Consider the following 55876-nt stretch of genomic DNA (forward strand, 5'->3'; position numbering starts at 1 on the left):
ATTGCGCGCGCAATGCGCGGCCCATCCGCAACAGGTCATGCAGGCCACGGGCGAGGACGCTTGCCGCGCCGCCGCCGAAGCCTTCCGGCGGCGCTTCTTTTCCGGCGAGGCCGGGCCGGATGAATACCAGACGCTGGCCGACCTGCCGCCGATCCCGCCCAGCTTCGAGGAACCGGAGGGCACGCCATGAATGACGTGGCCATCATCGACCAGTTCCTCAACACCTTCGCCACCTACATCGACTCGGGTTTCGGGCTGCTGCGCGGCGAAGTGGCGTTCCTCACGGCCACGCTGATCGTCATCGACATGACGATCGCCGGCCTGTATTGGGCCATGAGCCACGCCACCGGCCAAGGCGAGGACGTGATCGCCAAGATGCTGCGCAAGGTGCTCTACGTCGGTGCCTTCGCCTACATCCTCAACAACTTCAACTGGCTGGCCAGCATCGTGTTCCGCTCGTTCGCGGGGCTGGGCATCACCGCCACCGGCTCGGCCATCACGATGGAGAACTTCTTGCAGCCGGGCCGGCTCGCCAAGACCGGCATCGACGCCGGAGCGCCGATTCTGGAGCAGATCGGCGAGATGGCCGGCTTCCCCGAGGTGTTCGTGAACCTCGACCCCATCGTGGTGATGTTCCTCGCGTGGCTGGTCGTGGTGCTGTGCTTCTTCGTGCTGGCGATCCAGCTTTTCATCACGTTGATCGAGTTCAAGCTGACCACGCTCGCGGGGTTCGTGCTGGTGCCGTTTGCGCTCTGGAACAAGACCAGCTTTCTCGCCGAGAAGGTGCTGGGCAATGTCGTGGCCGCCGGCATCAAGGTGCTGGTGCTGGCCGTGATCGTCGGCATCGGCTCGGGCCTGTTCTCGCAGTTCCAAGTTCATCCCGCCGAGCCGAACATCGACCACGCGCTGGTCATCATGCTGGCCTCGCTCACCTTGCTGGCGCTGGGCATCTTCGGCCCTGGCATCGCCACGGGCCTCGTGTCCGGTGCGCCCCAGCTCGGCGCGGGCGCGATGGCCGGTGCCGCTGTCGGCGCAGCCGGAACGGCAGTGGCAGTCGGTGCTGCCGCGACGGGCGTGGGCGGTGCGGTGGCCGCTGGTGCCCGCATGGCGCCGGCCGCCGCCAAGCTGGCTGGCAGCGGTGCCGCGTGCCGCCACGTCGGTGGCTGGCAGCGCGAAGTCGGCGTTTCCAGGCCGGTTCCGCCGCAGCAGGCGGCGGTGCCAAGGGCGCGATGGCGGGCCTGGGCAACGTCGCCAAGACCGGCGCGCAGTCCGCCGGACGCGCTGCCGCATCCCGCGCTTCCGCTGCCGGGCAGCGCATGGCCGCGCCGTTCCGCGCTGGCTGGAACGGCGACGCTGGCGCGTCAGCCGGTCAGGCCGCTACGAGCGAAGCCCCCGCAGGCGCTGCCGCTGCACAGACGCCCGAGCAGCCCGCCTGGGCCAAGCGGCTGCAACGCCGCCAGCAACTCACCCATGCCGCGACCACTGCCGCCCACACGCTGCGCGGTGGCGATGGCGGCGGCTCCGGCCAAGGGCCGAGCCTGCGCGATTCCGACTCATAAGGAGAACTGACCATGCGATTCAAGAAACCGCAGGTGCGCTATGCCGACACGCCGCAGCCTGCCACGCCGTACCAAGCTGCCGGCCAGGTATGGGACGACCGTATCGGCTCGCCGCGCGTGCAGGCGAAGAACTGGCGCTTGATGGCGTTCGGGTGCCTGACGCTCGCGCTGCTGATGGCCGGCGGCCTGGTGTGGCGCTCGGCGCAGTCCATCGTCACGCCCTACGTCGTGGAGGTGGACAACGCGGGCCAGGTGCGCGCCGTGGGCGAAGCTGCCACGCCGTACCGGCCGGGCGATGCGCAGACGGCGCACCACATCGCGCGCTTCGTGACACTGGTGCGCTCGCTGTCCATCGACCCCATCGTCGTCCGCCAAAACTGGCTGGACGCCTACGACTACACGACCGACAAGGGCGCGGCCGTGCTCAACGACTACGCACGGGTCAACGACCCGTTCGCGCGCATCGGCAAGGAGTCGGTGACGGTGCAGATCACCAGCGTCGTGCGCGCCAGCGACACGTCTTTCAACGTGCGCTGGACGGAACGCCGCTACGTCAACGGCGCCGCGGCGGGCCTGGAACGGTGGACGGCGGTGGTGTCCATCGTGCTCCAGCCGCCGCGCACCGAAGAACGCCTGCGCAAGAACCCGCTGGGCATCTACGTCAACGGCCTGTCGTGGAGCCGTGAACTGGATTCTTCCGAAGGAGCAAAACCATGAACTCATCTTTCCGCTTTTACGCTTTGCAGTTGATGCTTGTTGCCCTGGCGGGCTGCGCCACGCAGGGCAAGCCGCCGCCGACCATCTCGCTCGATGAGCCAGTGCAGGCCGAGCCGCTGCCCGAGCCGCCCGCGCCGGTGGAGGTGGTGGCCGTGCCCGAGGTGCTGCCGATGCCGGCGCAGTTGATGCCGGTTCCCGGGGCCGAGGATGCCAAGCCCGGGCCCGAGCCGGCCGACGAGAAGGTGCGCGTCTCGCGCGCCAATGCCGAGGCGCGCGTCGCGCCCACGCGCGAGGGCTACGTCAACGCGATTCAGGTGTGGCCCTTCACCGATGGCGCGCTCTATCAGGTCTATGCGGCCGTGGGCCGCGTGACCGTGGTGTCGCTCCAGCCTGGCGAGGAACTGGTGACGGTGGCCGCCGGCGATACCGTGCGCTGGATCGTGGGCGACACGTCCAGCGGCGGCGGTGCCGACCTGCGTGTCAACGTGCTGGTGAAGCCCATCCGCTCGAGCCTGAAGACCAATCTGGTCATCACCACCAGCCGCAGGACGTACCTGCTGGAGCTGACTTCCACGGAAAAGACGTGGATGGCGTCGGTGTCCTGGGAGTACCCGCGCGACCGGATGCTGGCCTTGCAGCGCCAAGCGCAAGCGGCCAGCGCCGCCGCGCCGGTTGATAGCGGCCTGTCGCTGGAGAACCTGCGTTTCCGCTACGCGATCAGCGGCGGCAATCCGCCGTGGAAGCCGCTGCGCGCCTTCGACGATGGCGCGAAGGTCTATATCCAGTTTCCCGCAGGCATCGCGCAAGGCGATCTTCCGCCGCTGTTCGTGATTGGGCCGGAAGGTGACGGGCAACTGGTGAACTATCGGTTCCGCTCGCCGTACTACATCGTGGATCGCCTGTTCGGCGCGGCCGAGCTGCGCCTGGGCGGGGACAAGGGCGACGTGGTGCGGATCGAGCGCACGGATGGCGTGGCACGGAGGAATTGACCATGAGCCAGGACAACACCCCTGACCTTGCCACGACACAGGCGGGCAAGATCGCGCCCGAGGCGGTGGCGCTTCGCGCCCAGCCGCGTGCTGTGACCCGGTTGAACCGGCGCACGCTGGCCGTCCTCGTCGGCGGCCTGTCGGTCACCGTGCTCGGGGCCACGATCTGGTCGCTGCAACCGCAGCGGCGCGGCGCGGGCGAGCAGACCGAGCTTTACAACGTCGATCGCGTGAGCAAGTCCGAAGGGTTGGACGGCCTGCCGGCCGACTACTCGAAGCTGCCGCCGAAGGTGCCCGAGCTGGGGCCGCCGCTGCCGGGCGATCTTGGCCCGGCCATCGTGAACTCGCAGCAGCCGGCCGTGGCCGCTTACGCGGCCCCCAGCCACGATCCGAACGATGCCTTGCGCAAGGAGGCGGAAGCCGCAGCGGCTTCGTCGGTGTTCTTTCGCTCGGGCGGCCAGGGCCAGGCCGCCGCCACGGCCACGACGGCGCAGACGGCGCCGGGTGTGCCTGGTGCTGCCAACACGCTCGCGGCCTTCGACCCGCTCGCGGCTGGGCCGGCCTCGACGGCGGCCCAGCCTGCCGATCCGACAGCCGTGCAGAACCGGCAAGACCAGAAAGAGGCGTTCCTGAAAGACGGTTCCACGGCAACCCGCAATTCCGGCAATCTGACGCTACCGGCGTCGCCGTATCAGGTCATGGCCGGAACAGTGATCGCGGGCGCACTGATGACGGGCATCAAGTCGGATTTGCCGGGCGACGTGATCGCCACGGTGACGGAGCCGGTCTATGACACGGCCACGGGCAAGTTCCTGCTGATCCCGCAGGGGTCGCGCATCCTCGGGCGATACAACAGCCAAGTCAGCTACGGGCAGAGCCGCGTGCAGGTGGTATGGAACCGGGTCATCCTGCCCGACACGTCCTCGCTGACGCTCGACAACCTTGTGGGCACCGACCCGGCCGGCTATGCCGGCCTGGAAGACGATGTGGACTGGCATTGGAATCGCATCGTCGCGGGCGCCGTGCTGACAACGCTGCTGGGCGTAGGCGCCGAGCTGGCCGCGCCGGAGAACCGCCAGGACGGCAACCGCATCGTCATCGCCGGGCGCGACAGCGCCCAGGACAGCATCAATCAGGTGGGCCAGGAGATCACCCGACGCAACATGAACATTCAGCCGACGCTGACCACGCGGCCGGGCCTGCCGGTTCGCATCATCGTCAATCGGGATCTGGTGCTGCGCCCGTACCAGCCGCTGTTCTTCAACCGGGGAGCTTCGCAATGAGCACGAAGAAGTTGCGGCTCGGGCCGCTGCCCAAGACCGAGAACGTCAAGTTGACCTTTGCCTGCCCGGCCACCCTGAAAGCCGACCTCGACCGCTACGCCGCGCTGCACGCGCAGACGTATGGCGAGGCGGTCGATGCCGAGAAGTTGATCCCGCACATGCTGGAGGCGTTCATGGCAGGGGATCGGGGATTCAGGAAGGGCACCGCGACGCGGAGCGTGCCGTCCAAGCCGACATGATGGCCTCGAACGCTGTCCAGCGGCATCAATCGAACGCGCAGCCCAAGGCTGCGCGTTCTTCGTTCTGGATGCCGCCAAGAGCCGCTTGGGCTATGATGGGCGACAAGGCCCGCCGTTCCTCGGCAATCCAGCACGACACAGTGCGATGCGGCTTTCTCTCCCGACGCTCTTATGTGGCTCCTAGCCCACGCTGCCAAGCTTCTCCAAAGTGGCCTGAAAAAGAGCTAACCTACTGTCCCATATACGGTTTCAAGTCTTGCGTGGTTGGCACGAAAGACTTGACACCGGCACTTTTTTGTTTTCAGGCCGGCACTGCCAGGTGCCGGCTGTGCTGCGTCCAGGTATCTGTGCGCGGCCGTGACGCGGCGAGCGCCTCCCGTTAGGATGGAGGGCTGTCCCAAGGAATTCCATGTCGTCTGTAATGCCCCCGCTCGATCTTGATGATGCTTTTGCGCCGGTGCCCCCGGCGGACCAGCAAGTGGCGCAGCTGCGCGTGCCGCCGCACTCCATGGAGTCCGAGTCCAGCGTGCTGGGCGGCCTGCTGCTGGACAACAATGCCTGGGACCGTGTGGGCGATCTGCTCAACGACAGCGATTTCTACCGCCATGAGCACAAGCTGATCTACGAAGCCATCGGCAAGCTGATCAACGCCAGCAAGCCCGCCGACGTGATCACCGTCTACGAGCACCTGCAGGGCATGGGCAAGGCCGAGGAAATCGGCGGCCTGATGTACCTGAACCAGCTGGCGCAATATGTGCCCAGTGCCAGCAATATCCGCCGCTACGCGGAAATCGTGCGCGAGCGCGCCATCCTGCGCAAGCTGGTGACGGCCAGCGACGAGATCGCCACCAATGCCTTCAACCAGCAGGGCAAGACGGTGGAGCGCATTCTCGACGAGGCCGAGCAGAAGATCATGGCCATCGGCGAAGAAGGCGCGCGCAACAAGCAGGGCTTCCAGTCGCTGGACACGCTGGTGGTGGACCTGCTGGACCGCGTCCAGGAGATGGCCGACAACCCGATGGACGTGACCGGCGTGCCCACGGGCTTTGTCGACCTGGACCGCATGACTTCGGGCCTGCAGGCGGGCGATCTGGTGATCCTGGCGGCGCGCCCCTCCATGGGCAAGACCTCGTTCGCGGTGAACATTGCCGAGCATGTGGCGCTCAACGAAGGCTTGCCGGTCGCCATTTTCTCGATGGAAATGGGCGCGGCCCAGCTGGCCGTGCGTATCGTGGGTTCCATCGGCCGCGTCAACCAGGGCAATCTGCGTACGGGCAAGCTCAGCGACGAGGAGTGGCCGCGCCTGACCGAGGCCATCGAGCGCCTGCGCACGGTGAGCCTGCATATCGACGAAACGCCGGGCCTCTCGCCCACGGAGCTGCGCGCCAATGCGCGGCGCCTGGCGCGCACCTGCGGCAAGCTCGGGCTCATCGTGGTCGACTACCTGCAGCTGATGAGTGGCTCGGGGGCTGCCAGCGCCGACAACCGCGCCACCGAGCTGGGCGAGATCTCGCGGGGCCTGAAGATGCTGGCCAAGGAGCTGCAATGCCCGGTGATTGCGCTGTCCCAGCTCAACCGCTCGGTGGAGCAGCGCACCGACAAGCGTCCCATGATGTCCGACCTGCGGGAATCGGGCGCCATCGAGCAGGACGCGGACATCATCATGTTCATCTACCGCGATGACTACTACAACAAGGAGAGCAAGGAGCCGAATATTGCCGAGGTCATCATCGGCAAGCAGCGTAACGGCCCGACGGGCACGGTGAAGCTCTTCTTCCAGAAGAACCAGACGCGCTTCGAGAACCTGGCCCAGGGCTACGGCAGCGACGAGTATTAAAAGCATAGCTGCCAGTGCAGGTATTCTGGGAAATTCATAGATCTATGAATATGAAATCTATGAATGCCAGGCGCTGCCAGCTATGAAAAGAAGAGCCGGCATCGCCCAATAAAAAGCCCGCAGCGCTGAAACTGCGGGCTTTTGTTTTGGAGTGGCAATGCGCTATGCGGCCGTGCGCAGCACGTAAACCCCCAGGCCGATCACGCAGATGCCCAGGATGCCGCTGGCCCACGCCAGGCGCTGGGCGCCGGTGCGCAGCGCGCCCACCGTGGCCACGATCTGGGCATTCTGCTGGGCCAGCTTCTCGATGATCTCCAGCGACTGGCGCTGGGATTGCTCGAGCTGGGCCACGCGCTCTTCCAGGCCCTGGATCAGCAGCAAGGCCTGTTCGCCCGAGGACCGGGGCGGCGACAGGTGCTGGGCCGCCTGCTGTGCGGCATCGGCCTGCGCCTGGTGCTCTGCCTGGGCGTCCTTCTTCTTGAGCATGCCCTGGGCGGCCTTGACCACCTGGGGCGTGGCCTTGATCACATCCGCCCAGGGGACCATCTTGAGCGCGCTGATCCAGCTGATCGCCATGGCTTAGAGCACCTCGCTGGCAAAGTCCGCCAGGCGCGAGCGTTCGCCGCGCGCCAGGGTGATGTGGCCGCTGTGGGGCCAGCCCTTGAAGCGGTCCACCACATAGGTCAGGCCCGAGCTGCCTTCGGTCAGGTAGGGGGTGTCGATCTGCGCCAGGTTGCCCATGCAGATGATCTTGGTGCCGGGGCCGGCGCGCGTGATCAGCGTCTTCATCTGCTTGGGCGTCAGATTCTGGGCCTCGTCGATGATGACGTACTTGTTCAGGAAGGTGCGCCCGCGCATGAAGTTCATGCTCTTGATCTTGATGCGGCTGCGGATCAGCTCGTTGGTCGCCGCGCGCCCCCATTCGCCGGCATTGCCGCCGTCGCCCTTGGCCAGGAACTCGAGGTTGTCGTCCAGCGCGCCCATCCACGGACCCATCTTCTCCTCCTCGGTGCCGGGCAGGAAGCCGATGTCCTCGCCCACGCTCACCGTGGCGCGGGTCATGATGATCTCGGTGTAGCGGCGCTCGTCCAGCACCTGGGCCAGGCCCGCGGCCAGGGCCAGCAGCGTCTTGCCGGTGCCGGCCGTGCCGGTCAGCGTGACGAAGTCCACGTCCGGGTTCATGAGCAGGTTCATCGCGAAGTTCTGCTCGCGGTTGCGGGTGGAGACGCCCCAGACCGCATTCTTGGGGTTGCCGAAGTCGCGCAGCGTCTTGAGCACGGCCGTCCTGTCGCGGATCTCGGTCACGCGCATGTACAGGCTGGGCTCGCCGGGGCCTTCGTAGTAGACGAACTGGTTGATCATCAGCTGGTCCACGATGGCGCCACTGACGCGGTAGTAGGTGATGGCGCCTTCCTGCCAGCTTTCCACGTTCTTGCCGGCCTTGGCCCAGAAGTCGTGCGGCAGGGCCAGCACGCCGGCGTACAGCAGGTCGCCGTCGTCCAGCACCTTGTCGTTCTGGTAGTCCTCGGCGGCCAGGCCCAGGGCGCGCGCCTTGACGCGCATGTTGATGTCCTTGGACACCAGCACCACTTCGCGGTCGCTGTATTCGCCGCGCAGCGCGGCCACCACGCCCAGGATCTGGTTGTCGGCCTTGCCCTGGGGCAGGCCCTCGGGCAGGGCCGCGTCCAGCGGATGGGTCTGGAAGTACAGCGTGCCGGTGGCGCCCTTCTGGCCGGTGGCGTTGAGCGGCAGGCCCTTGTCCAGGCCGTCGGCCGGCTGGGAGGCCACGAGGGAATCCAGCGTGCGGCTGACCTGGCGGCCGTTGCGCGCCACTTCGGTCATGCCCTTCTTGTGGTTGTCCAGCTCCTCCAGCACCACCATGGGCAGGAAGATGTCGTGCTCCTCGAAGCGGAACAGGCTGCTGGGGTCATGCAGCAGCACATTGGTATCCAGCACGAACAGCGTCTTGGGCGCCGGGTGGCCGCCGCGCGCCTTGCGCCCCGACACCGGTGCGGCGGCCGGTGCAGGCTTGGCCGGGGCGGCTGGCGCAGCCGGCGTGGCCGGAGTCACGGCCGGGGCCTTGGCGGATTGGGGGGCGCTTCTGGTGCTGCGTGGCTTTTTGGCCGCAGCGCTGCCGGCAGCCGGCGCAGCAGCCGTTGCCGCGGCAGTCGATGCGCGGCGGGTACGTGTTTTGGCGGCAGCGCCGTTGGTCGCTGCGGGCGTGCTGTCGGAGATGGCGGCGGTTCCCAATGCGTCGTCGGTTTCCGCAGCACGGGTGGTGAGAAAGGCTTCTGCGGGGAGCTTGGCGGCACGGCGGCCGGGGGCGGGAGGCAGGGGCATAGTGGACGAACCGTTCCTCAACAAGGATCAAAAAGCACAAAGCCGCCTGGAAACCGAGGCGGCTTTGTGTGGGTGAAAAGGAAAAACTGCGTAGCACTGAGGCATTGCCCCATTATGCATAGCCCGGTGGGCGCTCAGGCCGGATTTCCGATTCTTTGCGGGGCGGCGGCGCTGTTAAAGACGGTGAAACATTGCGGGTGCAGGTGTTTCGCCGCCGTGCCGCGTCCGGTGGCAGGGACTCAGGCGACCTTCTTGTCCTGGGCCTTGATGGCCTTCACGGCCTTGAGCACCTCGTCCACATGGCCGGGGACCTTCAGGCCGCGCCATTCCTGCACCAGCAGGCCGTCGGGGCCGACCAGGAAGGTGGAGCGCTCGATGCCCTTGACCTTCTTGCCGTACATGATCTTGTTCTTGACCACGCCGAACATGTGGCACATTTTCTCTTCGGTGTCGGCAATCAGCTCGAACGGCAGTTCGAGCTTGGCCTTGAAGTCGTCGTGCGACTTCATGTTGTCGCGCGAAACCCCGAACACGGTGGCGCCAGCTTTCACGAAATCCTTGTATTTATCGCGAAACTGCATTGCTTCCGTTGTACAACCGGGCGTATTGTCCTTGGGGTAAAAATACAGGATCAGAATCTGGCCCGTGTGGGAGGTGTTGGTCACCTTGATCCCGCCGGTAGCGTTGGCTTCAAATTCAGGAAGGGGTTTGTTGACAACGATCGCCATGCGCTTGTATCTCTCGGGTGTAGTCGTTGAAATGCCGAAGGCGCCTTTGTGTCGTTGCGTATTCTTGTTTTTATCGACCAGCCAAGGCGCCCCCAACCGCAACCAGCGATTTTACCCTGAAATACGTATTCCCCCTATTGAGGGGCGAGGAGTCTACTCCAGAAGTAGGGCTGCAATCACATTGCGGCCTTCTCCGGCAAGGATGTTGTAGGTGCGGCACGCCGAATGCGTGTCCATGGTTTCCAGCCCCATGCGCTTTTCCATCAGCGGTTTGAGCCAGGCCGGCGGCGGAAAGCGGTTGCGCGCGCCGCTGCCGAAGATGATGACCTCGGCGTCGAGCCGAGCCAGCTCCTCGAAGTGGGCGGGCGTGAGGTCCTCGAAGCGCGCGCAGTTCCACTCCTGGAGCAGGCCGCGCGCGCCCACGATCAGGCTGTGCTCGTGGTTTTGCTGGTCCACCGCAATCCAGCCCGGGCCGTAGCCGGTGATGGATTGCGCTTCGAATTTGTCGGCCTGGAGTTTCATGGCGTTCGGGTGCGCAGACGGCGCGGCGCACGCAAGGTGGTTGGGGTGTGGCAGGAGGCCGGCGGCCGCGTGCGCCGGCGCAAAAGGCGTCCGCATGTTCGCTGGTCTCCATGCAGCCAGGGTGGGGACCTTGCTGCAATGCGGAACTGTGGTCAAATTATAGGTTTCACCGTGGCGTGCAGTGCGCCGTGGCGTGCCTCAAAACCCTTTCCTCCTATCTTGAGCATGAAGACCGTTCAAAAATCCGCAAAACTAGCCAACGTCTGTTATGACATCCGCGGGCCCATCATGGACGCGGCCAAGAAGATGGAGGAGGACGGCCAGAAGATCATCAAGCTCAACATCGGCAATCTGGCCGTGTTCGGCTTCGACGCCCCCGAGGAAGTGCAGCAGGACATGATCCGCAACCTGCCCAACTCGGCCGGCTATTCCGACAGCAAGGGCATTTTCGCGGCGCGCAAGGCCGTGATGCACGAAACCCAGCGCCAGGGCATCAAGGGCGTGACGCTGGACGACATCTTCCTGGGCAACGGCGCCTCGGAGCTGATCGCGCTGGCCACCAACGCGCTGCTGGACAACGGGGACGAGATGCTGCTGCCCGCGCCCGACTATCCGCTGTGGACGGCTGTGACCAGCCTGTCCGGCGGCACGCCCGTGCACTACCTGTGCGACGAGGCCAACGGCTGGATGCCGCGCCTGGACGACATCCGCGCCAAGATCACGCCGCGCACCAAGGCCATCGTGGTCATCAACCCCAACAACCCCACGGGCGCGCTGTATTCCAGGGAGCTGCTGCTGGAGATCGTGCAGATCGCCCGCGAGCACGGCCTGGTGATATTCGCCGACGAGGTCTACGACAAGGTGCTGTACGACGATGTCAGGCACACGCCGCTGGGCAGCCTGTCCACCGATGTGCTGACCATCACCTTCAACTCGCTGTCCAAGGCCTACCGCAGCTGCGGCTACCGCGCCGGCTGGATGGTGATCTCGGGCGACAAGAAGCCCGCCCGGGACTACATCGAGGGCCTGAACATGCTTTCGAACATGCGCCTGTGCGCCAATGTGCCGGGCCAGTGGGCGGTGCAGACGGCGCTGGGCGGCCACCAGAGCATCGACGAGCTGGTCAGGGAAGGTGGCCGCCTGCGGGTGCAGCGCGATCTGGCCTGGGAGATGATCAACGCCATTCCGGGCGTGTCCTGCGTCAAGCCCCAGGCGGCGCTGTACATGTTCCCGCGCCTGGACCCCGCGGTCTATCCGATCCAGGACGACCAGGAGTTCTTCCTCGAGGTGCTGCAGGAAACCAAGGTCATGCTGGTACAGGGCACGGGCTTCAACTGGCCCGAACCCGACCACTTCCGCATCGTGTTCCTGCCGCACGAGGCGGACCTGCGCGAGGCCATCAACCGCCTGGCCGCCTTCCTGGCCAGGTACCGCCAGCGCCACGGCACGGACAAGCCCCGCGCCGCGCAGCTGCAGCAGCCCAAGGTTGCCAAGGTGGAGAAGGCGGCCTAGGAATCCTGGAGCTTGCGCCCACAAGAAGGAAGAAGGCGCCAGAGCCGTTCTTCAAGGCAAAGGTCTTGCCTGCATCCGGTGGGCGCAAGCCGTGAATCTTTTTTCGATAGCTGAAGGCGCTTGACTGGCAAGCGCCGAAGCGTGTTTTACCTCTGAAGTTTATGAAACCAATCCAAGTAGGCCTGTTGGGCATTGGCACCGTGGGTAGCGGTACTTTCAATGTGCTGGAACGCAACCAGGACGAGATTCGCCGTCGCGCGGGCCGTGGCATTGAGATTGCCATGGTGGCCGACTTGGATACGGCCCGCGCCAAGAGCGTGGTCGGCGACAAGGCCAAGGTGGTGGGCGATGCGCGCGAGATCATCGCCAATCCCGACATCGACGTGGTGGTGGAGCTGATCGGCGGCTACGGCATCGCCAAGGCCCTGGTGCTCGAAGCCATCGCGGCCGGCAAGCACGTGGTCACCGCCAACAAGGCGCTGCTGGCCGTGCACGGCACGGAAATCTTCAAGGCCGCCGCCGAAAAGGGCGTGATCGTGGCCTTCGAGGCGGCTGTGGCCGGCGGCATCCCCATCATCAAGGCGCTGCGCGAAGGCCTGACGGCCAACGAGATCCAGTGGGTGGCCGGCATCATCAACGGCACGACCAACTTCATCCTGTCCGAGATGCGCGACAAGGGCCTGGACTTCGACGTGGTGCTCAAGGAAGCCCAGCGCCTGGGCTACGCCGAGGCCGACCCCACCTTCGACATCGAAGGCGTGGACGCCGCCCACAAGGCCACCCTGATCAGCGCCATTGCCTTCGGCATCCCGGTGCAGTTCGACAAGGCCTATGTGGAAGGCATCACCAAGCTGTCCGCGGCCGACATCCGCTATGCCGAGCAACTGGGCTACCGCATCAAGCTGCTGGGCATCACCAAGCGTGCCGACAAGGGCATCGAGCTGCGCGTGCACCCGTCGCTGGTGCCGGCCAAGCGCCTGATCGCCAACGTGGAAGGCGCGATGAACGCCGTGGTCGTGTATGGCGACGCCGTGGGCGCGACCCTGTACTACGGCAAGGGTGCGGGCTCCGAGCCCACGGCATCGGCCGTGATCGCCGACCTGGTGGACATCGCCCGCCTGCACGACGCCGACCCGGCCCACCGCGTGCCGCCGCTGGCCTTCCAGTCCCACACGCTGGGCGCCGCCGGCAAGGACCTGCCCGTGCTGCCCATGGGCGAAGTCGTGACCAGCTACTACGTGCGCATCCGCGTGTCCGACGAGGCCGGCGTGCTGGCCAAGATCACCGGCCTGCTGGCCGAAGCCGGCATCAGCATCGATGCCGTGCTGCAGCGCGAAGCCGACGAGGTGGGCGGCGAAGGCTCGACCCAGACCGACCTGATCATCCTCACGCACGACACCCGCGAAGGCAATATGGACGCCGTGCTGGCGCAGATCCAGGGCCTGCCCACGGTGCTGGCGCCCATTACCCGCATCCGCAAGGAAGAACTCAACTGAGAAAGCCCATGCGCGATCGCACTCGAGCCGGAACCCTTCCCGTCCAGTGCGATTCGCGCACCGGCCTTCCCTCCAGAGGCTGGCGCCCCGTGGCGCTGGCCTTTTCCGTTTCTGTGGCTGGCGCAGCCGTAGCCGCGCCCGTGGATGTCTATCGCGGAACGCTCGGCGGCTCCGAGGTGGTGATGGAGCTGGGCAGGCCCCAGGCCGACGGTTCGCGCCAGGGACGCTATTTCTACCGCCGCCATGGCGTGGATATTCCGCTCCAGGGGCCCCTCAATGCGCTGGCCGAGGCGCAGCCGCTCACACCGGAGCTGACGGAAAAGCTGGGCAAGGATGCGCCGCTGTTCACCGATGCCAGCCAGCGCGCCGTGGTCTGGAGCCTGCAGCCGCAGGGCGACGGCCTGAGCGGCGAATGGGTGGATCACATTCATGGCAAGAAACTGCCGCTGAGCCTCCGGCGCATTGCGCACTACGATCCCGAAAGGATTGCGCCGCAAGGCGTGGAAGCGGTGACCCAGGCCATCGTGCAAGGGGCTGGCAGCAGCATCTCGCAAGGCGTTGCCATCAGCGAGCAGACCACGCCCTATGACTATTTGCGCGTTGCCGGGCAGCCGCTGGAGCGAGGCCGGGAAGTGGTGATTGCGCAGGATCTGGCCTGGCAGCCCGTGCGCGACGCCCGTACCAGGCTCTGGTACCCGCGCCTTACCCGCCATCCCGATGCCCGGATTCTGGCCCGGACCAATGCCCTGCTGGAGCAGCGCCACTGGGCCATGAGCCTGGAAGCGCTGGGCTGCCGCGCTTCCCTCTATCTGAACCTCGGGCCGGCGGCGGGCTCGCTGGGCAATTATGAAAACGAGCAAATCCAGGTCACGTATCTGAGCAAGGCCCTGATGAGCGTGGTCGAGTCGGGGTCTACCGATTGCGGCGGCGCCCATCCCAACAATCATTACGACCCGTTTGTGCTGGATTTGCTGCGAGGCGGCTACATGGACTTCACGCGGCTGCTCAAGGGGGCCAAATATGGCGAGTACAAGCTGGAGTACGGCGATCGCTTCCTGCGTTTTCTGGACAAGGCAGCGCGCAGGCATGCCGGAGATGACAACGATTGCACCGGCCTGCTGCCCCAGTACATGGCGCCGATGTTCGACAAGCCCGACAGGATGAGTTTTGTGATTTCCGGCATAGGCCATGCCATGGGGGTGTGCCTGGGCAGCGGCGTCAGTGTTCCGTTCAAGGACCTGAGGCCCTATGTCAGGCCGGGGGCGGAGCGCTACCTGCAGCCTTGACCCTGCACCCGGCGCGGGACGAGGCAACGGCGTTGGCCGGTCTCTGCATTGGCGCACGGTGGCTTCGGGCCCGCTGACCGATAATGGAGGGCTTGGCGGCATGACACCTGCCCGTTTGGCTGCCCGTTCTGAAGACTGTTTTTGACGAGTTCGAGATGCTGTACCTGTCCACCCGCGGTCATGCCGACCGCAAGCGTTTCTGCGACATCCTGCTCGAAGGCCTGGCGCCCGATGGCGGCCTGTACCTGCCCGAGCACTACCCACGCATCGACGACGCCCAGCTGACCCGGTTGCGCCAGACGCTGGCCACCCAGGGCTATGCGGCCCTGGCCTTCGAGATCCTGTCGCTGTACATCGACGACATTCCGGCCGACGACCTGCGCGCCCTGTGCGCCAAGACCTATACCAGGGAAACCTTCGGCACCGATGCCATCGTGCCCGTGCGCCAGCTCGAGGGCCATCTGCTGATCGAAGCCCTGTCCAACGGCCCCACGCTGGCCTTCAAGGACATGGCCATGCAGCTGCTGGGCAACCTGTTCGAGTACGAACTGGCCCGCCGCGGCGAGGAACTCAACATCCTGGGCGCCACCAGCGGCGACACGGGCAGCGCGGCCGAGTACGCCATGCGCGGCAAGAAGGGCGTGCGCGTGTTCATGACCAGCCCCAACGGCCGCATGAGCCCTTTCCAGCAGGCGCAGATGTTCAGCCTGCAGGACGAGAACATCCACAACATCGCCATCGAGGGCGTGTTCGACGACTGCCAGGACATCGTCAAGGCGGTCAGCAACGACCACGCCTTCAAAGCGAAGTACAAGATCGGCACCGTCAACTCCATCAACTGGGCGCGCCTGCTGGCCCAGGTGGTGTACTACTTCGCGGGCTATCTGCAGGCCACGAAGAGCAATGCCGAAAAGGTCAGCTTCACCGTGCCCAGCGGCAACTTCGGCAACATCTGCGCCGGCCACGTGGCGCGCCAGATGGGCCTGCCGATTGCAAAGCTGGTGGTGGCCACCAACGAGAACGACGTGCTCGACGAGTTCTTCCGCACCGGCGTCTACCAGGTGCGCGGCGCGGCCCACACCTACGAGACTTCCAGCCCGTCCATGGATATCTCCAAGGCCAGCAACTTCGAGCGCTTCGTGTTCGATCTGGTCGGCCGCGACGGCGCGCGCACCAAGGCCCTGTTTGCCGATGGCGTGGCCCGCGAAGGCAAGTTCGACCTGAGCCGGGATCCGGCCTTCCAGAACGCTGCGGCGCAATACGGCTTTGTTAGCGGCAAGAGCACGCATGCCGACCGCCTGGCCACCATCAAGGACTGCTACGAGCGCCTGGGCCAGATGATCGATACCCACACGGCCGACGGCGTGAAGGTCGCGCGCGAGCATCTGGGCGCGGAGCCCATGCTGGTGCTGGAAACCGCCCTGCCCATCAAGTTCGCAGCGACCATCGAGGAGGCGCTGGGCCGCCAGCCCGACCGTCCGGCCAAGTTCGACGGCATCGAGTCGCTGCCCAAGCGCGTGGTCGTCATGGCGGCCGATGCCGAGAAAGTCAAGGACTTCATCGCGGAACACTGCCGCTGATCTGCGCCGCCCGAGGAGAAAGCACCTGAAGCCTGGCTGCAGGTGCTTTTTCTTTTTGGGTGAAAATGGCTGCTAGCGCTTGATGGGAAAGCGTGGGAAGCTATCAAAAAAAGAGGGTTCATGTCGCCAACCATTGCCATGCAGGCGCCGGCCAAAGCGAGGTCGGCATGAAGGTCATCGGCTTTGCCGGATATTCGGGCTCGGGCAAGACCACGCTGGTCGAAGCCGTGGTGGCGCTGATGCGCGAGCGCGGCCTCAGGGTATCCGTGGTCAAGCATGCCCACCACCGCTTCGACGTGGACCGCGAAGGCAAGGACAGCTGGCGCCACCGCGAAGCGGGTGCGTACGAGGTGCTCCTGGCATCGGACCGCCGGCTGGCGCTGATGCGCGAGTTCGAGCAACCCATGGAGCTGTCGGTGCACGACATGCTGGCCGAGCTCGATCCCCGCGTCGACTGGGTGCTGGTCGAAGGCTTCAAGCATGGCGACGTGCCCAAGATCGAGGTCTGGCGCGAACAGCCCGACCGCGTGGAGCAGGGCAAGCGCACCGGGCCCCTGTACCCGCACGACGCGCGCGTGCTGGCCGTGGCCACCGATGCGCCCCAGGCCCTGCCCGTGCCGCCGCGCCAGCCCGTGCTGGACCTGAACCGGCCCGCGCAGGTGCTGCAATGGCTGTTGGAGCAGGGCGAACAGCTGGCGTATGCGCAGCGCCCGCAAGTTTTGGAGAAATAAGCGAATGCAAGTTCAGAGAAAACCGCTCAAACCCCTGGACCAGGCCCTGCAGGAGCTGCTGGCGCATGCCCAGGCCCGGCCCGACGTGGAGCTGGTGGACACCTTCGATGCCGACGGCCGCGTGCTGCTGCAGGACGCCGTCTCGCCGCTGCAGGTGCCGCCCCAGGACAACTCCGCCATGGACGGCTATGCCCTGCGCGCAGCCGACTGGGAAGCCGATCTGCCCTTGCCCGTTTCCCAGCGCATTCCGGCCGGCACTTCGCCCGCGCCCCTGGCCCCGGCCTCGGTGGCCCGCATCTTCACGGGCGCGCCCGTGCCCGCCGGCGCTGACGCCGTGGTCATGCAGGAAGACTGCGAAGGGGTGGAAGACGGCCGCGTGCGCATCAAGGCCCGGCCCCAGGCCGGCCAGTGGATTCGCCGCGCCGGCGAGGACATCACCCTGGGCGCGACGGTGATTGCCGCCGGCACGCGCCTCACGCCCGCCCACCTGGGCCTGGCCGCCAGCATGGGATTTGCCCGCCTGCAGGTGGCGCGCAAGCCGCGCGTGGCCCTGTTTTCCACGGGCGACGAACTGGTCATGCCCGGCACCGTGGCCCCGCAGGACATGAAGCCCGGCAGCATCTACAACAGCAACCGCTTCTTCCTGCGCGCGCTGCTGCTGCGCATGGGCTGCGAGGTGACGGACCTGGGCATCGTCCCCGACGACCGCCAGGCCACCATCGACGCCCTGGCCCGGGCGGCCGCCGGCCATGACCTGATCGTCACCAGCGGCGGCGTCTCGGTGGGCGAGGAAGACCATATCAGGCCCGCCGTGCAGCAGCTGGGCCAGCTTGACCTGTGGCAGATCGACATCAAGCCCGGCAAGCCCTTTGCCTACGGCCGCGTCAACCGCAGCGAGGAGGGCGCGGGTTTTGCCCACTTCATCGGCCTGCCGGGCAATCCGGTCTCCAGCTTCGTGACCTTCCAGGTGCTGGTGCGGCCCTTCCTGCTGCGCCTGCAGGGCGTGGACAACGTGCTGCCGCGCGGCATGCCCGCGCGTGCCGACTTTGCCCTGCCCAAGGCCGACCGGCGCCGCGAATTCCTGCGCGTGCGCTACAACGCGCGGGGCGGGCTGGAACTGTTTGGCAACCAGAGCTCGGGCGTGCTGACCTCGGCCGCCTGGGGCGACGGCGTGGTGGACAACCCGGCCGGCACCACGATCGCCGAGGGCGATACCGTGCGCTTCATTCCTTTTGCGGAGCTGATGGCATGACGACGAGCTTGAAAACAATCACCGTGCGCTATTTCGCCTCCATCCGCGAAGCCATGGGCACGGGCAGCGCCACGCTGCAGACTGCGGCCGCCACCGTGGGCGCGCTGCGCGAGGAACTGATGGCCCAGAGCGGCGCGGCCGCCACCGCGCTCACCCACGGCAAGGCCGTGCGCATGGCGCTGAACCAGGCCATGTGCGATGGCGATGCCGAAATCCGCAGCGGCGACGAAGTGGCGTTTTTCCCGCCGGTGACGGGCGGGTAACTGCGCAGCTGTAAAGCTCCTGCTACCGCCTCGGATCTGCAGGGGCCGGCAAGGTGGTGAATTGCCGGCAGCACTGCGGTTCAACCTGCCAATAGAAAAAGCGCTTCTGGTGAGCGCTTTTTTTCCAGAAATGACAGGCGTTTGGCTTATGCCGTCTGGAAGGCTGACGTGATCGGTTTGCACCTGGGCTGGTGATGGGCTGCAATCGGCCAGGAGCAGCCAGTCGCCAGTGGCTGCTTTCTAGCAACTCAAAAGCGCGATGTAAGCTCACTACAGATGCTTAATTTGCAAATCTGAAAAGTGAGCATTCGTGCCGAGCACGCATAAGTGTATTAATTTGAATTAATCTTGGAACAGTTCCATCCAAGTCGGAGTACTGAGGTGCTCGGTAACCGTGTAGATCCGAGCGTCCGATGCCTGCGCAGCTCCACCGATATGGTGATGGACTTTCGGACGCAGCCCGTCCATCAACTTTTTGCCGTGTGCGTGTGCGAACGACACCGGTGTTAGACCGTTGGCCGGAAGGAATCCTTGGATAGGCGGAGCGTTGTTCGGCATTCCTGACGCTGCCCATTCAGGCTTGCCACGTTTTCGCGGAGCTTCATAGAGTGTCACGCGAATCTGCTCGCGCGCTACACGCGCAGCGTTGACAAGATCGTCGCGTCTGAGTGCAGCCACATCCGCTATCGCAGCGTCTATCAGTTCGGGAGCGAGCTCCACGAAGACCGCCTTTAGGTGAGCAGGTTGAGCGAACGAATGCTCCACATCGTTGAGCGGAGTAAAGACCTCTTTGACTCGTTCGACGCCATTACGTTGCCGTTCAGCCTCTGCGGTGGAAAGCTCAAACTGCATTTCCTGCTCGGTCCGGAAATCGCGATCTCGGTGCAGAATTATTCGAGCATCTGGGCGCATGTCTGTAATCATGCTTGCCAGAAGCCTGGCTGCCGGAAGATTTCCGCAACCATTGTATGAAAGCACTGCAAGGGTATCCGGGGCTCCGTTGGACTTTGCCAGAACAGTCACTGGCTGTGTCAGTTTATCCTCGGTCATGAGGATCACGGGCCTTGCGGGGTCAAACGCATCGGCACCTGCTGAGAGCGCACCGAGTGCCATCAAGATTGGGATGGCGGGTCTCCGTGCTGCGTCAACCGGGACTTTGGCACCGCCGCTCATCCAAACAACTGCAGCATCCGAATCGTACATGAGTCGCTGAATCAGTTGCGGCGAATGACTGGCAAAGAGAATACGAGTCCCCGTCGCTGCAGCCACCCCTTTCAGCGCATCGTAGAGGCGCCCTTGGCTGTCTGCATGCAAGTGCGCATCTGGCTCATCAAGAAGGAGGAGGGGCGGCGCATAAAAGCAGGTGTACGCAATGATTTGAATGACCTGAAGCATCCCCGTTGAAGCCATGTCGAGGGGGACGCGTGACCCGCTGAATTCAACCTCTACTTTGACATGTCTGTCGCGCTGCGGGTTGTGGTCTACGATGACTCGGCAGCCTGCATAGCATCGATCCAAAAGTGTCGAGAAGGTCTGCCAGCCGCTGTCAAGGGGAAGAAGGGAAATTTCTCTGCCTTGTCTCCAGGCTGCCCTAGCCATCTCGTCCAGCCCGCGAGTGAACAAGTGGTCAAGCACAGTTCGCAAGTAGAGATTAGCGTCGCCATGCATAACGGCAGCGTCCATCGCTCCCTTGGTTCGCCACTCTTCTCGCACCGGGATGCCTGAAAGGCCAGGGGTGAGGATGGAAAAGGGGCGGTCAGGGTCTGCTAGCACCTCGGCCAAGTCGTCGTCCCCAATGCGAGTTATGGCGATGTTGGCGTTCTTTCCGCGACGGACTTCGATGGTGAGTTGTTTTATAGCGCCCGTGTCTAGGTCGACGCCGCCATAGGCTATTGAGAAGCCGCGAGTTTGGGTTGCTGGCAAGCCGCGCCGTAAGTCGAGCAGTCGATCAGTTGGTCTAAAGAGGACAGCATCATTCGCAACTGTGCCTTCAAACTCAAATTTGCCGTTTGCTTTTCTACGAAATGCAGCTTGCAGAATTGAGATGCCTAACTGTGCCGCCTGAAGTGCGCTGCTTTTGCCGCTGGTGTTGCCGCCCACCAAAGCAGTGATAGGTTGAAGATCAACTTCAAGCGATTCGATTTGTTTGAAGTGTTTGACGGTGATTTTGTCGAGCCGGATTCTAATTTTTCTACTCCCCAAGAATGGGAGGCATCTTAATCGCTGGGGGGTATCTAGCACGCCCATCACCCGTGACATCGATGCGACATTCTCTCTCCGCAAACGTCCGGTTTCGGGCAGCTTGAAGCCCAGGTCGAATGCCTGCTCTGGGTCGAATGCCGCCATCAAGCCAGCTCTGTCCAATAGCAGCAGAGACACGTTTCCAAGGCAACACTCTCCATGGCCTGGGCGCCGTACCGTCCAGAGCGTTTAACGCCAGGCCTCTTCCCGCCAGCACCCAGCACACAAGAAAGCTCCATCCCGACCGTGGGACTACCTACCAGGGTTAACCCATGGGTATTTTTGTCGCGGTGGCGACTTTCGTTGCAGAGAATGCAGCGCTTCTTTAAGCAAGAAAGCGTTGAACTCATGACAACTCACGTCAATATGGAGGAGACCCGCTCGGCGCGCTTTGCCATGCGCTGTGCGAGCTGGGCGGAAAAGTGGTTCCCCGATTCCTGGGTGTTCGCCGTGGTCGGCATCTTCATCGTGGTGCTGGCGGCGTTTGCGATCGGCGTGCCGGCGCAGGAGACCAGCAAGGCCTTCGGCAAGGGCTTCTGGAGCCTGATTCCCTTCACCATGCAGATGGCCTTTGTGGTGATCGGCGGCTATGTGGTGGCCAGTTCCAGGCCGGCGTCCCGGCTGATCGAGGCGCTGGCGCGCGTGCCGGGCAACGGACGCACGGCCGTGGCCTGGGTGGCTTTTGTGTCCATGACGGCTTCGCTGCTCAACTGGGGGCTGAGCCTGGTCTTCGGCGGCCTGCTGGCCAAGGCGCTGGCGCGCCGCACCGACCTGAAGATGGACTACCGTGCCGCGGGCGCCGCAGCCTATCTGGGCCTGGGCGCCGTGTGGGCGCTGGGCATCTCGTCCTCGGCCGCGCAGCTGCAGGCCAATCCGGCCAGCCTGCCTGCGGGCATTCTGAACATCACCGGCGTGATTCCGTTCACGCAGACCATCTTCATGTGGCAGTCGGGGGCCATGCTGGCCGTGCTGATGCTCGCCTCCATCGTCGTGGCCTATGTCACCGCGCCCAGCGACCGCAATGCGCGCGACGCGGCCAGCTGCGAGGTGGATACTGCCGTGGAAGTACATTCCGTGGCCCGGCCCACGCGCCCTGGCGAGTGGCTGGAATACAGCCCGCTGCTCATCATCTTCCTGGTGCTGCTGGCCGCGGGCTGGATGGTGGAGGAGTTCCGCAGCAAGCCCTTCATCCAGGCGATCTCGGGGCTGAATACCTACAACCTGATCTTCCTGATGGTGGGCGCGCTGCTGCACTGGCGCCCGCGCAGCTTCCTCGACGCGGTCTCGCGCGCGGTGCCCACCACCACGGGCGTGCTGATCCAGTTCCCGCTGTACGGCGCCATCGCGGCCATCATGACCGAGGTCAAGGGCGCGGACGGGGCCACCATCGCCCACCACATCTCCACCTTCTTCACGCAGGTGGCGTCGCACGATACCTATGCGCTGCTCATGGGCGTGTACTCGGCCGTGCTGGGCTTTTTCCTGCCCTCGGGCGGCGGCAAGTGGATCATCGAGGCGCCCTATGTGATGCAGGTGGCCAACGACCTGCACTACCACCTGGGCTGGGCCGTGCAGATCTACAACGCGGCCGAGGCGCTGCCCAATCTGATCAACCCCTTCTACATGCTGCCGCTGCTGGGTGTGCTGGGCCTGAAGGCGCGCGATCTGGTCGGCTTCAGCTTTGTGCAGCTGCTGGTGCATATCCCGCTGGTGCTGTTCCTGCTATGGTTCCTGGGCCAGACCCTGAGCTATATCCCGCCCGTCATGCCATGAGCGAAAAGAAAACCTCCACCCACGCCGTCAATGCCGAGATCAGCGCGCGCACGCGCCAGGCCCTGTCCGAAGCCCGCGCGCGCGGCGTCAAGCTCGGCACGGCCGGCGCGGCCAATATCCGCGCCACGGTGGAAAGGCGCAAATCGGCGGCCGACGCCTTTGCCAAGCAGCACGAGGCCTTGTTTGCCGAGCTGCAGGCCAAAGGGCTCACCCATCGCGCCATGGCGGCCGAACTCAACGCACGCGGCATTGCGGCGGCCAAGGGCGGCGAATGGACGCACGGGCAGGTGCAGCGCATGCTGGACCGCTACGCGGGTTGGAAGGCTGCGCAGGCGGGAGAGGCCTGATCTCCCTCTCCCATGAAAAAAGCCGTGCGGTGGAAACTGCACGGCTTTTGTTTTTATAGCTGCTTGCGCTTTATGAGTAAGCGTTTGAGGCTGATCTGAATCTTATTGCGGGTCGATGGCCGGCAATTGCGGCGCACGCCACTCCAGCAGCTCGGCCAGGCGCTGCACGATCCAGCCGGCCTCGGTCGGGCTGACCACCGAGCCTTGAGCGGCCAGGCCGGCATGCATGCCCAGCAGCACCTGCTCCTCGGAGGAGTTGCCCGAGTGGTACAGGGTCTGAGCCTGCTCCACGAGATGGCAGGCCAGGTCTTCGCACAGCTCGTAGCGGGCCACCACCTCGCCGATGGGCGCGGACAGCTTGCCGCTGCGGGTGCGGAACAGCTCGGCAAAGCTGGGCGGGGGCTGGATCTGGCTGGTGTCGTCCATCGCGCGGCTCCTCAGCTGGGCTCGAACAGGCGCTCGAAGCGAGCCAGGTCCTCGGCCAGCTCGCAGGTGATGAGCTGGCCCGACTTGTTGTCATGCTTGCGGTGCGCGGCGAACAGCGTGGCCCTGCCCTTGAAGTTGTAGTCGGGCAGGTGGATCAGCTCATAGGGGTAGGGCACAAAGAGCTGGAATTCGAAAATCATCCGGTGCTCGTTGCGCGGCGAGGGGTACAGCGTGTACTCCGGCAAATTGATGGTTTGTGTGGCCATGGCGCAATGCTAATGCGGCCCATGTGTCCATGCAGGCCTGCGACAATGCGGGCATGACTGCCTCGCGTGTTTCCATCCAGACCCAGGACTTCGACCTCTCGGCCGAGATTGCCGCCTTGCGCGCGGGCGATGCGCGCGTGGGCGCCGTCTGCAGCTTCGTGGGCACGGTGCGCGACCGCAACGAGGGCGATGCCGTCTCCAGCATGGAGCTGGAGCACTACCCGGGCATGACCGAAAAATCCATCGAGGCCATCATCGACGAAGCCGTGCAGCGCTTCGGCATCTACGGCGCGCGCGTCATCCACCGCATCGGCCTGCTGCAGCCCATGGACCAGATCGTGCTCGTGGCCGTGACCAGCGCGCACCGCGGCAAATCATTTGAGGCCTGCGAATACATCATGGACTATCTCAAGTCCCTGGCGCCGTTCTGGAAAAAGGAGCAGACGGAGCAAGGCGCGCGCTGGGTGGACGCGCGCGTGAGCGACGAACACGCGCTGGCGCGCTGGAAGTAACTCTATGAATTGATAGCTGGCAGCGCTGTTATTCATTGGGCTTCGGATATGAAGCTGTTGGAAGCCAAATACCGATGCGCGAGGACAGCTATGCTTTTTGCAAACCAGCCGTCTGCAGCCAGCGCGGCGGCCTGAACACCAGCACATTGCCGGCCATCGCCAGCAGCAGGCCCAGCACGCCCGGCGGCGTCCACTCGTAGCCTTCGGCCACGGCCGAAATATTGAGCGCCACGATGGGAAACAGCACCGTGGCATAGGCGGCCTTCTCGGGTCCCAGCCGCCCCACCAGCGTGAGATAGGCGGTAAAGGCGATCACCGAGCCCGGAACGGCCAGATAGACCAGTGCGCCCCCATAGCGCCAGCTGGCATCGAAAGTCCAGGGCAGGCCGGCCGCCAGTGCATAGGCGGCCAGCAGCAGCGTGCCGGCCAGCATGCCCCAGGCATTGGTGTGCAGCGGCCTGTAGCCCAGGGCCTGCAGCGAGGCCGAGAGCATGTTGCCGCAGGAAAAGCACAGTGTGCCGCCCAGCGCCCAGGCCAGCCCCTGCCAGCTTGCGTGCCTACCTTGCTGCAGCTCGGGCCAGAACAGCACGGCCAGGCCTGCCAGGCCCAGCACGCTGCCGGCCAGCACATGGGGCGCCAGCCGGCGCCCGTAGAGGAGGCGCGCGAGCAGCGCATTCCAGATGCTGGCGCTGGAGAACACCACGGCGGCCAGGCCGCTGGCCAGGGTCTCGCTGGCATGCATGAAGCAGACGAAGTTCAGGCTGAACAGGCACAGCCCCTGGCCCAGCACGCGGGGCACGGCCGCACCGCGCGGCACGCGCCACTGGCGCGTCAGCAGTAGCCAGGCAAACAGCACCAGGGCCGCCAGGCCGAAGCGGTAGGCAATGGACAGCTCCACGGGCACTGCGCCCAGCTGCATCTTCAGGGCAATCCAGGTCGAACCCCAGATCAGGACGACCAGGGCATACAAGGGCATCGTCATGGCAAACAGGAGGCAGGCCCAGATCCCGCCGTATCAAAAAAACTGCCTTGCATGATGCGGCCGGCAGGCGCGGGGGCATTGCATATTCCTGCGCTTTTGTGCCGGGGCGGCAGCGCAGGCGGGCCGCACCGTGGCGCCAGGGGCCACAATGCGCGGCATGACTTTGCCGGCCGCCTCCGACCAGAATCCGCCCCGGAACACGCAGCATCTGCGCCGCGTGCTGGGGCAGTCGCGCGCGCAGCTGCAGCGCAGCGCCATGCTGGGCCAGGCGCTGGAGCTGGCCGTCTGGGCCAATCGCGACGACGAGGTGCACTACAGCCGCCAGGGCCACCACACGCTGTCGGTCTATCTGGCCGGCGGCCAGGGCTCGCAGCTCAAGGGACGCGACGATGCCCGGGGCGCCGCAGGGCGCTTTTGCGTCTTTCCGTCCGAACATGAGTCGTACTGGCTGGTGCGGGAGCCCGTGCAGTTCCTGCACCTGTATGTTTCGGACATCGCCTGGGCCGACCGCGTGGTGCGCCTGCTCGATGCCGAACCGCGCAGCCATACGCTGGCGCCGCGGATCTATGCCGAGGACGCCTGCTACCACCAGTGGGCACAGGCGCTTTCCCGGCTGGACTGGGGCAGCGACGAAGGCCTGCTGCAGGCCGATGCCCTGAGCCAGCAGGTGCTGGACCGGCTGGTGCTGCAGGCGGCCACGCCGCAGCGGCGCAGGGCCCTGGAAAAGCCGCTGGGCGGCCTGTCCTCGCCCGCGCGGCGCCGGGTGCTGGAATACGTGGAGGCCCATCTGGCCGACAGCAAGGCACTGAGCCTGGCGGCGCTGGCGCAGGTGGCCAGCCTGTCGGAATACCACTTTGCCCGCATGTTCCACCGCAGCATGGGCTGCACCGTCCACGAATGGGTGCTGCAGCGCCGGCTGCAGCGGGCCCGCCAGTTGCTGCAGGCCGGCGTGCGCCAGCCCACCCTGGCACAGGTGGCGCGGCAATCGGGCTTTTCCAGCCCGAGCCACCTGCTGCGCAGCTTTCGCCAGCATTTTGGGCTTACTCCTACGCAATTCGCGCAGCGCCGGCGTGATGCTTGAACGCGATGTTTGCGCGTGGCTGGCGCCGTGCCGCGCTGTTTGACCTGGCTCAAACGGTGAAGGCATGCAGGGTTTTTGTGCGGCCTGGCGGCATCGCCGTGTCTTGAAAATCCCCTTTCGGCTATCAGATGAATCTCAGTGACTCTGATACGGAGTGAAAGCCTTACACCATGCGAATTGACAAACTGACCACCAAATTCCAGGAAGCCCTGTCCGATGCGCAGTCCCTCGCGCTCGGTGCCGACCAATCCACCATCGACCCCCTGCACCTGCTGGTTGCCATGCTGCGCCAGGACGAGGGCCCGCGTTCGCTGCTGCAGCGTGCGGGCTGCAATGTGCAGCAGCTGCAGTTCGAGGCCGAAAAAGCCCTGAAGGACCTGCCGCGCGTGCAGCAGCAGGGCGATGTGCAGGTGGGCTCCGAACTGGCCCGCCTGCTGCAGGCCACCGAAAAGGAAGCCCTCAAGCGCGGCGACCAGTTCATTGCCAGCGAGCTGTTCCTGCTGGCGCTGGCCGATGCCGCGGGCTCGGCCACGCGCGCCGGCGTGCTGCTCAAGCAAAGCGGCGTGAGCCGCTCCAGCTTGGAGGCCGCGATCGACGCCGTGCGCGGCGGCCAGCGCATGGACAGCCCCGAAGCCGAAGGCCAGCGCGAGGCGCTCAAGAAGTACACGCTGGACCTGACCGAGCGGGCCCGCAGCGGCAAGCTCGACCCCGTGATCGGCCGCGACGACGAGATCCGCCGCGCCATCCAGGTGCTGCAGCGCCGCAGCAAGAACAACCCCGTGCTGATCGGCGAGCCCGGCGTGGGCAAGACGGCCATCGTCGAAGGCCTGGCCCAGCGCATCGTGGCCGGCGAAGTGCCCGAGAGCCTGCAGAACAAGCGCGTGCTGTCGCTGGACATGGCCGGCCTGCTGGCCGGTGCCAAGTACCGCGGCGATTTCGAGGAGCGCCTCAAGTCCGTGCTCAAGGAAGTGGCGCAGGAAGAAGGCCGCATCATCCTGTTCATCGACGAGATCCACACCATGGTCGGCGCCGGCAAGGCCGACGGCGCCATGGATGCGGGCAACATGCTGAAACCGGCCCTGGCGCGCGGCGAGCTGCACTGCATCGGCGCCACCACGTTGGACGAATACCGCAAGTACATCGAAAAGGATGCGGCGCTGGAGCGCCGCTTCCAGAAGGTGATCGTGGACGAGCCCTCGGTGGAGGACACCATCGCCATCCTGCGCGGCCTGCAGGTCAAGTACGAAGCCCACCACGGCGTGGACATCACCGACCCGGCCATCGTGGCCGCGGCCGAGCTGTCGCACCGCTACATCACCGACCGCTTCCTGCCCGACAAGGCCATCGACCTGATCGACGAGGCGGCGGCCAAGATCAAGATCGAGATCGACTCCAAGCCCGAGGAGATGGACAGGCTCGAGCGCCGCATGATCCAGCTCAAGATCGAGCGCGAGGCCATGAAGAAGGAAAAGGACGAGGCTTCGCAAAAGCGCCTGGCGCTGATCGACGTGGAGCTGCAGAGCCTGGAGCGCGAGTACGCCGACCTCGAGGAGATCTGGAAGGCCGAGAAGGCCAGCGCCCAGGGCTCCGAGCAGATCCGCAAGGAGATCGACCAGATCCGCTTCCAGATCGACGAATACAAGCGCAAGGGCGATTTCAACCGCGTGGCCGAGCTGCAGTACGGCAAGCTGCCCGGACTGGAAAAGCAGCTGCATGAAGCCCAGGCCAAGGAAGAGGGCCAGGGCGGCGTCACGGCCAACCGGCTGCTGCGCACCCAGGTGGGCGCCGAGGAAATTGCCGAGGTGGTCAGCCGCGCGACCGGCATTCCCGTGGCCAAGATGATGCAGGGCGAAAAGGACAAGCTGCTGCACATGGAGGACAAGCTGCACGAGCGCGTGGTGGGCCAGGACGAGGCCATCAGTGCCGTGGCCAACGCCATCCGCCGTTCGCGCTCGGGCCTGGCCGATCCCAACCGGCCCACAGGCTCCTTCCTGTTCCTGGGCCCCACGGGCGTGGGCAAGACCGAGCTGTGCAAGGCGCTGGCGGGCTTCCTCTTCGACAGCGAAGACCACCTGGTGCGCATCGACATGAGCGAGTTCATGGAAAAGCATTCGGTAGCCCGCCTCATCGGCGCGCCCCCGGGCTATGTGGGCTACGAGGAGGGCGGCTATCTGACGGAGGCCGTACGCCGCAAGCCCTATAGCGTGCTGCTGCTGGACGAGGTGGAGAAAGCCCACCCGGACGTGTTCAACGTGCTGCTGCAGGTGCTGGACGACGGCCGCCTGACCGATGGCCAGGGCCGCACGGTGGATTTCAAGAACACCGTGATCGTGATGACCAGCAACATCGGTTCGCATTTGATACAGGCCATGGTGGGCCAGGATGCGGAAGAGGTGAAGGAAGCGGTCTGGGGGGAACTAAAAAACCATTTCCGACCCGAATTCCTCAACCGTATCGACGAAACCGTGGTCTTCCACGCGCTGGATGCCCGGAACATCGAGGCGATTGCGCGGATCCAGCTCAAGCTGCTCGAGCACCGGCTCGAGAAGATGGAGCTGTCGCTGCAGGTGCCCGACCAGGCGCTGGCCGAGCTGGCCAAGGTGGGTTTCGATCCGGTGTTCGGTGCCCGCCCCCTCAAGCGGGCGATCCAGCAGCGCATAGAAAACCCGCTGTCCAAACTGTTGCTTGAAGGGAAATTCCCGCCCAAGAGTACCATCTGGGTACAAGCGGACCCGGTGAACCATCCCGGGGTCTTCCGGTTCGAATCCGCAGGCTCTGCCTGAGGATCGGACTTCCGATAGAGCCTGTGCCGGCGGCGATGCACCGGCGGTGCATCGCCAGGGCGGGCATTGCGCCCCCCGTCCGGCACAGGCCGTGAAAGGTATGTTTTGAACGATTTCGCCACCACCGCTACCCGCTGGGCCATCCGCATCATGCTGATGCTGGTGGGTCTGGTGTTCTTTGTCTGCCTGCTGGCCGTGGCCAGCGCGTTTGCGCTGCTGTGGGCCGTGCGGGCGCTGTGGGCCAAGCTCACGGGCCAGCCTGTTTCGCCCTGGGGCGTGCGCATGGGGCCGATGAGCCCGTTCGCGGGCTGGCAGACGGTCTACCGTTCGGGCGCCGAGTGGATGGCGCAGTCGTCCGGTGCTGCGGATGCGGCGTCCGGCCGTGCCGAGCGCGAAGCGCGCACGCGCCGCGGCATCCTGCCCGGTGCCGGCGACGTGACCGACGTGCAGCCCCGCGAGGTGCACGAGTCCTGACGCCGACGGACATGCGGCCTGCCGCCCTTGCCGGGGGCTGCGGGCGTGCATCACGCAAACCGTAACAAGGGCCTGCGCCATAAGCGCCAGGCCCTGTTTTTTCTGGCGTTAAGGTATAGCCCCTCCAGCCGTACGGCGACATCTTGCGCCTTCCCGCTGCCGCAATCACAACGACAAGCTTGAGCTCCATGGACTTGCATCGCATCTTCGACCTTCAATACCAGGCCAGCCGTGCGCAGGTGGATGTTCCCTTGCTGGTGCGGCGCGAGCGCCTGCTGCGATTGCAAAAGATGCTGGACGAGAACGGCCCGGCCCTGGCCGCGGCCGTGCAGGCCGACTTCGGCATGCGCTCGGCGCGCGTGACCGAGCTGCTGGACCTGCTGCTGCTGCGCCAGCAGCTCAAGCACACGCTGCGCAACCTGGCGCGCTGGTCCGGGCGCCAGCGCGTGCGCACGCCGCTGATGCTGCAGCCGGGCAAGGCCTGGATCGAGCGCCAGCCGCTGGGCGTGGTGGGCATCATCTCGCCGTGGAACTACCCGGTGCAGCTGGCTCTGGCGCCTGCGATCACCGCGCTGGCGGCGGGCAACCGCGTCATGCTCAAGCCCAGCGAGCTGACGCCCCATACCTCGTCGCAGCTGGCCTCCCTGGTTTCCCAGTTCTTCGCGCCCGAGGAATTCTGCGTGATCGAGGGCGACGTGGGCGTGGCCACGCAGTTTTCGGGCCTGCAGTTCGACCACCTGCTGTTCACGGGTTCCACGTCCGTGGGGCGGCGCGTGGCGCAGGCGGCGGCGGCGCACCTGACGCCGACCACGCTGGAGCTGGGCGGCAAATCCCCTTGCATCGTGGCGGCCGACTGCAATCTGAGGGAGGTGGCGCTCAAGATCGCCCACGGCAAGCTGGTCAATGCCGGCCAGACCTGCATCGCCCCCGACTTCGTCCTGCTGCCGCGCGGGCGCGAGGCGGAGTTTGCCGATGCCTTCATGGAGGCCGTGCGCAAGCTGTATCCGCGCATCTCGGGCAACCCCGACTACACCTCCATTCTCACCAAGCGCCATCTGGCACGGCTCAAGCAGATGCTGCGCCAGGCCCAGGGGCTGGGCGCGCAGGTGCACTGGATGCAGGAGGGTGCGGCGGCGCAGCCGGACGAAGGCGCCGAAACCCAGGCCATGGCCTGGGGCGACTCGGTGGAGCGCCAGATGGCGCCGGCACTGGTGTTCGGCGCCACGGGCGAAATGCAGCTCATGCAGGAGGAGATCTTCGGCCCCATCCTGCCCGTGATCTCCTATGAGCGCATGGACGATGTGATCAAGGCCATCAACGCCAGCCCCCGGCCCCTGGCGCTGTACTGGTTCGGCCAGGACGAGCGCGTGCGCGATGCCGTGCTCTCGCGTACGGTCAGCGGCGGCGTCTGCGTGAACGACACGCTGCTGCACGTGGCGCACGAGAACCTGCCCTTCGGCGGCGTGGGTGAAAGCGGCTGGGGGGCCTACCACGCGGAGCAGGGCTTTCTGCGCTTCACCCACCAGAAGGCCGTGTTCGTGCAGTCGCGCTGGTCGGCCACGTCGCTGATGTATCCGCCCTATGGCGCGCGGTTCGACCGGATGATGGAGTGGATCCGGCGCTGGCTCTGAGTCCGGGGCGCATGCCCGGAGGTCGGAAACAGGGGTTGCCTTGGCGCCACGCGTCAAGGCTTTTCTTTTGCGGCACCCTCCAGGGCTAGGGATATTCGCCGGGATTTGACATTTGTATGCAAATGGCGTGGAAACCATTGCTGCATGCGTGCCAGCTGCTCTGCTTTGGGGAGCGCATAGCACATCCAAAACCGCAGGGCAAGAAATTGCGCACAGCCGTACTTGCGCGCATGGCTAACCCGCAGCCTGTGTGCCAAGAAACGGAATTTGTAGACAATTGCGCCCTCTACATTCTCACATGATTTCGTTTCGTTTTTTCCATGTCTAGTATCCAGGTTCGTCCCGCCACTCTTCGCGATGCAAAAGCGATTGCCCAAATCCATACTGCTTCCGCACTGGAGGCTTACCGAGGATTGGTTCCCGACGATCAATTGAAATCGATGTCGTCGGTTGAAAAGCGCCAGGCATACTGGCGCGAAGCCATTGAATATTGCGAGCCCCAGGTCCAGGTGGCCATCGATGGCGACAAGATCGTGGGCTTTGTCGGCTTCGACCGCTCGCGCGATGAAAAGTCCCGCCAGACCACTGGCGAGATCTGGGCCATCTATGCTGCGCCCACCCATTGGAACCAGGGCGTCGGCGTGGCGCTGTGGGATGCGGCCCGCGACGGCCTGCTGGAAGAAGGCTGCACCAACGTGACCGCCTGGGTGCCGCTGCGCAACGAGCGCGCGCTGCGCTTCCATGAAATGGCCGGCTTCAAGCGTGAAATGTCCACGGCCAAGACCGCCGTCATCGGCAGCATCAAGATCGAAGAAGTCCGCCTCAAGCGTCCTCTCAACTAACCGCGCCACCCGGTGGCGTTCGCAGCAAAGTTTGCCGTGAATACAGAGTCTTCATCCGTACCGGCCTGGACCTTGCTGCAGTGGCAGGAACAAGGCCTGCCGCACCAGGCCTGGTGGCGCAGCGAAAGCGCCACGGCCATGCCCGCAAAAGTGCAGGCCGCCGACGACAGCATGCCTGCCGATCAGGCCTACCGCCTGATCTGTGAGGGCACCGCGCTGGTATGGCGCGGCGACTTCCACAATGCGCGCCAGCTGATGCTGGCCCTGGGCCGCCGGCTGGACAGGAAGTCCCGTGGCAAATCCCCCGCTTCCGCGGCTTCTCCCGTCGACTTTCCCCACGCCTTCCATCTGCACCGCCAGGCGCAGGCACAGCGTGCGCGCGTGCTTTCGGGCATTCTGATCGAGTTCGATGCGCAGTGGCATTGCGCGCTGCGCCGCGCGCCCGACTGGCGCCAGGCCTGCGAGCAAGCCTGGGGCAGTTTGCCCGGCGCGGGTCAGGGGGCTGTGGTTCCGCTGCGCGAATTGCTGGGTGCCGTGGGCTCGCACGAATGGCGCAAGAAAGGCGTGGAGATTCCCGCCCTGGGGACCCATGCCGGCGCCACGGCACGCATCCATGCGCATTACGGCGTGTTCTCGCCCGTGCGCGGCGAATACCTGGATCTGGTGGCCCGCGCGCCGCTGCCCGCGGCCGGCATGGCCGAGGCCTGGGATATCGGCACCGGCACGGGCGTGATCTCGGCGCTGCTGGCAAGGCGCGGCGTGCGAAGAATAGTGGCTACGGACATGAGCGAGCGGGCGCTGGCGTGCGCCCGGGACAATCTGCAGCGCCTGGGGCTGGAGCGCCGGGCCGAGCTGCTGCGCACCGATCTGTTTCCCGAAGGCCGGTGCGGGCTCATCGTCTGCAATCCGCCCTGGCTGCCGGGCAAGGCCGCATCCCTGCTGGACCAGGCCATCTATGACGAAGACAGCCGCATGCTGCGCGGCTTTCTGCAAGGGCTGGCCGGCCACCTGCTGCCGGGCGGCGAAGGCTGGCTCATCATTTCCGACCTGGCCGAACACCTGAAGCTGCGCACGCGCGAAAACCTGCTGGCGTGGATGGACGAAGCCGGACTGCAGGTGTTGGGGCGCGAGGACATACGCCCGCGCCACGGCAAGGCGCACGATGGCGGCGATGCCCTGCATGACGCACGCGCGGCCGAGGTGACCTCGCTGTGGCGGCTGGGCGTGCGCTAGCGGCCCGCTAGCCCGGCACGGCTTCCGGTTCGGTTTCCGGGGTGGGCCCAAGCAGGCCCGCGAGCTGCTCGCGTACAAAGGCGGCGCGTTCCTCTCCCGCATGCTGCTGCACGGCATCCAGCAATGCCAGGCCGGCGCTGCGCAGCGCCGGCAGATCGCGCGCTTCGCGCAGCCGGGCGCGCAGCTCCTGCGCCAGGCTCTCGTGGCGGTTGGCGAACATGCGCTCGCACAGGTCGAACAGGTACATGCGTGTGCCCGCCAGAGGGGGCGTCTGCCGGTGGGGTGCAGCTGCGGCCGCGGCCGCTTGCATGGGGTGGGTTGCCTGGTCCGTGGGGCGCGGCGATGCGCCCGGGGTGGCCGGTTGTGCCTGCAGATAGCCGCGGGCGATCAAGTCCTGGACGAGGCCCGCATGTTCCTGGCCCAGCAACTGCCGCAGCTGCGCCACTGTCTTGCCGCCGGCCATCAGCAGCACGGAGCGCTCGCGCAGCGGCAACTGGCGCTTGCCGGGCTGGAGTTCTTCATGGGCTTTGGCGGTTTTCTGCAGCAGCATGGAAAGGGCCGCCGCCCGGCGGGCGGCGTGGTGGTGGCGTTGGAAGCGGTGGCGGAAAGCGCTATTGCAAGCCACAACCATGACAGCGGTGTGAATCTGCGCCTTATCGGCCGGCCAGGAGCGCGGCATCGCGCACAATTTGCGCCAACGCAAACGGCGCGGTTGCGGCTGCTATGTAGAAGATAGCTGGATGCGCTTGCCAGCAAAGCGCTTGAGGCTTTTTTGATGATTGAAATGGAAAGTGCCCACCGCAGGTGAGCCACTGGTGAAGAAATGAAATTGCTGCTTGCGCCCATGGAAGGGCTGCTTGACTTCGTGCTGCGCGACGTGCTGACCCGCGTGGGCGGCGCCGACCGCTGCGTGTCCGAGTTCATTCGCATCACGGGCTCGCTGCTGCCGGACAAGGTGTATCTGCGCACCATGCCCGAGCTGCGCAACGGCAGCCGCACGCTGGCCGGCGTGCCGGTGCGCGCCCAGCTGCTGGGTTCGGACCCGGCCAGCATGGCCGACAACGCGGCCAACCTGGCGCGGCTGGGGCCCGAAGGCATCGACCTGAACTTCGGCTGTCCGGCCAAGGTGGTGAACCGCCATGGCGGCGGCGCCTCGCTGCTGCAGGATCCGGACCAGATCGCACGCGTGGTGGCGGCGGTGCGCCAGGCCGTGCCGGCGCAGCTGCCGGTGTCGGCCAAGATGCGCCTGGGCTTCAACGACCGCTTGAAGATGATCGAATGCGCCCGGGCCATGGAGGACGGCGGGGCCTGCGAGATCGTGATCCATGCGCGCACCAAGCTCGACGGTTACCGGCCGCCCGCCTACTGGGAGGAGATTCCGCGCATCCGCGAGGCGGTTTCCGTGCCCGTGGTGGCCAACGGCGAGATCTGGACCGTGCAGGATGCACTGCGCTGCCGCGAGGTTTCGGGCTGCGACGATTTGATGCTGGGGCGCGGCATCGTGGCCGACCCCGGGCTGGCGCTGGCCATCCGCGCGGCCGTGGCACGGCAGGGCGGCGGCGCTGCCCCGCAGGACGCCGCCATAGGCTGGCCGCAGCTGGTGCCGCAGGTGCAGCGTTTCTGGCAGATGGTCTGCGAGGACCTGGAGCCGCGCCAGCGGGCCGGGCGGCTCAAGCAGTGGCTGAATCTGATGCGCCGGCGCTTCGCCGAGGCCGAGGCTGCTTACCAGGAGGTCCGCACCCAGACCGACCAGCGTGCCATCAGTGCCTGGGTGGCGGCATTGCCGCAGCGCGACCTGGCTTGCGAATGGGCGTGGCCGGAAAGCCCTGCTACAGCAGACTGTCCGGCGCCAGCGGACCCAGCAGCTTGAGCATGAGGCGCAGGCCCAGGCTGGCATCGGGCTCGGTGTAGGCATCCTCCAGGCCGCTGTCCTGCGGCGCGCGCCAGACGAGCCGGCCCTGCGGGTCGATTTCCACCTGCCAGCTGTTCTCGGGCAGCCCCTCCTCGATGCTGTCCGTGGCCTGCTGGCTGAAGGCGCGGCTGGCGATGAGCAGCGCGATCTCGGTGTTCTGCAGCTGCGAGCGCATGTCCAGGTTCATGGAGCCGACGACCACCAGGCGCCCGTCGATCACCAGCAGCTTGGAATGCAGCATGGCGCGCGAGATGCCGGTGGAGCCGCCGTTGCTGCCGCCGCTGGAGCCGCCGGTGCCCGAGCGCAGCGCCGAGCGCATGGTGGCGGGCTCGCTGCGCAGCTCGTACAGCTGCACGCCCATCTCCAGCAGGGCCTTGCGGTGGCGCGCATAGCCTGCATGGGCCAGCGGCGCGTCGTTGGAGGCCAGCGAATTGGTCAGCACGCGCACGCGCACGCCGCGGTCGCGCGCGGCGCGAAAGGCGGCCATGATCTCCGGCCCGGGCACGAAGTAGGGCGAGACGACCAGCAAATCCTTGCGGGCCGAGCGCACCAGCGCCAGCAGTCCGTCCACCACCGAATCGGCCTGCAGCACGGGTGCAGCGGCATGGCGCCAGGCGGCCGGCGGGTGGTTGAGCTGCAGCGTGCCGGCGTTGTGGCCGGCGCCGGCATCGGCTGGCGCATCGCCGCGGTCTTCCGTGTGGAACTCCTCGCTGTCGCCGGGAATCTTGGTCGGGCGGTCCGCCAGCACCGCGGACTGGGCCCAGACCCATGGCACCTGGCCCAGGTCCATGGGCTTTTCATCCCAGATTGCCGCGTTGCCGGGCGTGCGCCGTGCGCCTGCGGCAGCCGTGCTGGCGGCACTGGCATCCTCGGCATCGAAGCGGGCCTTGAGCTGGCGCAGCTCCTGCAGGCTGATCAGCGACTGCACGGGGTAGGCGCGCACATTGTTCCAGTAGCTGTCGAAGCTGCTGGACAGCGCCTTGACCACAGGGCCGGCCACCAGCACGTCGAGATCCACGAAGTTGCTGTCCTGGGCCGCGTCGAAATAGGCATCGCCGAGATTACGGCCGCCCATCACGGCCATCACGTTGTCGGCCACGAACAGCTTGTTGTGCATGCGCTGCTGGGCGCGCTGGAAGTCCGTCAGAATGGTCCAGGCGCGGCCGATGGTGGAAGCGCGCGAGCCCGCCAGCGGATTGAACATGCGCATCTCGATGTTGGGCACGAAGGCCAGCCGCATGACCTGGGCATCGGGCCCGGTGCTGTGAAAATCGTCCAGCAGCACGCGCACCCGCACGCCGCGCCTGGCGGCCTGCACGATGCCGCGCAGCAGCCGGGCCGTGCTTTCGTCGGCATGGATGGCGTAGTACTGCAGATCCAGTGTTTTCTGGGCGTTTTCCACCAGGCTCAGGCGGCTGCTATAGGCGTTTTGCGGGCCGGCCAGCAGCGAAAAGGCCGACGCCGTGGGCTTGGCCGCGGCCGGCCGCGCCTTGTCGACCATCTGGCCCAGCGCGGTGTCTTGCGGCGTGGCATAGGCCGTGGAGACGGGGCGCTCCACATTCTTGGGCAGCGCCGCCGCGCAGCCCGTGAGCAGCGGCGCCGCGACCACCAGCGGCAGAACCCAGGCCCGCAGCAAAAGCCCGCGGATGCGGCCATGGCGCCGCACCGCCGAATCCGTTGAACGCCGGGACTGAAAGGCCGTAGGTGAAAATTGCATGCCGCAGTTGTAGTGCAAGACGGTCAGCGCAAATGTCAGACGGCAGCGGCTACCGGATCAAAGGTTGGGGGCCGCCGGCCGCCTGGAGGTGCAAGGGCGGGCGCAGGTTCAGAAATCGGCGCGGCCCTGCACGCGTGCGATCACGCGCAGATCCGGCCCGATCGGCTGCACGCCCTGCCACTGCAGCGCCAGCGCCTGGGACAGCTCGTCCAGCGGGCCGAAGTTGGCGATGCCCATGCCGGCCGTGCCCAGCAGCTTGGGCGCCAGATACAGCAGGAATTCGTCCACCAGCCCTTCGCGGATCAATGAGCCGTTGAGCTTGAAGCCCGCCTCCACATGCAGCTCGTTGGTGCCGCGGGCCGCCAGATCCCGCAGCATGGCGGCCAGATCCACCTTGCCCTGCGCATTGGGCATATGAATAACCGTAGCACCTCGCGCCTGCAATTGCTCGATTCTGGATTGATTCGTGCTGCAAGTGTAGATCAGGCAACCGCTGGGTGCTTTCAAAACATGAGCGTCAGGCGGCGTCTCGAGCTGGCTGTCGACCACGGCCACGCGAGGCTGGCGCGGCGTTTCCACCTCGCGCACGTTCAGGCGCGGGTTGTCCTGCAGCACCGTGCCTATGCCGGTCAGTACCGTGCAGGCGCGCGCGCGCCAGGCATGGCCGTCGGCACGCGCCTCGGGCGAAGTGATCCACTGGCTGCGGCCGTTGTGCAGGGCCGTCACGCCGTCCAGCGAGCTGGCAGCCTTCATCCGGACCCACGGCGTGCCGCGCACCATGCGGCTGAAAAAACCGATGTTGAGCTCGCGCGATGCGGCGGCGCCGGGGCCGACCTCCACCTGCACGCCCGCCGCCCGCAGCCGCGCAAAGCCCTGGCCGGCCACCTGCGGATTGGGGTCCGTCAAGGAGCCCACCACCTTGCCGATGCCGGCGGCGATCAGCGCATCGCAGCAGGGGCCCGTGCGTCCATGGTGGGAACAGGGCTCCAGCGTCACGTAGGCCGTGGCGCCGTGCACATCATTGCCCCGGGCCGCCGCATCGCGCAGCGCCATGACCTCGGCATGCGGGCCGCCGGCCTGCTGGGTTGCACCTTGCCCCAATAGTGCGCCGTTGGCTGAGACGAGAACACAGCCCACCCGCGGATTGGGCGATGTGCGGAATATGGATGTGGCGGCTTGCTCCAGCGCAAGTCCCATCCAGGGCGATTGAGCTGGTTGAATTGGGTGTGAAGTCGGATGAGTGGTCATAAGACGCGAGAAGAGTCGGCTGCATTATCAGGATTCCGACGAGCGGAGGACATACGCGGATGGGTGGACTTGCCAGAACAGGGGAGGGGAGGCGAAGCTATGGCCATTCTGGAAGGCAATGTATCTCTTGAAACAAAACAATTCTTCTGCCCGAAGGCACATGAGGGGTCTGACGCTCATTGAGTTGTTGGTCACTATTGCCGTTTTGGCCGTTCTGATGGGTTTGGCAGCGCCATCCATGGCTCGATTTATCGGACAGTGGCGGGTGTCCAATGCTGTCAATGCTTTGACGGGGTCGCTGCGTCTGGCGCGTACCGAGGCCATTGCCAGAGGGCGGGTCGTTGTTATATGTAGCGTTCCCTCGAATTCATCGACAAGCTGCAAGAGCAATACGGGAACAGATGCTTACGCCAGCGGTTGGATTGTGTTCGCCAACAACGACGGCAACAGCGGTCTGACCTTTTCGGAAAGTAATGGCGACGAATTGCTGCTTCGCCAGGAAGCGCTGACAGGTATCGCGGACATCACGCTCAAGAACGGGGGCAAGTTCGTCTTTTACCCCAACGGTTTGACGAATCTGTCATCGGCCAATGGAGTGAATGTCGATGCCTCTGGCTATGTCTCCGCCAGCAAGACTCCTTGGGCGCGCAAGGCCTTTTGTATTTCCAAAGCCGGTCGCATTCGCTACGTGGCGGATAACAGCGATTGCAACTAACGGCTCGACTAATACTCATGCATATTCGACGTTCACATCGCGGAGCCACCCTTATTGAGGTCCTCATCTCCATGGTTGTGCTAGCGGTTGCCTTGTTAGGCATGGCGGGGCTGACCTCATCTGCCATCAAGTACAACCAGTTCTCTCGCATGCGCGCCACGGGCTTGAGCCTTGTCAATGACTATGCGGAGCGTGCGCGCTCCAATCTGGCTGGATTTGCCGACTACGCATATACCTCGGGGTACGATCCCAGCACGCGTTCTACGGCCACTTCCGATCCCACGCCGGCTCCCTCTGCTTGTATTGTGGATACCTCTGTTCCTGAGACGCCTATCAATACCTGTGGCAGTGCGATTGCGGCCTACGACCAATCGCAGTGGTTGACGAATGTGGCCAATCGACTGCCTGGTGGGACCGCTTATGTGACAACCGAACTGACTGACGTGCCTGCTGGAGTCAGCGGCGTGCCGGCCGGCCGTGTTCTCAACATCTGGCTCATGTGGACAGGAATCCTAGAAAGCGCGGGTTTTGCGTTGGCACAGACATGTCCCAGCGGTGCCAATATTCCTGCAGATGCATCCGTCAACTGCATGTATTTCCGGATCACGCTATGAAACGGATGAAATTTTCTCGCGGATCGGCCTCCGTGCAATTGAGCCGAGGCTTTACGTTGATCGAGTTGATGATCGCGCTGGTATTGGGTTTGGTCATCCTCGCTGCGGGCATGGCGGTATACGTCAGCTCCAGTCGAAGCAGCCAGGTTTCTCAGATGGAAACGCAGCTGAATGAGGATGGGATCCTTGCGTTGAACCTGATTCAGCAGCAGATCAAACAGGCCGGTTACTCCAGCCAAGTTATCCCAAGCAATGGAGCGACTGTGATGGGTAACTACGCAGGCTTGGCGGTGCGCGGTTGTGACAATGGCTTTGCCGATGCAAGCCTTGCCTTTGACAGCCTGAGCTGCAATAGCAGTGGCGGCAACGGCTCGGCGATTGCTATTCGCTACGAGGCGACAGCTGACAACACAGTTCCCACCAGCACCGGCTTACCCACCAACTGCATAGGCAATGGCATCAATGCTGTTACAGCTTCACAGGCGGCTCCGGCTCCTGCCCCACCTCCTGGCAATTACGCACTGGCTGATAACCGATACCTGGTGTCGATTTCCAGCAATCAGCCAGCGCTTTCCTGCAGAGGAGCGGAGGGCTCAGGTGCTGTAGGTGGCCTGGAGCCCCTCTTGGCGAATGTGGAGCGCATGCAAATCCTCTATGGTGTCGCCAGCAGGCCCAGCCGCGAACTGGCTGCTGCCTACGATGCCATGCGCCATCAGATTGTGAGCTATCTGGATGCGACATCCATTGATGCATTGCCCACGACTGGAGTGTTCCCCGATGAAACCCTGGATCGCTGGGGCCGGGTACTCAGCGTACGAGTGTGTCTGGTAATGCGTAGCGAACAGCCTGTGCGTGATGCTCCTGATGGCGGCTTTACCTACAAGGACTGCAACAATGCCGATGCCACTGCCACCGACGGGTATTTGCGCAGAACCTATACGACAACAGTGCTTCTGAGAAATCGGTTGATTGTTCAATGACTTCCAATCTCCTCATTACTCCCGTATGGCGAAGCGGCCGAGCTCGGGGCGAGCGCGGCGTGGTGCTGGTTGTCAGTCTGATACTGATTGTCATCCTGTCTCTGCTGGGAACTTTTGCCATTCGCAATGCCACACAGAGCGAGCGCAGCATCAACGGCGTTCGATCCGCCGAGGTGGCCCGAGAGGCGGCCGAGACCGCGTTGCGCTTTTGCGAGCAGATAGCCATGTTCGATGGCGATGGCAAAGATTACAGCGAGTTCGGTACCAGCGGCCTAAGGACCAAGATCATTGCTGTGCCAACCGTTGCCTCCGAGCTCGACACCAGTGCCGCCTGGCGTTCGGCTGATAGTTGGAAGGGCGACAGCGCGATTGCCGTTCCAGCCGCCTACTCCACCAAAAATTCAGGTGGGACTGTCGATGACGATGCAGCTGCATTGACCACAGCACCTCTGTGTCTGATTCAGAAGATAGACAACACAACGACCAAGCTGCAGGGCTACCTGATCACTGCGCGCGGTTTTGCGAATAACGCCAGCTTTAACTCCACCACGGGCAAGACCAGTCAAGGGGCGGAAGCCTGGCTGCAATCCGTGTTGACACGCTGAATCCGGCATCCCTTTGAGAACCCTCATGAAACTCCGACTCGCCATCCGTCCAAATCCTATTTCGGGCTTCACCCTGATCGAGCTCATGATCGTGGTGGCCATCATCGGCATTCTTGCGGCCGTGGCTTTGCCAAGCTATCAGGAGCATGTCCGCCGCTCTAAAAGGGCGGAAGCTGAGGCGTTAATGATGCAGGCCGTTCAATACATGCAGCGTTATTACTCGGCCAACGACAGATATACCTTGACCGCTGGAAATGTAAATACCGAAGCCGAACAGAAGAATGGCAGCAACAGCATGCTGCCCACCGGCTTGCGTCAATCCCCCACTTCTGGAGCGCAGAACTACACCCTCGCCGTCTTCGCCCGCGACAACCCACCGACCTACACCATCAAGGCAACGCGTACTGGCTCCATGACAGGGGATAAATGCGGCACCCTGGTGATCAATAGCATTGGAGAGAAGAAGGTGGAAAGCGCCGCATCCGGGGTGAGTGCGGCAGATTGCTGGAAATAAGAAGAGAAGGCATGCGCATGAAAATATCGCACATCTTATTCTCCGCTATTTTGGTTCAGGTTGGTCTCAATATGGGAGCTGCCTGGGCAGCCACGGAACCCAGTCAGGCGCCTTTATATAGCGCTGTTCCGGGGGCTAAGCCAAATTTGATGCTGGTTATGGATAATTCAGGTTCCATGGGATATGAATATCCTGATAGTTATTCATTGTTAAATACCTGTAAAGGTGGTGAGGGAACCGTATACCTGAGTGGAAGTTGGAGAAATTGCTCAAACTATAATAAAAATGGCATCGAATCGTATTACGGATGGTATTCCATGCGATCCAACGATTTTAACCTGCAATATTACAATCCTGCAATTACATATTTGCCGCGAGTAAACGCTAATGGAGTAGCTCAGTCTAATCCATTGGTATTTATAGATAACCAGTCATCGGGTCAGTTTAATTATTCAGCACCTGCTGCAGGTTATTCAATCAACTCGGGGAACGATCGCTTTCCTTTGTATACTGAGTACAGTAGCGCAATCAGCGCAAAAGGAACATTTACATATGTTCGATGTGCGAAAGGTGACTGCTCTGTAGCTAATAGGACGCAAATTGATATTACATACCCGCCTAGCGGAACTGTAAATCTGCCTGCAGGGCATAACCGTACCGACTGCGGTAAAAATGCAACCACTTGCTCAAAGGTGCAAGAACTGCAGAATGTCCTCAATTGGTATGTTTGGTATCGTAGTCGATCGCTTGCTGTTGGAACAGCGATTGGACAAGCGCTGCAGAGCTATGAGAATAAGTTTCGCATAGGCTACCTGCAGTACAATACCATCGGCAATAAGTCTTATGCAACGGCGTCATCCATACAGCGTGGAGTTAGATATTTTCGAGATGATTCCGGGAATACAGCAAATAACTGGAAAACCCAACTCTACGACTGGTTATATGGAATTGTTCCTGCGGGTGGAACACCATCCCATCAGGCGCTCTCATTGGTAGCGGATTATTATTCGGGTACTAGTAGCTATGCTGGCAGTACTAATGTGCGCTCTAGCTATGGAAATCCATGGAAAAATGACCCTGTCAGCACGAGTGTTGAGAGCAATGCTCAGGATTTGGCCTGTCGCAGGTCTTTTGCGATTGTGCTGTCAGATGGTGCGTGGAATAAAGGCACCAGTATCAATGCAAATTCTCAGTACGCAAGCAATGATGGCACGCAATCGTTCAGTGGCAAGCCGGGGGGGGAACTCCGCGACGCTGAAATACAGTCCCAACGGTGCATCGGGCTATGACAGCAGTGTCCTAACCACAAAGCTGAAAGCACGCAATCTGTATATCCCTTATAGTGATGGCAAGATCAGCTCCAAGGGGCTTGCGGATTTGACGGCGGATCTTTTCTGGAATAGGGATTTTTCCAAACTGGATAATAATGTGCTGCCATTGCCTGGGCAATATAATCCGGCTTTCTGGCAAAATCTAACCACTTATACTATTGGCTGGGGGCTGACGCCGTCAGGTGATGATGGGGTGACAGGTGGATTGACATGGGCCCAAATCAACAAATACAACAGCGATTGGCTTTCTGGGGTGGCGACGCCTGTCAAGCCAGCTTGGGCCAATGGAAAATCCAGTGTTGATCTAAATGCCGTGACCGATGATTCTCTGCGTGTAAATGATTTTATCCGCGCGGGCTATACTGGAGGGGGGCGATCCTATAGTGTGTATTCGGGTGAAGATGTGCGCAAAGCCATCTCCAATGCGTTAAGCAGCATGGTGGGGGCGGGCAACGATGCAGGTGTGGCTGTTTCGGGTAATAGTAGTGAATTTCAAACGCTGCAGAATCAATACAAATACACTACCGAATACCAGACTGTCGACAACAGTGGCGATGTCAAGGCGTTCGCTTTGAAGGCTGATGGTAGCTACGCTTCGGTAGATCCGTCGGGTAAGCCAGTGCCTGCATGGTCAGCGAATGCCCGTATGCCTGTGGTGGCAAGTCGTCAGATCTTTGCGCTGTCCAATTACGACCCGAACCTGGTGAACTCCGGGACCCGCCTAGCAATGACCTCCAGTACGACCCTGAGTAGCCTGCCGGCCGACCTCGTGGCCTTGCTGAATGCCAACAGTCTGCAGAAGACCGACGCCAGCTTTGTTCGTTATATGCTGGGCGAGGACCCGCAGATGGATGTGAATAACACCATTTACCGTTCCCGTACGACGCAGATCGGGGCTTCGGTGAATTCACCTCCGGTATTTGTGGGAGGGCGCATTGACATGGGCTACGACACCTATGGCGCGGTTGACGGCAAGAGCATTTATGCGAGCTACCGGAGCAGCAAAAAAGCGTTGCCTCCTACCATCTTCACGGCCACGAATGATGGCAAGGTGCACGTGCTGAATGCCGCAAAGGATGACACGACGCTTGCAGGTATTCCTGCTGGCACCGAGTTGGCAGCATTCATGCCCAAGGGCTCCATGGCAGCGCAGATCGACTTAGCAAGTTCGGCCTTCCGTTTCCGTTACGTGCTGGATGGCCCTTTGGTTGAGCACGATATTTACGACAAGGTGCAGACCAATAAATGGCGCCAGCTAGTGTTTGGCTCCGGTGGGCGTGCCGGCAGCTTTCTGTATGGTCTGGATTCGCCTCTGAATGCCGGTAATCGTACTCCAACGAAGGACAGCTTTTTATGGGAGGTGAATGCGCAGACAACGGGTTATGGCGATTTGGCAAGTGTGACCAATAACCCGACTGCGGGTCAGCTGGATGATGGCACATGGGTGGTGATCACGGGCAGCGGCCAGTATCCGGCATCCGACAAGAAAGTGGGCCTGTATGTAGTGAATGCGTTGACAGGCAAGCTGGTGAAATTCATTCCTTTGCCGGCAGGATGGGGAAGCGATGCTTCAGGGGGGAATCGTGGTCTGGGCGGTGTGGTTGCCGTGCGCGATACCAGCCGCAAGATCGTGGCAGCTTTTGCCGGCGATGCCAACGGCAATCTATGGCGTTTCGATCTGCGTACTTCCAGGTTTGCTGTGTCTTACGGGCGGCCGTTGTTCACCACGCCTGGCGGCAAGGCTCAACCCATCTATGCCGCGCCGGCTTGGCAGGCGCACCCTGGAGATGGCGGTACATGCGCCCGCAGCGAAACAGTGCAGTGCGGGGCCATGGTGACGATTGGTACGGGCATCCTGTTGGATGAAGATGACCTTGCTCAGCCGGCAGCGCGCCAAGCGATCTACGGTATCTGGGATAAGACGCCGATTGGTGGGGACGATGCTGCTGGTACGGCCAATGTTGCCCTTGCCGATCTGGTGGAGCAGACTATCGACTTGGCGTCGGCCAAGGCTGGTTCGGCAACTGAATCTGGCAAGACCTTCTACCAGGTCAGCTCGCGCAAGGTGGACTGGAAGAGCCAGCGTGGCTGGATGCTGAAGCTAGGTGCCATCAACTACAGTGGTGTCATGCCCAACGGTGAACGCGTGGTCGGCGATCTCTCGAATCTGGGCAGCAGCGTAGTTGTGTCATCGTTTATGCCGGAAGATAAAAATCTCACCATCGAGTCTTGCACGGCAACGGGCAGTTTGCCCAATGTCATTTATGTGTTGGATGCCTTGACCGGAGGGAATAAATATTCGTATGACATCGACTCCAACGGTGTCTTCGATGCCTACTCGACCGTATTCAATCCGGATGGTGGTTATACACGTGGCAATATGAATTCACGCAATTGGCTTGGACTGCCGAATGAAGGCTCGGTAGATCTGAAGCCGCAGACAGATTGCACCAACGACACGGGCTTTCTGACCGGCGTGGGCGGCACCCAGAAAATAGGCGACGGCTGCCCTGCTCCCAAGGTGTGGCGGCGCAGCTGGCGTCCCCTGGTCAAGGCCCCGTTTTGATGTTTGACTAAGGCCGGGCATATCCGAGGCAGGCGCCGCTATTGGGCCTGCCCCGGCATTCCCGGGACAGGCGCTTGTCGCGCTCTACTGACGTTTCCTCGGAGCTGCTGCGTGTGTTCTGGATCTTGATACGGTTGCTTTGGCGTTTGAATGTGCTTTTTCCTTCGCCTTTTTTTGCAGCCAGTACTGGAGGGGAGACGAAAGCGCAGGCGAGAACCAGCAGCGCTGCGCCGAACAAAGTTCGTGAAGTGACTGGTGAGAGGGCGAGCTGCGGCATGGCTGGCTCCTGAGCATGTCGATGCTGATAGAGTTGCCATTGTTCATGGCTGTCTGAACTCTTGCCCTAGGGTTTGCCTGAGCAAAGATCCGCTTTTATGCCAGCAAAGCTAGGGCGGCCCCTGGGGGGATGGCTGTTTGCTACAATTATCGGGTTTTGCATGGTGCAAGACGCACGCCGAGGCCTTTCCAGTCTTGGCGCAAGTAACCAAGGCGTCCCCTGGCGGGCGCCAAATCCTAAGGAAAACCAAATGATCGCTTCCTCCGTGAAGGCCGAAGTTGTTAAGGCCAATGCACGCTCTGCCAACGACACTGGCAGTCCTGAAGTGCAAGTGGCTCTGCTGACCGCTCGCATCAACGAACTGACTCCCCACTTCAAGCAGCACGCCAAGGACCACCACGGTCGCCGCGGCCTGCTGCGCATGGTGAGCCGCCGTCGCAAGCTGCTGGACTACCTGAAGGCCAAGGACGCTGACCGTTACACCGCACTGATCGCCAAGCTGGGCCTGCGCAAGTAAGCACGGTGAGAGATCGAAACGCCTGAGTTAGCCCGCTAGCTCAGGCGTTTTTTACTTCGGAGAGTGCAAGACAGAGCGAAGCTGTGTCATTCCAATGCTGCATTATTTATAGCACTTAGCGCAGCACTGGAATGGCATCGTGTTCTGTTTGTGCTCCAAACACAGGCTGGATGTGCGCATCCAGCTATCCAACAAGGAGTCAATATGACGATGTTCAACAAAGTGACCAAGACATTCCAATGGGGCCAGCACACGGTCACCATGGAAACCGGCGAGATCGCACGCCAGGCTTCGGGTGCCGTGCTCGTGAACATGGACGACACCGTGGTGCTGGCCACCGTGGTGGGTTCCAAGCAGGCCAAGGCCGGCCAGGATTTCTTCCCGCTGACCGTGGACTACATCGAGAAGACCTATGCCGCCGGCAAGATTCCCGGCAGCTTCTTCAAGCGCGAAGCCAAGCCCAGCGAACTCGAGACCCTGACCAGCCGCCTGATCGACCGGCCGATCCGCCCGCTGTTCCCCGAGGGCTTCTACAACGACGTGCATGTGGTCATCCACACCATCTCGCTGAACCCCGAAGTGGACGCCGACATCGCCGCCATGATCGCGACCTCGGCCGCGCTGGCCGTGTCCGGCATCCCGTTCAACGGTCCCATCGGTGCCGCACGCGTGGGCTACATCAATGGCGAATACGTGCTCAACCCCGGCCAGACCCAGCGCAAGGATTCGCAGATGGATCTGGTGGTCGCCGGTACCGAAGCTGCCGTGCTGATGGTGGAGTCCGAAGCCCTGCAGCTGCCTGAAGACGTGATGCTGGGCGCCGTGGTGTTCGGTCACGAGCAAGGCAAGATCGCCATCAACGCCATCCACGATCTGGTGCGCGAAGGCGGCAAGCCCGTCTGGGACTGGACCCCGCCCGCCAAGGACGAGGCCCTGATCGCCAAGGTCACCGAACTGGCCGAAGAGAAGCTGCGCGCTGCCTACCAGATCCGCAACAAGCAGGCCCGCACGCAAGCCTGCCGCGAAGCCTATGCCGGCGTCAAGGCCGCGCTGGCCGAGCAGGGTGTGGAATTCGATGCCGTCAAGGTGGAAGGCCTGCTGTTCGAGATCGAAGCCCGCATCGTGCGTTCGCAGATCCTGGCCGGCGAGCCCCGCATCGACGGCCGCGACACGCGCACCGTGCGTCCCATCGAGATCCGCAACTCCGTGCTGCCCCGTACCCACGGTTCGGCCCTGTTCACGCGCGGCGAAACCCAGGCGCTGGTGGTCTCCACGCTGGGTACCGAGCGCGACGCGCAGCGCATCGATGCGCTGGCCGGTGAATTCGAGGACCGTTTCCTGTTCCACTACAACATGCCTCCCTTTGCCACCGGCGAAGTGGGCCGCATGGGCTCGACCAAGCGCCGTGAAATCGGCCACGGCCGCCTGGCCAAGCGTGCGCTGGCCGCCTGCCTGCCCTCCAAGGAAGAGTTCCCCTACACCATCCGCGTGGTGTCGGAAATCACCGAGTCCAACGGCTCCTCGTCCATGGCTTCGGTCTGCGGCGGCTGCCTGTCCATGATGGACGCCGGCGTGCCCATGAAGGCGCACGTGGCCGGCATCGCCATGGGCCTGATCAAGGAAGACAACCGTTTCGCCGTGCTGACCGACATCCTGGGTGACGAGGACCACCTGGGCGACATGGACTTCAAGGTGGCCGGCACGACCAACGGCATCACGGCCCTGCAGATGGACATCAAGATCCAGGGCATCACCAAGGAAATCATGCAGGTCGCCCTGGCCCAGGCCAAGGAAGCGCGCATGCACATCCTGGGCAAGATGCAGGAAGCCATGGGCGAGGCCAAGGCCGAGATCTCGTCGTTCGCCCCCAAGCTGTACACGATGAAGATCAACCCCGAGAAGATCCGCGACGTGATCGGCAAGGGCGGCGCCACCATCCGTGCGCTGACCGAGGAGACCGGCACCCAGATCGACATCGCCGAAGACGGCACCATCACCATCGCGTCGAACGACGGTGCCAAGGCCGACGAAGCCAAGCGCCGCATCGAGGAGATCACGGCGGAAGTCGAAATCGGCAAGGTCTACGAAGGCCCGGTCACCAAGATCCTGGACTTCGGCGCGCTGGTCAACCTGCTGCCCGGCAAGGACGGCCTGCTGCACATCAGCCAGATCGCCCACGAGCGCGTGGAAAAGGTCGCCGACTACCTGCAGGAAGGCCAGGTCGTCAAGGTCAAGGTCCTGGAAACCGACGAGAAGGGCCGCGTCAAGCTGTCGATGAAGGCGCTGACCGAGCGTCCCGCCGGCATGCCCGAGCGTGAACCCCGCGAGCCGCGCGAACCCCGTGAGTACCGCGAGCGTGCTCCCCGCCAGAATCGCGAGCCCCGTGAACCGCGCGAGCCGCGCGAAAGCCGCGGCAACGCCGACGATCAGCAACAGCAGCAACAGCAATAAGCAAGGTGCGGAGCCGGTCGATTGGCTGGCTCCGCCATTGTTTTGATAGCTGCCTGCGCTTGCTGGGCAAGCGCTGCAGCCGTATTTGTTTCATAGTCGCCAAAGGTCTGCTACATGGATACAGCAACAATGCGTGCGGTGGAGATCACCGCTTTCGGGGCGCCCGAGGTGCTGCGCATGGGCGAGCGCCCCATGCCCGTGGCCGCCGAGGGTGAAGTCCTGATTCGCGTGGCGGCCAGCGGCATCAACCGACCGGACGTTCTGCAGCGCAAGGGCCACTATGCACCGCCGCCCGGCGCTTCGGATCTGCCGGGCCTGGAGGTGGCGGGCGTCATCGTGGCCGGCGACGAGGCTGCCATGGCGAAGGCCGGCTTCAAGCTGGGCGACCGGGTCTGTGCCCTGGTGGCTGGTGGCGGCTATGCGCAGTACTGCGTGGCGCCCGTGCCGCAATGCCTGCCCGTTCCGCAGGGGCTGAGCGATGTCGAGGCTGCGGCGCTGCCCGAGACCTTCTTCACGGTCTGGAGCAATGTGTTCGACCGGGGTGCCCTGCAGCCCGGCGAGACCTTGCTGGTGCAGGGCGGCAGCAGCGGCATCGGCGTCACGGCCATCCAGATCGCCAAGGCCTGGGGCGCGCAAGTCGTCGTGACGGCGGGCTCGGATGCCAAGTGCGAGGACTGCCTCAAGCTCGGCGCCGACCATGCGATCAACTACAAGACGCAGGACTTTGTCGCGGAGGTGCAGCGCATCACCGCGGGCGAGGGCGTCAATGTCATTCTCGACATGGTGGCCGGCAGCTATGTGGCGCGCGAGGTGCAATCCCTGGCAGCCGACGGCCGCCTGGTCATCATTGCGGTGCAGGGCGGCATCAAGGCCGAACTGGATGCCGGGCTGGTGCTGCGCAAGCGGCTGACCATCACCGGCTCCACGCTGCGGCCGCGTCCCGTGGCGTTCAAGGCCGCGATCGCCGATTCGCTGCGCCGCCATGTCTGGCCCATGATCGAGGCCGGCAAGGTGCGTCCCGCCATCTATCGCGAATTCGATGCAGCCGACGCGGCGCAGGCCCATGCGCTGATGGAGTCGAGCCAGCACACCGGAAAAATCGTTTTGACCTGGGAAAAATGAAGCAAAAACTCATTGTCGGCAACTGGAAGATGAACGGCAGTCTGGCTGCCAACGCGGCCTTGCTGCAGGCCCTCAAGCAGGGGCTGCCCGCAGGCGGCAAGGCGGGTGTGGCCGTGGCGGCGCCCGCCGTCTATCTGGCGCAGCTGCAGGCCGAGCTGTCGGGTTCCTCCATCGGCATCGGCGCACAGGACGTGTCGCAGCACGAGCAGGGCGCTTTCACCGGCGAAGTCTCGGCAGCCATGCTCAAGGAGTTCGGCGTGCGCTATGCGCTGGTCGGCCATTCCGAGCGCCGCCAGTACCATGGCGAAACCGATGCCGTGGTGGCGGCCAAGGCGCAAGCCGCGCTGGCCAAGGGCGTCACGCCCATCGTCTGCGTGGGTGAGACGCTGCAGGAGCGCGAGGCGGGCCAGACCGAAGCCGTGGTCAAGCGCCAGCTGGCGGCCGTGATCCATCAGGTCGGCCCCTGCGTGAGCGAACTGTTCGTGGCATACGAACCTGTCTGGGCCATCGGCACCGGAAAGACGGCCACGCCCGAGCAGGCGCAGGCGGTGCATGCCGTATTGCGTGCGCAGCTGGCTGCGGCAACCGAGCATGCCGGCCGCGTGCCGCTGCTCTACGGCGGCAGCATGAATGCCGCCAATGCGGCCCAGTTGCTGGCCCAGAACGACATCGATGGCGGCCTGGTGGGAGGTGCTTCCCTCAAGGCGGCCGATTTCTTGACCATTGTTGCTGCAGCTCAATAAAGGCTTGCCGGCCTCTTCGGGCCGGGCAGCGGCACTTATACGATTACAGGGTTTCTTATGAACGTTTTGTCCAGCGTCATTCTCGCGGTCCAGATGCTTGCAGCACTGGGCATGATCGGCCTGATCCTCATCCAGCACGGCAAGGGTGCGGACATGGGGGCATCCTTTGGCAGCGGCAGCTCCGGCAGCCTGTTCGGCGCCTCCGGCAGCGCCAACTTCCTGTCGCGCACCACGGCCGTGCTGGCTTCGGTGTTCTTCGTGGCCACTCTGGCGCTGGCCTACCTGGGCAACTCGCGCCCGGTGAGCTCCGGCAGCGTGCTGGAAGGCGCCGCGGTGACGGCGCCTGCCGCGCCCGCAGCTCCCGCTCAGCCTGCTGCTGGCGACGTGCCTGCAGCACCGGCCGCCGGGGCCGAGGGTGCTGCGCAGATTCCCACCAAATAATTAAAAGAAAACCCTGACGAACTTCGGAAGCACCGTGTTTTTCAGGGTAGAATCTAGGGATTGTCTGGGGATCAAAATCTTTGCAATGAAGGTTTCCGAGGTTGCCGGACTTTGAAGGCGAAGCCGTCGTGGTGGAATTGGTAGACACGCTATCTTGAGGGGGTAGTGGCGAAAGCTGTGCGAGTTCGAGTCTCGCCGACGGCACCAACACATAACTAAAAGCCTGCCCTGCTGATCAGGCAGTGATCTGTAGGGCATGTCTTTCACACAAGGCCCACACGATGAACATCGATCAGTACCTTCCCGTTCTATTGTTCATTCTCATTGGCATGGCGGTGGGCGTTGTGCCCCTGACCCTGGGTTACATCCTCGGTCCCAACCGTCCTGACGCTGCCAAGAATTCCCCTTACGAATGCGGCTTTGAGGCCTTTGAAGACGCGCGCATGAAGTTCGACGTGCGCTACTACCTCGTCGCCATTCTGTTCATCCTGTTTGATTTGGAAATCGCATTCCTGCTGCCCTGGGCCGTTGCGCTCAAGGAAGTCGGCGGTGCGGGTTTCGTTGCCGTTCTGATTTTCCTGGCCATTCTGGTCGTGGGCTTTGCCTACGAGTGGAAAAAAGGCGCCCTGGATTGGGAATGAACGGCTTCTCTGAGGTGACACGATGATCGAAGGCGTGATGAAGGAAGGCTTTATCACCACCAGTTACGACACGGTGGTGAATTGGGCCAAGACAGGGTCGATCTGGCCCATGACGTTCGGCCTGGCCTGCTGTGCCGTGGAAATGATGCATGCCGCTGCTGCGCGTTATGACATCGGCCGCTTCGGCTCGGAAGTGTTCCGCGCCAGCCCGCGTCACTCGGACCTGATGATTGTTGCCGGCACGCTGTGCAACAAGATGGCTCCGGCCATGCGCAAGGTCTATGACCAGATGTCCGAGCCGCGCTGGGTGCTCTCCATGGGCTCCTGCGCCAACGGCGGCGGCTACTACCACTACAGCTACTCGGTGGTGCGCGGCTGCGACCGCATTGTTCCGGTGGATGTGTATGTGCCCGGCTGTCCTCCGACAGCGGAAGCGTTGATCTACGGCATCATTCAGCTGCAGCAGAAGATCCGCCGTACCCACACCATCGCTCGCGTTTAAAGGGCTGAGATGACTGCAATCGCAATTCACCCCGAAAAGCTTCGGGATGTGGTGGCTGCTGCCTTGGGCGAAAAGGCCCGCAGCGTCACGCTGGCACTCGATGAAGTGACGGTGGAGGTTTCCGCGGACAAGTATCTGGACGTGATGCAGACCCTACGCAATGCGCCGGACTGCAAGTTCGAGATGCTGGTGGACCTGTGCGGTGTCGACTATTCGACCTATGCGGAAGTGGGCAGGGAAGGCGCCCGCTTTGCCGTGGTGTCCCATCTGATGTCCCTGACCCTCAACCAGCGCGTGCGCGTGCGCGTGCTGTGCCCCGACGACGATTTCCCCGTCGTGCCTTCGGTCAACGGCATCTGGAATTCGGCCAACTGGTTCGAGCGCGAGGCGTTCGACCTGTTCGGCATCGTGTTCGACGGCCACGACGACCTGCGCCGCATCCTGACCGACTACGGCTTCATCGGTCATCCGTTCCGCAAGGACTTCCCCCTGTCGGGCTATGTGGAAATGCGTTACGACGCCGAGCAGCAGCGCGTGGTGTACCAGCCTGTCACCATCGAGCCGCGTGAAATCACTCCGCGCATCATCCGTGAGGAAAACTACGGCGGAGGCCTGCACTGAGGGCGCGCGTCGCCTTCTGACGGAAGACCATGGCTGAAATCAAGAATTACTCCCTGAACTTTGGTCCGCAGCACCCGGCAGCGCACGGTGTGCTGCGTCTGGTGCTGGAGCTCGACGGCGAAGTGGTGCAGCGTGCTGACCCCCACATCGGCCTGCTGCACCGCGCGACCGAGAAACTGGCCGAAAGCAAGACCTACATCCAGTCGCTGCCCTACATGGACCGGCTGGACTATGTGTCCATGATGTGCAACGAGCACGCCTACTGCCTGGCCATCGAAAAGCTGCTGGGCCTCGAGGTGCCCATCCGTGCCCAGTACATCCGCGTGATGTATTCGGAAATCACCCGCATCATGAACCACCTGATGTGGCTGGGTTCCAGCGGCAACGACGCCGGCAGCTCCACCATCCTGATCTACACCTTCCGTGAGCGTGAAGACCTCATGGACATGTACGAGGCGGTTTCGGGCGCGCGCATGCACGCGGCCTACTTCCGTCCCGGCGGCGTGTACCGCGACCTGCCGGACACCATGCCCCAGTACAAGGCCAGCAAGGTGCGCAATGCGCGCGCGCTGGAGCAGCTCAACGAAACCCGCCAGGGCTCGCTGCTGGACTTCATCGACGCCTTCACGCAGCGCTTCCCCAAGTGCTGCGACGAATACGAAGTCCTGCTGACCGACAACCGCATCTGGAAGCAGCGCAACGTCGACATCGGCGTGGTGACTGCCGAGCGCGCCATCAACCTGGGCATGACCGGCCCCATGCTGCGCGGTTCCGGCGTGGCCTGGGACCTGCGCAAGTCGCAGCCCTACGATGCCTATGACAAGGTCGACTTCGACGTGCCCGTGGGCGCGACCGGCGACTGCTACGACCGCTACCTGGTCCGCGTGGCCGAAATGCGCGAGTCCAACCGCATCATCAAGCAGTGCGTGGACTGGCTGCGCGCCAATCCCGGCCCGGTGATCACGGACAACCACAAGGTGGCTCCGCCGTCCCGCGAGGCCATGAAGTCCAACATGGAAGAGCTGATCCACCACTTCAAGCTCTTCACCGAAGGCTTCAAGGTGCCCGAAGGCGAGGCCTATGCAGCCGTGGAACACCCCAAGGGTGAATTCGGCATTTATTTGATCAGCGATGGCGCCAACAAGCCCTATCGCCTGAAGATCCGTCCACCAGGATTCGTGCACCTGGCCGCTCTCGACGAGATGAGCCGTGGCCACATGCTGGCTGACGCCGTGATGGTGCTCAGTACCCTGGACATCGTGTTTGGAGACGTTGACCGATGATTACCGAAGCGACCAAGGAACGCTTTGCGCGTGAGGTGGCCAAGTATCCGGCTGACCAGAAACAGTCTGCCGTGATGGCCTGCCTGTCCATCGTGCAGCAGGAGCAGGGCTGGGTGAGCGCCGAGAGCGAAGCCGTGATTGCCGAATTTCTGGGCATGCCCGAAATCGCGGTGCACGAAGTCACCACCTTCTACAACATGTACAACCAGCGCCCCGTTGGCAAGTACAAGCTGAACGTCTGCACCAACCTGCCTTGCCAACTGCGCGACGGCTACAAGGCGCTGCACCACCTGGAGCACAAGCTGGGCATCAAGATGGGCGAAACCACGCCCGACGGCATGTTCACGCTGCAGCAGTCGGAGTGCCTGGGCGCCTGCGCCGATTCCCCGGTGATGCTGGTCAACGACCGTTGCATGTGCAGCTTCATGAGCAACGAGAAGCTCGACGAGCTGGTGGACGGCCTGCGCGCTGCGGAGGGCAAGGCATGAGCACCATTCTGAACAATCCCGCCGCCAATGCGGTGCTGGCCAAGTTCGCCTCCTCGGGCAACGAAACCTGCTTTCACGACCGCCATATCAATCCGCAGATCTATGCGGATCTGAACGGCAGCAACTGGTCCATCAAGGACTACGAGGCACGCGGCGGCTACCAGGCGCTGCGCAAGATCCTGGGCAAGGACGGCGGCGAAGGCCTGACCCAGGATCAGGTGATCGCCACCGTCAAGGAATCCGGCCTGCGCGGCCGTGGCGGCGCGGGCTTTCCGACCGGCCTGAAGTGGAGCTTCATGCCCCGCCAGTTCCCCGGACAGAAGCACCTGGTGTGCAACTCGGACGAGGGCGAGCCCGGTACCTGCAAGGACCGCGACATCCTGATGTTCAACCCCCACATCGTGATCGAGGGCATGATCATTGCCGCGTATGCGATGGGCATCAGCGTCGGCTACAACTACATTCACGGCGAGATCTTCCAGGTCTACGAGCGCTTCGAGGCCGCTCTGGAGGAAGCCCGTGCCGCCGGCTATCTGGGCGACAACATCCTGGGCAGCAGCTTCAGCTTCCAGCTGCATGCGCACCATGGCTTCGGGGCCTATATCTGCGGCGAGGAGACCGCGCTGCTGGAATCGCTGGAAGGCAAGAAGGGCCAGCCCCGCTTCAAGCCGCCGTTCCCGGCCAGCTTCGGCCTGTACGGCAAGCCGACGACCATCAACAACACCGAAACCTTTGCGGCCGTTCCCTGGATCATCCGCAACGGCGGCCAGGCCTATCTGGAGTGCGGCAAGCCCAACAACGGCGGCACCAAGATCTTCTCGGTCAGCGGCGACGTGAACCTGCCCGGCAACTACGAGATCCCGCTGGGCACGCCATTCTCCAAGCTGCTGGAGCTTGCAGGCGGCGTGCGCACCGGCCGCAAGCTCAAGGCCGTGATCCCCGGCGGCTCCTCGTCGCCCGTGCTGCCGGCCGACATCATCATGGAATGCACCATGGACTACGACTCCATCGCCAAGGCCGGCTCCATGCTGGGTTCCGGGGCGGTGATCGTGATGGACGATTCGCGCGACATGGTCGAGAGCCTGCTGCGCCTGTCGTACTTCTACCAGCACGAGTCCTGCGGCCAATGCACGCCCTGCCGTGAAGGCACGGGCTGGCTGTGGCGCGTGGTCAATCGTATTCAGCACGGCGAAGGCCGTCCGGAAGATATCGAGCTGTTGGACTCGGTGTCCGTGAACATCATGGGCCGCACGATCTGTGCGCTGGGCGATGCGGCAGCCATGCCGGTGCGCGCCATGATCAAGCACTTCCGCCACGAGTTTGAAGCGAAGATCCAGAACGCTTCCAAGCAGGCTGCGTAAGCGCCTGATCGCGAGACAAGCATATGGTTGAAATTGAACTGGACGGAAAAAAGGTGGAGGTCTCGGAAGGCAGCATGGTCATGCATGCTGCCGAGAAGGCCGGCTCCTATATTCCTCACTTCTGCTACCACAAGAAGCTCTCCATTGCGGCCAACTGCCGCATGTGCCTTGTGGACGTTGAAAAGGCTCCCAAGCCCATGCCTGCCTGCGCCACGCCCGTGACGCAAGGCATGATCGTGCGCACCAAGAGCGAAAAGGCCATCAAGGCGCAACAGTCGGTGATGGAGTTCCTGCTCATCAAT

The 55876-nt window shown here is 63.7% G+C and carries 53 protein-coding genes, 1 tRNA gene and 2 pseudogenes (1 of these 56 cut by a window edge); 44 read left to right on the plus strand and 12 right to left on the minus strand.

Annotated elements, in window-relative coordinates; all coding sequences use genetic code 11:
* The 7 genes and pseudogenes from V8Z74_RS20355 to dnaB form a co-directional block, all read left to right on the plus strand.
* A pseudogene (locus V8Z74_RS20355) lies at positions 1-190 on the plus strand (hypothetical protein); the annotation flags it as partial.
* A pseudogene (gene trbL / locus V8Z74_RS20360) lies at positions 187-1559 on the plus strand (P-type conjugative transfer protein TrbL). The pseudogenes V8Z74_RS20355 and trbL, both read left to right, overlap by 4 nt.
* A 12-nt stretch (positions 1560-1571) precedes the next feature.
* Positions 1572-2276 (plus strand): conjugal transfer protein TrbF, encoded by a 705-nt coding sequence (gene trbF / locus V8Z74_RS20365; protein WP_023121620.1) that lies wholly within the window; start codon positions 1572-1574, stop codon positions 2274-2276.
* Complete coding sequence (trbG, locus tag V8Z74_RS20370; protein ID WP_349710921.1) at positions 2273-3265, plus strand: P-type conjugative transfer protein TrbG; 993 nt, start codon at positions 2273-2275, stop codon at positions 3263-3265. The genes trbF and trbG overlap by 4 nt, the downstream gene beginning before the upstream one ends.
* 2 nt (positions 3266-3267) lie before the next feature.
* A complete protein-coding gene (locus V8Z74_RS20375) occupies positions 3268-4548 on the plus strand; it encodes a TraB/TrbI/VirB10 family type IV secretion system protein (RefSeq protein ID WP_349710922.1) in 1281 nt (426 codons plus the stop codon).
* Positions 4545-4787: a DUF2274 domain-containing protein gene (locus V8Z74_RS20380; RefSeq protein ID WP_029528641.1), complete on the plus strand. Its 243-nt coding sequence runs from the start codon at positions 4545-4547 to the stop codon at positions 4785-4787. The genes V8Z74_RS20375 and V8Z74_RS20380 overlap by 4 nt, the downstream gene beginning before the upstream one ends.
* Before the next feature lie 409 nt (positions 4788-5196).
* Complete coding sequence (gene dnaB / locus V8Z74_RS20385) at positions 5197-6624, plus strand: replicative DNA helicase (protein WP_349710923.1); 1428 nt, start codon at positions 5197-5199, stop codon at positions 6622-6624.
* A 162-nt stretch (positions 6625-6786) separates the two neighbouring features.
* Here dnaB and V8Z74_RS20390 read toward each other — a convergent pair whose 3' ends face one another.
* The 4 genes from V8Z74_RS20390 to V8Z74_RS20405 all read right to left on the minus strand — a co-directional run bounded on the left by V8Z74_RS20390 (position 6787) and on the right by V8Z74_RS20405 (position 10214).
* Positions 6787-7200 (minus strand): hypothetical protein, encoded by a 414-nt coding sequence (locus V8Z74_RS20390; protein WP_066472517.1) that lies wholly within the window; start codon positions 7198-7200, stop codon positions 6787-6789.
* Positions 7201-7203: 3 nt separating this feature from the next.
* Entirely contained in the window at positions 7204-8964 is a 1761-nt protein-coding gene (locus V8Z74_RS20395) for a PhoH family protein (protein WP_349710924.1), read from the minus strand.
* 239 nt (positions 8965-9203) lie between these two features.
* Positions 9204-9692 (minus strand): peroxiredoxin, encoded by a 489-nt coding sequence (locus V8Z74_RS20400; RefSeq protein WP_349710925.1) that lies wholly within the window; start codon positions 9690-9692, stop codon positions 9204-9206.
* 153 nt (positions 9693-9845) lie between these two features.
* Positions 9846-10214, minus strand: coding sequence for an Mth938-like domain-containing protein (locus tag V8Z74_RS20405; protein WP_066472500.1), 369 nt, complete (start codon positions 10212-10214; stop codon positions 9846-9848).
* Positions 10215-10439: 225 nt separating this feature from the next.
* On the opposite strand from V8Z74_RS20405, the gene V8Z74_RS20410 reads away from it, so the two are divergent.
* The 7 genes from V8Z74_RS20410 (at position 10440) to moaD (ending at position 18334) form a co-directional block, all read left to right on the plus strand.
* Positions 10440-11726: a pyridoxal phosphate-dependent aminotransferase gene (locus tag V8Z74_RS20410; RefSeq protein ID WP_066472495.1), complete on the plus strand. Its 1287-nt coding sequence runs from the start codon at positions 10440-10442 to the stop codon at positions 11724-11726.
* 161 nt (positions 11727-11887) lie between these two features.
* Complete coding sequence (locus V8Z74_RS20415) at positions 11888-13222, plus strand: homoserine dehydrogenase (RefSeq protein ID WP_349710926.1); 1335 nt, start codon at positions 11888-11890, stop codon at positions 13220-13222.
* Between the two features lie 8 nt (positions 13223-13230).
* Positions 13231-14508, plus strand: coding sequence for a hypothetical protein (locus V8Z74_RS20420; RefSeq protein WP_349710927.1), 1278 nt, complete (start codon positions 13231-13233; stop codon positions 14506-14508).
* A gap of 155 nt (positions 14509-14663) precedes the next feature.
* Positions 14664-16088, plus strand: coding sequence for a threonine synthase (gene thrC, locus V8Z74_RS20425; protein ID WP_349710928.1), 1425 nt, complete (start codon positions 14664-14666; stop codon positions 16086-16088).
* A 167-nt stretch (positions 16089-16255) separates the two neighbouring features.
* Positions 16256-16819, plus strand: a complete 564-nt coding sequence (mobB, locus tag V8Z74_RS20430) for a molybdopterin-guanine dinucleotide biosynthesis protein B (RefSeq protein WP_349710929.1) — start codon at positions 16256-16258, stop codon at positions 16817-16819.
* 4 nt (positions 16820-16823) lie between these two features.
* Positions 16824-18071, plus strand: a complete 1248-nt coding sequence (locus V8Z74_RS20435) for a molybdopterin molybdotransferase MoeA (protein WP_349710930.1) — start codon at positions 16824-16826, stop codon at positions 18069-18071.
* The gene (moaD, locus tag V8Z74_RS20440; protein ID WP_349710931.1) at positions 18068-18334 is read left to right on the plus strand and encodes a molybdopterin converting factor subunit 1; all 267 of its coding nucleotides are present in this window, start codon (positions 18068-18070) and stop codon (positions 18332-18334) included. The genes V8Z74_RS20435 and moaD overlap by 4 nt, the downstream gene beginning before the upstream one ends.
* A gap of 342 nt (positions 18335-18676) precedes the next feature.
* Here moaD and V8Z74_RS20445 read toward each other — a convergent pair whose 3' ends face one another.
* Complete coding sequence (locus tag V8Z74_RS20445) at positions 18677-20680, minus strand: AAA family ATPase (RefSeq protein ID WP_349710932.1); 2004 nt, start codon at positions 20678-20680, stop codon at positions 18677-18679.
* Positions 20681-20923: 243 nt separating this feature from the next.
* Between V8Z74_RS20445 and V8Z74_RS20450 the strand changes: the two genes are divergently transcribed.
* Together V8Z74_RS20450 and V8Z74_RS20455 are read left to right on the plus strand one after the other, a co-directional pair.
* A complete protein-coding gene (locus V8Z74_RS20450; RefSeq protein ID WP_349710933.1) occupies positions 20924-22348 on the plus strand; it encodes a short-chain fatty acid transporter in 1425 nt (474 codons plus the stop codon).
* The gene (locus V8Z74_RS20455; RefSeq protein WP_349710934.1) at positions 22345-22695 is read left to right on the plus strand and encodes a recombinase family protein; all 351 of its coding nucleotides are present in this window, start codon (positions 22345-22347) and stop codon (positions 22693-22695) included. The genes V8Z74_RS20450 and V8Z74_RS20455 overlap by 4 nt, the downstream gene beginning before the upstream one ends.
* 102 nt (positions 22696-22797) lie before the next feature.
* Here the strand turns inward: V8Z74_RS20455 and V8Z74_RS20460 are convergent, their stop codons facing one another.
* Entirely contained in the window at positions 22798-23121 is a 324-nt protein-coding gene (locus tag V8Z74_RS20460; protein ID WP_349710935.1) for a hypothetical protein, read from the minus strand.
* Positions 23122-23132: 11 nt separating this feature from the next.
* A complete protein-coding gene (locus V8Z74_RS20465; protein WP_066472471.1) occupies positions 23133-23387 on the minus strand; it encodes a hypothetical protein in 255 nt (84 codons plus the stop codon).
* Positions 23388-23440: 53 nt separating this feature from the next.
* Between V8Z74_RS20465 and V8Z74_RS20470 the strand changes: the two genes are divergently transcribed.
* Positions 23441-23899: a molybdenum cofactor biosynthesis protein MoaE gene (locus V8Z74_RS20470; protein ID WP_066473926.1), complete on the plus strand. Its 459-nt coding sequence runs from the start codon at positions 23441-23443 to the stop codon at positions 23897-23899.
* Positions 23900-23987: 88 nt separating this feature from the next.
* On the opposite strand, the gene V8Z74_RS20475 is transcribed toward V8Z74_RS20470, so the two are convergent.
* On the minus strand, positions 23988-24881 hold the full coding sequence (locus tag V8Z74_RS20475; protein ID WP_349710936.1) for a DMT family transporter: 894 nt from the start codon (positions 24879-24881) through the stop codon (positions 23988-23990).
* 157 nt (positions 24882-25038) lie between these two features.
* Between V8Z74_RS20475 and V8Z74_RS20480 the strand changes: the two genes are divergently transcribed.
* The 6 genes from V8Z74_RS20480 to V8Z74_RS20505 all read left to right on the plus strand — a co-directional run bounded on the left by V8Z74_RS20480 (position 25039) and on the right by V8Z74_RS20505 (position 32925).
* The gene (locus tag V8Z74_RS20480) at positions 25039-25962 is read left to right on the plus strand and encodes a helix-turn-helix domain-containing protein (protein ID WP_349710937.1); all 924 of its coding nucleotides are present in this window, start codon (positions 25039-25041) and stop codon (positions 25960-25962) included.
* Between the two features lie 170 nt (positions 25963-26132).
* On the plus strand, positions 26133-28745 hold the full coding sequence (clpB, locus tag V8Z74_RS20485; protein WP_066472467.1) for an ATP-dependent chaperone ClpB: 2613 nt from the start codon (positions 26133-26135) through the stop codon (positions 28743-28745).
* Positions 28746-28850: 105 nt separating this feature from the next.
* Positions 28851-29219 carry a hypothetical protein gene (locus V8Z74_RS20490; RefSeq protein WP_066472465.1) on the plus strand — a complete coding sequence of 123 codons (369 nt, stop codon included), beginning with the start codon at positions 28851-28853 and terminating at the stop codon, positions 29217-29219.
* A gap of 179 nt (positions 29220-29398) precedes the next feature.
* Complete coding sequence (locus tag V8Z74_RS20495) at positions 29399-30850, plus strand: coniferyl aldehyde dehydrogenase (protein WP_349710938.1); 1452 nt, start codon at positions 29399-29401, stop codon at positions 30848-30850.
* A 320-nt stretch (positions 30851-31170) separates the two neighbouring features.
* On the plus strand, positions 31171-31692 hold the full coding sequence (locus tag V8Z74_RS20500; RefSeq protein ID WP_083526499.1) for a GNAT family N-acetyltransferase: 522 nt from the start codon (positions 31171-31173) through the stop codon (positions 31690-31692).
* 72 nt (positions 31693-31764) lie between these two features.
* A complete protein-coding gene (locus tag V8Z74_RS20505; RefSeq protein ID WP_349710968.1) occupies positions 31765-32925 on the plus strand; it encodes a methyltransferase in 1161 nt (386 codons plus the stop codon).
* A 7-nt stretch (positions 32926-32932) separates the two neighbouring features.
* Here V8Z74_RS20505 and V8Z74_RS20510 read toward each other — a convergent pair whose 3' ends face one another.
* A complete protein-coding gene (locus V8Z74_RS20510) occupies positions 32933-33475 on the minus strand; it encodes a hypothetical protein (protein WP_349710939.1) in 543 nt (180 codons plus the stop codon).
* A 273-nt stretch (positions 33476-33748) separates the two neighbouring features.
* Between V8Z74_RS20510 and V8Z74_RS20515 the strand changes: the two genes are divergently transcribed.
* Positions 33749-34795, plus strand: a complete 1047-nt coding sequence (locus V8Z74_RS20515; RefSeq protein WP_349710940.1) for a tRNA dihydrouridine synthase — start codon at positions 33749-33751, stop codon at positions 34793-34795.
* Here the strand turns inward: V8Z74_RS20515 and V8Z74_RS20520 are convergent.
* Positions 34755-36554 carry a phospholipase D-like domain-containing protein gene (locus tag V8Z74_RS20520; protein ID WP_349710941.1) on the minus strand — a complete coding sequence of 600 codons (1800 nt, stop codon included), beginning with the start codon at positions 36552-36554 and terminating at the stop codon, positions 34755-34757. The two genes, V8Z74_RS20515 and V8Z74_RS20520, sit on opposite strands and share 41 nt — an antisense overlap.
* Before the next feature lie 108 nt (positions 36555-36662).
* Entirely contained in the window at positions 36663-37751 is a 1089-nt protein-coding gene (ribD, locus tag V8Z74_RS20525; protein WP_349710942.1) for a bifunctional diaminohydroxyphosphoribosylaminopyrimidine deaminase/5-amino-6-(5-phosphoribosylamino)uracil reductase RibD, read from the minus strand.
* A gap of 178 nt (positions 37752-37929) precedes the next feature.
* Between ribD and V8Z74_RS20530 the strand changes: the two genes are divergently transcribed.
* Genes V8Z74_RS20530 through V8Z74_RS20560 form a run of 7 tightly spaced genes read left to right on the plus strand, consistent with a single transcriptional unit; the run spans position 37930 to position 45127 of the window.
* Positions 37930-38517 carry a GspH/FimT family pseudopilin gene (locus V8Z74_RS20530; RefSeq protein WP_349710943.1) on the plus strand — a complete coding sequence of 196 codons (588 nt, stop codon included), beginning with the start codon at positions 37930-37932 and terminating at the stop codon, positions 38515-38517.
* Between the two features lie 17 nt (positions 38518-38534).
* Entirely contained in the window at positions 38535-39131 is a 597-nt protein-coding gene (pilV, locus tag V8Z74_RS20535; protein WP_349710944.1) for a type IV pilus modification protein PilV, read from the plus strand.
* Positions 39128-40111: a PilW family protein gene (locus V8Z74_RS20540; RefSeq protein ID WP_349710945.1), complete on the plus strand. Its 984-nt coding sequence runs from the start codon at positions 39128-39130 to the stop codon at positions 40109-40111. The genes pilV and V8Z74_RS20540 overlap by 4 nt, the downstream gene beginning before the upstream one ends.
* The gene (locus tag V8Z74_RS20545) at positions 40108-40716 is read left to right on the plus strand and encodes a PilX N-terminal domain-containing pilus assembly protein (protein ID WP_349710946.1); all 609 of its coding nucleotides are present in this window, start codon (positions 40108-40110) and stop codon (positions 40714-40716) included. Before V8Z74_RS20540 ends, V8Z74_RS20545 begins: the two co-directional genes overlap by 4 nt.
* Positions 40717-40741: 25 nt before the next feature.
* A complete protein-coding gene (locus V8Z74_RS20550; protein ID WP_349710947.1) occupies positions 40742-41230 on the plus strand; it encodes a type IV pilin protein in 489 nt (162 codons plus the stop codon).
* Positions 41231-41247: 17 nt separating this feature from the next.
* Complete coding sequence (locus V8Z74_RS20555; RefSeq protein WP_349710948.1) at positions 41248-42519, plus strand: hypothetical protein; 1272 nt, start codon at positions 41248-41250, stop codon at positions 42517-42519.
* Positions 42410-45127, plus strand: coding sequence for a pilus assembly protein (locus V8Z74_RS20560; protein WP_349710949.1), 2718 nt, complete (start codon positions 42410-42412; stop codon positions 45125-45127). The genes V8Z74_RS20555 and V8Z74_RS20560 overlap by 110 nt, the downstream gene beginning before the upstream one ends.
* A 7-nt stretch (positions 45128-45134) precedes the next feature.
* On the opposite strand, the gene V8Z74_RS20565 is transcribed toward V8Z74_RS20560, so the two are convergent.
* Positions 45135-45404, minus strand: coding sequence for a hypothetical protein (locus V8Z74_RS20565; protein WP_349710950.1), 270 nt, complete (start codon positions 45402-45404; stop codon positions 45135-45137).
* A 250-nt stretch (positions 45405-45654) separates the two neighbouring features.
* On the opposite strand from V8Z74_RS20565, the gene rpsO reads away from it, so the two are divergent.
* The 13 genes from rpsO to nuoG all read left to right on the plus strand — a co-directional run.
* Entirely contained in the window at positions 45655-45921 is a 267-nt protein-coding gene (gene rpsO / locus V8Z74_RS20570) for a 30S ribosomal protein S15 (protein ID WP_011804393.1), read from the plus strand.
* 204 nt (positions 45922-46125) lie between these two features.
* A complete protein-coding gene (gene pnp, locus V8Z74_RS20575; RefSeq protein ID WP_349710951.1) occupies positions 46126-48372 on the plus strand; it encodes a polyribonucleotide nucleotidyltransferase in 2247 nt (748 codons plus the stop codon).
* A gap of 114 nt (positions 48373-48486) precedes the next feature.
* Entirely contained in the window at positions 48487-49494 is a 1008-nt protein-coding gene (locus tag V8Z74_RS20580) for an NAD(P)H-quinone oxidoreductase (RefSeq protein ID WP_066472425.1), read from the plus strand.
* The gene (tpiA, locus tag V8Z74_RS20585; RefSeq protein WP_349710952.1) at positions 49491-50237 is read left to right on the plus strand and encodes a triose-phosphate isomerase; all 747 of its coding nucleotides are present in this window, start codon (positions 49491-49493) and stop codon (positions 50235-50237) included. Before V8Z74_RS20580 ends, tpiA begins: the two co-directional genes overlap by 4 nt.
* Before the next feature lie 57 nt (positions 50238-50294).
* Positions 50295-50678, plus strand: a complete 384-nt coding sequence (gene secG / locus V8Z74_RS20590) for a preprotein translocase subunit SecG (protein WP_349710953.1) — start codon at positions 50295-50297, stop codon at positions 50676-50678.
* A gap of 122 nt (positions 50679-50800) precedes the next feature.
* A tRNA-Leu gene (locus tag V8Z74_RS20595) sits at positions 50801-50885 on the plus strand.
* Positions 50886-50959: 74 nt separating this feature from the next.
* Positions 50960-51319, plus strand: coding sequence for an NADH-quinone oxidoreductase subunit A (locus tag V8Z74_RS20600; RefSeq protein ID WP_066472410.1), 360 nt, complete (start codon positions 50960-50962; stop codon positions 51317-51319).
* Positions 51320-51341: 22 nt separating this feature from the next.
* On the plus strand, positions 51342-51821 hold the full coding sequence (locus tag V8Z74_RS20605; RefSeq protein ID WP_066472408.1) for a NuoB/complex I 20 kDa subunit family protein: 480 nt from the start codon (positions 51342-51344) through the stop codon (positions 51819-51821).
* A 9-nt stretch (positions 51822-51830) separates the two neighbouring features.
* Positions 51831-52442, plus strand: a complete 612-nt coding sequence (locus V8Z74_RS20610; RefSeq protein ID WP_349710954.1) for an NADH-quinone oxidoreductase subunit C — start codon at positions 51831-51833, stop codon at positions 52440-52442.
* Positions 52443-52471: 29 nt separating this feature from the next.
* On the plus strand, positions 52472-53725 hold the full coding sequence (locus tag V8Z74_RS20615; protein WP_066472402.1) for an NADH-quinone oxidoreductase subunit D: 1254 nt from the start codon (positions 52472-52474) through the stop codon (positions 53723-53725).
* Positions 53722-54213: an NADH-quinone oxidoreductase subunit NuoE gene (gene nuoE, locus V8Z74_RS20620; RefSeq protein WP_349710955.1), complete on the plus strand. Its 492-nt coding sequence runs from the start codon at positions 53722-53724 to the stop codon at positions 54211-54213. The genes V8Z74_RS20615 and nuoE overlap by 4 nt, the downstream gene beginning before the upstream one ends.
* On the plus strand, positions 54210-55574 hold the full coding sequence (gene nuoF / locus V8Z74_RS20625; RefSeq protein ID WP_349710956.1) for an NADH-quinone oxidoreductase subunit NuoF: 1365 nt from the start codon (positions 54210-54212) through the stop codon (positions 55572-55574). The genes nuoE and nuoF overlap by 4 nt, the downstream gene beginning before the upstream one ends.
* Before the next feature lie 23 nt (positions 55575-55597).
* Positions 55598-55876 carry the beginning of an NADH-quinone oxidoreductase subunit NuoG gene (gene nuoG / locus V8Z74_RS20630; protein WP_349710957.1) on the plus strand. 1842 nt of this gene lie beyond the right edge of the window, so 279 of the gene's 2121 nt are visible here — the first part of the coding sequence; its start codon is at positions 55598-55600; its stop codon lies beyond the right edge, outside the window.

Source organism: Comamonas sp. w2-DMI, assembly GCF_040187735.1.
Lineage (GTDB): Bacteria > Pseudomonadota > Gammaproteobacteria > Burkholderiales > Burkholderiaceae_C > Comamonas > Comamonas terrae.

What these genes read in the sequence shown, in the direction of transcription:
- clpB (WP_066472467.1), top strand. Translation starts at nt 26,133, where the DNA reads ATGCGAATTGACAAACTGACCACCAAATTCCAGGAAGCCCTGTCCGAT.
- V8Z74_RS20615 (WP_066472402.1), top strand. Translation starts at nt 52,472, where the DNA reads ATGGCTGAAATCAAGAATTACTCCCTGAACTTTGGTCCGCAGCACCCG.
- thrC (WP_349710928.1), top strand. Translation starts at nt 14,664, where the DNA reads ATGCTGTACCTGTCCACCCGCGGTCATGCCGACCGCAAGCGTTTCTGC.
- V8Z74_RS20550 (WP_349710947.1), top strand. Translation starts at nt 40,742, where the DNA reads ATGAAACTCCGACTCGCCATCCGTCCAAATCCTATTTCGGGCTTCACC.
- trbF (WP_023121620.1), top strand. Translation starts at nt 1,572, where the DNA reads ATGCGATTCAAGAAACCGCAGGTGCGCTATGCCGACACGCCGCAGCCT.
- V8Z74_RS20560 (WP_349710949.1), top strand. Translation starts at nt 42,410, where the DNA reads ATGCAAATTCTCAGTACGCAAGCAATGATGGCACGCAATCGTTCAGTG.
- V8Z74_RS20605 (WP_066472408.1), top strand. Translation starts at nt 51,342, where the DNA reads ATGATCGAAGGCGTGATGAAGGAAGGCTTTATCACCACCAGTTACGAC.
- V8Z74_RS20475 (WP_349710936.1), bottom strand. Translation starts at nt 24,881, where the DNA reads ATGACGATGCCCTTGTATGCCCTGGTCGTCCTGATCTGGGGTTCGACC.
- V8Z74_RS20395 (WP_349710924.1), bottom strand. Translation starts at nt 8,964, where the DNA reads ATGCCCCTGCCTCCCGCCCCCGGCCGCCGTGCCGCCAAGCTCCCCGCA.
- V8Z74_RS20600 (WP_066472410.1), top strand. Translation starts at nt 50,960, where the DNA reads ATGAACATCGATCAGTACCTTCCCGTTCTATTGTTCATTCTCATTGGC.
- V8Z74_RS20515 (WP_349710940.1), top strand. Translation starts at nt 33,749, where the DNA reads ATGAAATTGCTGCTTGCGCCCATGGAAGGGCTGCTTGACTTCGTGCTG.
- pnp (WP_349710951.1), top strand. Translation starts at nt 46,126, where the DNA reads ATGACGATGTTCAACAAAGTGACCAAGACATTCCAATGGGGCCAGCAC.
- V8Z74_RS20380 (WP_029528641.1), top strand. Translation starts at nt 4,545, where the DNA reads ATGAGCACGAAGAAGTTGCGGCTCGGGCCGCTGCCCAAGACCGAGAAC.
- V8Z74_RS20465 (WP_066472471.1), bottom strand. Translation starts at nt 23,387, where the DNA reads ATGGCCACACAAACCATCAATTTGCCGGAGTACACGCTGTACCCCTCG.
- trbG (WP_349710921.1), top strand. Translation starts at nt 2,273, where the DNA reads ATGAACTCATCTTTCCGCTTTTACGCTTTGCAGTTGATGCTTGTTGCC.
- V8Z74_RS20500 (WP_083526499.1), top strand. Translation starts at nt 31,171, where the DNA reads ATGTCTAGTATCCAGGTTCGTCCCGCCACTCTTCGCGATGCAAAAGCG.
- nuoE (WP_349710955.1), top strand. Translation starts at nt 53,722, where the DNA reads ATGATTACCGAAGCGACCAAGGAACGCTTTGCGCGTGAGGTGGCCAAG.
- V8Z74_RS20450 (WP_349710933.1), top strand. Translation starts at nt 20,924, where the DNA reads ATGACAACTCACGTCAATATGGAGGAGACCCGCTCGGCGCGCTTTGCC.
- rpsO (WP_011804393.1), top strand. Translation starts at nt 45,655, where the DNA reads ATGATCGCTTCCTCCGTGAAGGCCGAAGTTGTTAAGGCCAATGCACGC.
- dnaB (WP_349710923.1), top strand. Translation starts at nt 5,197, where the DNA reads ATGTCGTCTGTAATGCCCCCGCTCGATCTTGATGATGCTTTTGCGCCG.
- V8Z74_RS20610 (WP_349710954.1), top strand. Translation starts at nt 51,831, where the DNA reads ATGACTGCAATCGCAATTCACCCCGAAAAGCTTCGGGATGTGGTGGCT.
- pilV (WP_349710944.1), top strand. Translation starts at nt 38,535, where the DNA reads ATGCATATTCGACGTTCACATCGCGGAGCCACCCTTATTGAGGTCCTC.
- tpiA (WP_349710952.1), top strand. Translation starts at nt 49,491, where the DNA reads ATGAAGCAAAAACTCATTGTCGGCAACTGGAAGATGAACGGCAGTCTG.
- V8Z74_RS20405 (WP_066472500.1), bottom strand. Translation starts at nt 10,214, where the DNA reads ATGAAACTCCAGGCCGACAAATTCGAAGCGCAATCCATCACCGGCTAC.
- V8Z74_RS20580 (WP_066472425.1), top strand. Translation starts at nt 48,487, where the DNA reads ATGGATACAGCAACAATGCGTGCGGTGGAGATCACCGCTTTCGGGGCG.
- V8Z74_RS20400 (WP_349710925.1), bottom strand. Translation starts at nt 9,692, where the DNA reads ATGGCGATCGTTGTCAACAAACCCCTTCCTGAATTTGAAGCCAACGCT.
- nuoF (WP_349710956.1), top strand. Translation starts at nt 54,210, where the DNA reads ATGAGCACCATTCTGAACAATCCCGCCGCCAATGCGGTGCTGGCCAAG.
- V8Z74_RS20375 (WP_349710922.1), top strand. Translation starts at nt 3,268, where the DNA reads ATGAGCCAGGACAACACCCCTGACCTTGCCACGACACAGGCGGGCAAG.
- V8Z74_RS20540 (WP_349710945.1), top strand. Translation starts at nt 39,128, where the DNA reads ATGAAACGGATGAAATTTTCTCGCGGATCGGCCTCCGTGCAATTGAGC.
- ribD (WP_349710942.1), bottom strand. Translation starts at nt 37,751, where the DNA reads ATGGGACTTGCGCTGGAGCAAGCCGCCACATCCATATTCCGCACATCG.
- V8Z74_RS20455 (WP_349710934.1), top strand. Translation starts at nt 22,345, where the DNA reads ATGAGCGAAAAGAAAACCTCCACCCACGCCGTCAATGCCGAGATCAGC.
- V8Z74_RS20565 (WP_349710950.1), bottom strand. Translation starts at nt 45,404, where the DNA reads ATGCCGCAGCTCGCCCTCTCACCAGTCACTTCACGAACTTTGTTCGGC.
- V8Z74_RS20445 (WP_349710932.1), bottom strand. Translation starts at nt 20,680, where the DNA reads ATGGCGGCATTCGACCCAGAGCAGGCATTCGACCTGGGCTTCAAGCTG.
- V8Z74_RS20510 (WP_349710939.1), bottom strand. Translation starts at nt 33,475, where the DNA reads ATGCTGCTGCAGAAAACCGCCAAAGCCCATGAAGAACTCCAGCCCGGC.
- V8Z74_RS20520 (WP_349710941.1), bottom strand. Translation starts at nt 36,554, where the DNA reads ATGCAATTTTCACCTACGGCCTTTCAGTCCCGGCGTTCAACGGATTCG.
- V8Z74_RS20415 (WP_349710926.1), top strand. Translation starts at nt 11,888, where the DNA reads ATGAAACCAATCCAAGTAGGCCTGTTGGGCATTGGCACCGTGGGTAGC.
- V8Z74_RS20390 (WP_066472517.1), bottom strand. Translation starts at nt 7,200, where the DNA reads ATGGCGATCAGCTGGATCAGCGCGCTCAAGATGGTCCCCTGGGCGGAT.
- moaD (WP_349710931.1), top strand. Translation starts at nt 18,068, where the DNA reads ATGACGACGAGCTTGAAAACAATCACCGTGCGCTATTTCGCCTCCATC.
- V8Z74_RS20480 (WP_349710937.1), top strand. Translation starts at nt 25,039, where the DNA reads ATGACTTTGCCGGCCGCCTCCGACCAGAATCCGCCCCGGAACACGCAG.
- V8Z74_RS20460 (WP_349710935.1), bottom strand. Translation starts at nt 23,121, where the DNA reads ATGGACGACACCAGCCAGATCCAGCCCCCGCCCAGCTTTGCCGAGCTG.
- mobB (WP_349710929.1), top strand. Translation starts at nt 16,256, where the DNA reads ATGAAGGTCATCGGCTTTGCCGGATATTCGGGCTCGGGCAAGACCACG.
- secG (WP_349710953.1), top strand. Translation starts at nt 50,295, where the DNA reads ATGAACGTTTTGTCCAGCGTCATTCTCGCGGTCCAGATGCTTGCAGCA.
- V8Z74_RS20555 (WP_349710948.1), top strand. Translation starts at nt 41,248, where the DNA reads ATGAAAATATCGCACATCTTATTCTCCGCTATTTTGGTTCAGGTTGGT.
- V8Z74_RS20470 (WP_066473926.1), top strand. Translation starts at nt 23,441, where the DNA reads ATGACTGCCTCGCGTGTTTCCATCCAGACCCAGGACTTCGACCTCTCG.
- V8Z74_RS20435 (WP_349710930.1), top strand. Translation starts at nt 16,824, where the DNA reads ATGCAAGTTCAGAGAAAACCGCTCAAACCCCTGGACCAGGCCCTGCAG.
- V8Z74_RS20410 (WP_066472495.1), top strand. Translation starts at nt 10,440, where the DNA reads ATGAAGACCGTTCAAAAATCCGCAAAACTAGCCAACGTCTGTTATGAC.
- V8Z74_RS20545 (WP_349710946.1), top strand. Translation starts at nt 40,108, where the DNA reads ATGACTTCCAATCTCCTCATTACTCCCGTATGGCGAAGCGGCCGAGCT.
- V8Z74_RS20420 (WP_349710927.1), top strand. Translation starts at nt 13,231, where the DNA reads ATGCGCGATCGCACTCGAGCCGGAACCCTTCCCGTCCAGTGCGATTCG.